Here is a 48,809-nt window from a genome sequence, read left to right on the forward strand (position 1 = left end):
GCACTCCGCGCGAACATTCGCGAACCAGCTCGGGCGGTAGTAGGAATATTCGATGTTCACGACTTCCTGGGCGGTACCGAAGAAGCCAGGCCGCTCCCAGCCCGCCGCTTCGGCCATGAAGGCACCGGCCGCGACCAGGCGATCGTGGAAAGGCGATCGGCGCACGCCCCGTGCGGATACAAATTGACGGCTCGGCCAGTGCATGTCGAAGTTGAGGCCGAGGGTCTCGACCGTGCGGTCCTCCAGGTATTTCCGATTGCGTTGGAAACTTTGGGTGCGGCGCACGTCGACATCGATAAGCTCAACGGGAGGCCTGCCGTCGCGTATCCAAGAGGCGAGCGATTTGCCCACGCCACCGGAGGATAGGATGCCAAGGGAATTGAAGCCCGTGGCGCAGTACAGTCCGGAGACCTCGGCAGTTTCGCCCAGCAGGTAGCGGCCGTCCGCGGTGAAGCTTTCTGGCCCGTTGAAGAACAGCTGAATGCCAGTGTCAGCCAGCAGCGGCACGCGGTTGGCCGCCGCCTCGAGGTGCGGCGCGATGTGGTCGATGTCTTCCGGAAGCGCGTCGAATCTAAAGTCCTTTGAGATGCCCTTCTGTCCCCAGGGTTTCGCCACAGGTTCGAAAAAGCCGACGAGCAGCTTGCCGGCGTCTTCCTTGTAGTAGGTCCACTCGTCGCCCAGGAACATCACCGGAAGATTGCGTGGCAGGTCGGGAATGGCTTCGGTGACGACATAGAAATGCTCCGCGGCGTGGAGCGGGACTGTGACGCCGATCTCGGCCGCCAGATCGCGCGACCACATGCCGCCGCAGATAACGACAATCCGGGCTTCGATCTTGCCTTGCTCCGTCATTACGCCGACGGCACGGCCGTTCTCCACGAAGAGTTGGGTCACCGGCAAGTTCTCTATGATCCGGACCCCGCCCGTCCGCGCGCCTTTGGCGTAAGCCATCGTGACGTCGGCCGGATTGACCTGCCCGTCGTGAGGGAACCAGAACCCGCCGACGATGCCCGCGAGGTTGACGGGCCCCCACCGCTCCTTGATTTCACCCGGCGTTACTGCCTCGACCGGAAGGCCGAAGTTGCGCCCCATGGAAGCGCCCCTGGCCAATTCCTCATACCGCGCTGGCGTGGTCGCGACCCGGAGCGATCCGTTGCGTTTGAATCCAGTGGCCTGGCCAGTTTCCTGCTCAAGACGGGTGAAGAGTTCACCCGTGTATTTCGCCAGCTCGGTCATCCGCTGTGTCGCGCGCAGCTGGGTGACCAACCCGGCGGCATGCCAGGTGGTGCCGCACGTCAGTTGACGGCGCTCGCACAGCACCACGTCTGTGATGCCAATTTTGGCCAGGTGATAGGCGATCGAGCAGCCCGCCACGCCACCGCCGACGATAACAACATCAGCCTTCGAGGGTATGTTCATATCCAGTGCCTTTTGAGATTGCTGTTCTGCCCGCGAGTTCGCCGGGGTGAACGATGTAAATTTCAGATGATGGAGGCGTAGCTACCTTTTCTCAGCCCGCTGACCTTCGGCCCCGCTTGATGAGATTCAGTCTGCTTCGCACTTCGCCGGGTCCTAGAACGCGGACGCCCATCGCCGTGATCAGTTCCACGGCACGGGAGACGAGTTCGGCGTTGGTCGCAAGCCGCCCCTTTTCAAGGAAGAGATTGTCCTCGAGCCCCACGCGGACATTGCCCCCAGCAAGGATTGCCGCCGCCACGTAGGCCATCTGATCGCGGCCGAGCGAAAACGCAGACCAGATGCAGTCACGTGGGGCGTTGTTCACCATCGCCATTAGCGTATTGAGGTCGTTAGGCGCCCCCCAGGGCACGCCCATGCAGAATTGGATTAGAGCTGGCGATTTCAATACGCCCTCGGCCAGAATCTGCTTTGCAAACCACAGATGGCCAGTGTCGAAGACCTCGATCTCGGCCTGCATCCCGAGCTCAGAGATGACAGCTCCCATTCCCCTCAGCAGCCCAGGGGTATTGACCATGATCAGCCCAGTGTCGCCAAAGTTCATCGAGCCGCAATCGATGGTGCAGATTTCCGGGCGGCATTCGACGATATGCGCAAGTCTCGCGCTGACTCCGATCAGGTCGGTGCCCTCAACGTCGATCGGCAATGGTTCTTCATCAGGCCCCAGAAACAGATCACCGCCCATGCCGCAGGTGAGATTCAAGATGACGTCCACATCGGCGCTACGGATGCGGTCCGTCACTTCCCGGTACAGCGCCAGGTCGCGTGACGGCTTGCCACTTTCAGGATCCCGGACGTGGCAGTGTACAATTGCGGCTCCCATGCGCGCGGCCGCGATCGCGTCATCGGCGATCTCCTTCGGACTGCGCGGCACGTGACGCGACTTGTCCTGGGTATTTCCCGAGCCGGTGACCGCACAGGTGACGAAGACTTCTCGGCTGATGTTCAATGGCATCTGGGCGTACCTCCTAGAACCTCTGCTGAGCGAAACGCCTAGCGCTTCGCGCACTGCCCTCGCGCAGAAGCTTCCACGACTGCGCCGAGTAAGACGCGCCACACTTTCGCAACTAGACTGCCCTCGATACGGAGTGTTCAGCCTCCATCTTGTAAAGGTCGCGGATGGCTGCCCCGGCCCCGTCGGGCCGCGGCAGATGCGCGTGGGCTTTCTCAAGATTCTTCAGCGCGACGGCAACATTGGGAAGCGGCTCGCGAATCGCGCGAGTGGCAAGATCGACATGCAGGATCATCATCTCGACGGTCGCGGCGAGTTCCTCGCTCGGCCCATACAAACGATGGAACAGATGAGTTTTCTTTCCCATGCCGTAGAGCACCTGCGTGCGGACGGTGATCTCATCCCCCTCGTGCAGCTCGGCCAAATAGCGGACATGCGTCTCTCCGGTAAAATGGCTGCGGCCAGCCGCGATGTATTCGGCAGTGACGCCGCAGCCTTCCGTCAGCGCATCCGCCGCATTCGAGGCAATCTCGAGATAGTGCGCCTCATTCATATGGCCATTCGCATCGGTCCAGCTGGACGGAATGACTCGCCTTGCAGTAACGGGCAGGGAGCCGTCCTGGCGAAGGGGCAGGTGCGCCTCATGGGCGCGTATCGTACCCCCCGCCCCTACACCCTGCGGCTTGAGCGAGCGGATCATTGCAACCAGGCTTGCGTCGCGCGCACGTTCTGTTTCCCGAATGCTCCGCCCAGCCGATTGAGCATCAGACTGCTCAGCGATGCGGTCGATCAGCGCAGCGTCGAGATCGGGTACGTCCATTAGATGACTCAGGGGCTCGACCAGCGATGGGCCGAACTGCGCGAAGAAGTGACGCATCCCGGCCTCTCCGCCGGCCAGTCGGTATGTCTCGAACTGGCCCATCTGCGCGCAACGCAAACCAAAGCCATAGAGGATAGCCTCATCGATCTGAGCTGTGGTGGCGACACCCTCCTTGATCATCCACAACGTCTCCCGCCACATCGCCTCCTGCAGCCGGTTGCCGATGAACCCGTCGTTTTCTCGGTCAAGCACCAGCGGATGCATGCCAATGCTTTGCAGCGTCTCCGCTGCGCGCGCCTTCAGCGCCGGCGGCGTCAGTTCCGACCCCACCACCTCGACAAGAGGCAGGAGGTATACGGGATTGAAAGGATGGGCGACGATGAGCCGTTCGGGATGGCTGCAGAGCTCCTGCAGCTTGCTTGGCCTGATAGCCGACGTTGAAGAGGCGAGAAGGGCCCCGTTGGCGAGATGCGGTTCGATCGCGGCGTAGATGGCTCGCTTGACCTCCAGCCGTTCAGGCACGCTTTCCTGAACCCAATAGGCATCCGTCACTGCCTCGGCGATCGTTCCGACGAAATCGAGCTGCCCGGCAGAAGGCAACGGGCGGTCGTATAGCGCGGGCAGGCTGGAACGTGCATTAGCCAGCACTTCCCGCATGCGACGCTCTGCATCGGGCCCAGTGTCGAAGATGCTTACGTCATGGCCATTCAGCAGAAAACGGGCGGCCCATCCCGCGCCGATGACCCCGCAACCAATGATCGCCACCTTCATCTCAGGCAACCTTGCGTGCGCGATCGGCGGCCGGGACGACCAGTGCGTCGACCGCCATCGCCCCCTCGGCCGTTACGACGATCGGATTGACGTCGGCCTCTTTCAATGTGTCGCCGAGGGCGGCGCACATGACCGAGAACCGACTGAGAGCCCTGGCGGCGGCAATCTTGTCGGCGGGAGCGCTCCCCCGCACTCCATCCAGCAACCGCGCGATGGGAAGCCGCCCAATAAGCTCAAGCGCGCGGCTTTCGCCGAACGGAGCAAGTGCGAATTGCTGCCCGCCAAAGTGTTCCACAAGGGTACCTCCGGCTGACACCATAACCAGAGACCCGAAGTCGGGATCCTGCACGCAACCAAAAGCCAGCTCTATGCCCCTTGGCGACATGTTCTGGATGATTGCGCGCGGGCCAAGAGTTGCGGTAAGGCGGCCGTAAGCCTGTTCGAGCTCCCGGTCGTCGCGTATGTTGAGCAGTACACCGCCGACGTCACTTTTGTGGTCGATGCCTTCCGCGGCTGTTTTCACGGCAACCGGATAGCCTAGCCGTTTCGCAGCCGCCTTAAGCCCTTCCAACGTGTCGTGGGCTTCGTTGCCCACGACAGGAACGCCAAAGCTGGAGAGGAGCGCCAGCGCCTCGTACTCGTCGATAGATTTGGAACGCGACAGACAAGCCTGCCACGAGGCGGCGTGGCTTTTCGAAACTTCCGGCACGGGATCGGCAACTTGGCTCAGTCGTTCGGACCATTCCTGGAGCTTGGATATGGCATTCAACGTCTCGCCGATACCGTTGATGCAGGGGATCCCCCGATCAATGAGCCTGGCCCCAAGCAAGAAGTTATTTGCGCGGCCGAAGCTTGAATAGAAGAAGCACGGTTTGTCGGTGCGCCGGGGCAGGCTCAGGGCGAGGTCCAGGAGCTTCTCTTCGTAGACGTAGTCGTCCCTGAGGTCGGCTTCCAAGCCAACCATCGAAACCTCGTCAGCACATGAAAGCACTGTGAGCGCCTCCTCGAACGGCTTGCTGAAGTCGTCTGTAAGGTCTGCAGCGCAGTCCAGAGGATTCGAGGGCTCAAGATGCTGCGGCAAGACCTGGCGTAGGCCTTGAACGGTCCGGTTCGAAAACCTTGCAAGTCGCGCCCCCGACTCCGCCGCCAGATCGATAGCCAGCTCGCGAAGGCCGCCGGAATCTGTCATGAGCGCGGCGCCGCCTGGTCCGGGCAAGCGTCCCGTCGAGCACAGCGACGCTACGTTCATCAGTTCGTCGATGGACTGCACGCTGATCGCGCCGCAATCTTCGAGCACGGCCTCGTAGGCGGCCTTTGAGCCCGCCAGGGCTCCTGTGTGCGACCGCGCCATACGCGCACTCTCTTCGGAGCGGCCGACTTTGCACACGACCACGGGAATGCCTCGCTGGCGGGCACGTTTCAGGCTGCTCTGGAACCCGGTGGGATTCCGGGCTGTCTCCATAAAGACGGCGATGACTTTCGTGCTCTCCCGGCTCACCGCGTAGTCGATATATTCGTCAATCGTAGCGCCGATTTCCTGGCCTGGCGATACCAGCAGGTCAAACCGATATCGGGGGTCGTTCATCGCAAGCGTCGTGAAGACGGACCCCGAATGCGCGATAAGGGTTATCCCGCCCGGCTTGAGATGCGACGCGCCATAGAAGCTTGCAACGCAACCAGACGGAACGTTGATCAGTCCCATCCCGGCGCCGCCGCAGACGGCGATCCCGTGTTCGGAGGCGATGTCCTTGAGGCGCGAGAGCAGCGGTGATCCGTCCGCGGCGTTGCCGTTGCAGGCATCGAAAATGACCGCTGATTTGGCTCCGCTCCGGATGGCGTCCAGCAACGACTGCTCCAGATTGCGACCACCCACCCCAAGTATTGCCAGATCAGGAGCCTCGTCGAGATCGCCAAGGCTCCCTCGACATGGCTGGCCAAGGACGCTCTCGTAGCGGGGGTTGATAAAATCAATGCGGCCGGAGAAATTGGCGCTCGTGACGGCTTGGGCGAGCCGCAACCCGAATGAATTGGCCCGCTCGGAGACCCCTACCACGGCAATCGATCGAGCATCGAGCATTGGCGCGAGCCGATGTGCTGCGCCCCACGTGCGTTCAGCTGGATAGTTGGCAAGCATAATCAATTCCCGCTGAACTTGGCTGGCCGCTTTTCGGCAAAAGCAACTGCGCCTTCGTCGAAGTCTTCGGATTTGAGCATACGCTCATAGTGCTGAAGACCGCTCTTGCCCGTCCATGCAAGCCTGCTCGTCTCGTGCGCTGCTTCGACTGACAGATGGGCGGTGGCGCGCATGAACTCCTTGAGCGCCTTGGCAACCAGGGGAGCTCCCGAAGCGATGCCTTTCGCGATCTCGACCGCGTGTCCCAGAATGCGTTCACGAGGAACCACATCACGAACCAGGCCCCAATGTTTGGCTTCATAGGCGGAGAGGCGTCGGCCTGTCAGCATGAGATCGATAGCGACGTTGTACGGTACCCTGCGGTGCAGCTTCTGGATTGCTCCTCCATCCGGCAGAAAGCCACGCTGCATCTCGGGAAGCGCGAAATAAGCATCCTCCGAGGCCAAGATGATGTCTGCCCCGAGCGCCAGCTCGAAACCGCCGCCCACGGCAGCGCCGTTAACGGCCGCAATCACCGGTTTGCTCAAGTCGAAGAACTCCGGCAAGCCACCGATGCCGCCAGGTCCGAGGTCGAAACCCTTTTCCTCGTCGCGCCCATCACCACGCGCGACCGCTTTGAGGTCCCAGCCTGCACTGAAAATCCGCTTCTGGTTTTCTTCGCCGACTACAATCCCCACCCGAAGATCGTCATCGTCGTTGAGCTGCTTGAAGGCGTGATAGAGTTCGTATGAGAAAGCCGTGTCGATCGCATTTGCAGGTGGCCGATTCATCGTGACGACCATGATGCCAGAGTCGATCTCGACCTTAAGTTGGGATGACATGGGAATGCTTCCTTGACCGCTTCAGCGAGAGCCGTCGTGACTCGTGGTGGTTTCGTAGTCTGGGCATCGTAGGTCGATTCAGCCTCCACTGATATCGCCAAACTTCTCATGGAGCATGAAGTGCGCTCATGATCGGGATGAGCCGCGCGTCTCGTTAAAGGGCTGAAATCGCTTCTTTGAATGTGTCGGGCCGACGTGACTCCGTCGGCTATCAGCCAGAGAACAAACCTCGAGCCCATGTCTGTGAACACTGCCCACATCCCGGAGTGGGCTTCTGCACTGATGCAAGAGCGGCTAAACAGCTCCCGATTTCGCCCCACCTCTCCAACGCTCGCACTTCATGAGTTTCCCTCATACCAGGGCGAGTGTTCAGCGCATCTGAAAACTGGTGAACCCGTACATCGGCGTGTCAAGCCCGCGTGCACGGTGCACTTCAGATGATGCAACCGCCATTCATAGCCAATGACGGCTGGTGACATAACTGGCCCTCGGAAAGCAGGCAAGCGATGACCGAACCGAACGACATCGGTCAGCACACCCATTCGAACGGCATTGTCGCCTCTGAGGTCGACCAAGCGTAGGTCTGTAGTGGTCGCGATCTCCGCATAGCGCCGTCGGGTCAGCTCCACCTCCTCACTGGTCTCGTCGGAGACTTGGCCCGAAGTTGGCTAACTGTTCAAGGCGTGCACTGGCAGGTTTTGGCCCAAAGCAATCATGAAGTGGCGCGAAGCTGCCGTGCGCTCCTGCTGTTCCACATCATAGCTTGACCAGTTGCTTTCCGAAGTTCTCTCCCTTCAACATTCTGACGAAAGCGCCGGGCACGGTGTCGATCCCTTCAGTGACATCCTCCCTTGTCTGTAGCAAACCCTGCTGGTACCACGACAGCAGATCGGCAATCGCCGTTTCGTATTCGCGCACGTGATCGTCGAGTAGGAACCCCTCGATTCGGGCACGGGTGATCAGGGTTCTCCTAAGATGTCTCAGGCCGATGTCGCGCTGGTCAAATCGGTCGGCCAAGGCAATCGTCCCGACCACCACCACTCTGCCAAACGTGTTGAGGTTCAGCATCGCCGCATCGTGGATCGGCCCGGCAGTATTGTCGATAAAGACATCCACCCCTTTGGGGCATGCAGCAGCGACATCAGCCACGAGATCAGCCGAGGTCCTGTGATTGACGCCTGTCCGATATCCAATTTCCTTACACCATTCCAGCTTCTCGTCCGAGCCTGCAACAGCGACCGGGTCGAAGCCTTTGATCCGTGCGATTTGTCCGGCGATCTGCCCCACCGCTCCCGAGGCAGCAGAGATCAATACTGTCTCTCCTGTCTTCGGACCTCCGGTCTTGAGGAGGGCAAAGTAGGCCGTGAGACCGGGCATGCCGAGGTAGCTCAGTGCGGATTGTATCGGGGCGTCCGTGGTTGTTACAGGTTTGGCTGATCCGGCCGGGATGACGCTAAGCGGCTGCCAGCCGAAATAATCGCTCATCACGATGTCGCCCGGTTTGAAGTCCGAAGACTCAGACGTCACGACCTCGCCAATTCCGCCCCCACGCATCAGATCACCAAGCTTGAAACCAGCGGCGTAGTTCTTCGCCGGGCTAATCCGACCCCGCATGTAGGGGTCCACGGAGAGCCACAGCGTTTTCACCAATAGGTCGTCGTGCGCAGCCTCGGGAATTGGTCGATCTTCCAGGACCCAGTTCTCAGGTGTTGGCATTGCGGAAGGGTAACTCGCAAGTATCCAGCTCGGATTGGCAGCCATGATTTCTCCTCAGGTTGGGCGCTGCCCGCATCGATGCACCAATTCATTTTCCGTGTTAATAGGAGCGGAACGAGAAACATTGTTTTGTATTTCGAAAGAATGACAAATGGATATGGTTGAGGCCATGAGGGTCGCCGTGGCGGTCGCGCGGCACAAAAGCTTCTCTTCCGCGAGCCGGGACTTACGCCTTTCCGCTCCCTCGGTGAGCCGCATTGTGGCTGGCCTAGAGGCCGATCTCGGGGTTCGTCTCTTCAATCGCACCACCAGGCAGCTCAATCTGACTGATGCCGGGCTGGAGTTCGTGCAGACGAGCTTGGGCCTCCTGGAGGAACTCGACCTGATGCGGACCGCGGTACGCGAGCGCCACGAAACCCCTCGCGGCCAGTTGCGTGTCTCCTGCGTGACGGCCTTCGGCAACGAGTGCTTGGCACCCGCGATGCCGGAGTTTACACAACGGTTCCCACAGCTCAGCATCTCAATCGACTTTGGCAACCGGTTAGTCGATCTCATCGGGGAGCATTTCGATGTTGCCATCCGGGTTGGGCCGCTCCCCGATTCATCCCTGATTGCCCAGAGGATTTTCACGCAGAGGATCGTGGTCGTCGCATCGCCACAGTTCTGTAATAGATATGGGATGCCCAAGACCCTAACTGAAGTCAGAACCTTTCCGTCGGTCACTCAAGTTAGCGGCGAATGGGGGCGCACCCATCGCTTCTTCTACAACGGGGAGATCATCGACTTCGAAGTACCGCAGCATCTAACGATGAACTCGGCCCGCGCGGTGAGGAACGCCTGCCTCACAGGATGGGGTTATTCCCTCTTGCCGGATTTCATGGTCGAAAAGGATATCGAGGAGAACCGCCTAGTGCGCCTGCTACCAGATCATGAACCCACCGAGCTGCCGATCTTCGCCTTCTACGCTCAGCGACGCCACACCCCTCAGAAGATCAGGGTGTTCGTCGGCTATTTGACAGAGGTATTCGGCGACCGAGACAGCCAGTGAAACCTGCACGGCGCCTCCTTTTGGTGCAAGTCTTCACGCCACTCCGTGCGCTGATTGTCGAAACCGCGTCCAGGATTTTTGTCCCGGTGCGAGCAGCACAACGCTTACGATTTAACGGTCTCCAGCGACAGGTGTCAGACAGCTCGAGTCAGCCAGCGAATTTTGTACCGCTTCTGGCGAGGTCTAGAGCTTCATGTCGTGCAAGAGAAAACGGAAGAAAAGTAGAACAGCGCGCAAATCCGGACCATCGACAGCTGCGACCGTGGCGTGGCAGCGAGCAGTCATTCGTCGACCTGGACCCCGTCGTATTCTTCGCTACCGGCAAAGTCCGGCATGATGTCGCCCGCCAGCAGCTTCTCTTTCGACAGCAGACCTGCATCTTCGAGCGCCTCGATGTCGGGAAGATCGCGCAGCGTATCGAGTCCGAACTCCAGCAGGAATTGTTTGGTCGTCACATAGGTGTAGGGCGCGCCGGTCGTCGGGCTGCGGGGACCAGAGGCGATGAGGCCGGCGCCGCGCAAATGGCCGATCAGGTCGCGAGAAATCTCCTTCCCAAAAAAGCTCGACAGTTCGGCGCGGGTGATCGGCTGGAAGTAGGCGATGCACATCAGCACCAGCACGTCCGACTGCGTCAGGTCTACGGCACGCTCGCTCTCGCCGACGGCTGTGCCAAATGCCCTGCGGATCGCATCGGCGTAGGCTGGCCGGGTTAGGTGCCGAAAACCGCCGGCGACAGCGACCAGGTCATAAGGCCGGCCGCGTAGCTCCTCGCGAATGTCGTCGATCAAAAGATCGATGCTGCAGCTTTTGCCGACGATGCGGGCGAGCGTCTCGCGGCCAACGGGTTCGCTGGCGGCAAAAATGGTCGCCTCGACCCGCTGCATCCATTCGCGCCAACGCGCCTCCGGCGGCAGGTGATCCAGCTCCCGGTCAAACAGCTGGTCAGCTGATCGACGGTCATCTGACCGATCCTTTCCGCGTCTGCGAACCCCTTCCGCCATCGTCTTCACAGCCCGTAGATGCGGAAGGTGGCGCGGCCGGACAGCTCGCGCACGGCGCCGAGCTCAACCAGCCGGTCGAACAGGCGGCGCAGCCCACGGTCGCTCATGCCTGAGATCTTTTCCGAGGCAACGATCGCATCGTCGCACAGGAGCTTGTTGACAACAGCGTCCGCCGCCTTGGCCCTGAGTTTCGGCGCAACGCCAAGCAGCCGGTCCGCGCGGCGCTCGAGCTCGGCGGAAAGGTCAATCGCGCGCAGCGCGGCGCGCGCCTGCGCGGCAAGCAGACTTTTCGCACGCTCAGGATTTGTCCCAATACTTGTCGCCACAGAGCTGGCTACCGATCGACGCGGGCGCGCGCTTGTGCCCAAAGCCGCATCGGCGCCTAGCAGCGGCACCGCATGTACCCAACCCATCCGTTGAGCCAGCAGGGCGTCGGCGACCCAGACTCCAAGAGTGCGCCCAAAGCCGTGACGCTCGGCGGCTGCGATGGCGCCGGTCATCATTCCCACCGTCCCGTCACTGGCGGCTAGCCGCCGGAGATCGTCCGTCAGATCGCTCATGCCCTCGTCGTCGGGGGCATAGCCGAATTCCGCCAATACCGCGGCCAGATTTCTCTTCGTCAGAAGCTCCTCTGCGGGCCGGGCGGCCAGCCGGCGCCAGGCGAGGAGCAAAAGCCCGGCGGGGCCGACATCGTCTCCGGGCCGGGTGAGCAGCACGGCGTCGCGCAGCGCGCTTTCGTCCTCGACGCGGCCGGCCTGCTTCGCCGTTGCCGCGGCCGCCGAAAGCGCCAGCCGCTGCCGCCAGGCGCCGGCCCATCTCTCTTGCCGGCGCACGACCGTATCGAGCGCGCAGATGGCGGCGCCGGCGACGATCGCGACCTCCTCGATGTCTTTCCCCATAAGGCTTTGCGTATCCGGGATGGCGCGGCGCAGCCAGGCCGGCACCGGTGCCATCGGCGCGGTCGAAGCGGCACCGAGAGGCGTGGCGTGGTGGCGTGGAGAGGATTTGGGGCGCAGAATCATCGCAAGCAGGATGAATCATGGCGGCGCTTTTGGCAACAGGAATGCATAGAAAGCGCTGCGCCTGTCGCGCCGTAGAAATGAACGATAATGTTGCATTATCGTTCATTAAGGCGTCTAGTGCGGAAATGGCCATTTTCGTCGCGCAGAACTCGGAAAAACACGTCGACCCGACCTCCGCACCGTCCCACAGCACGGCCGCCGTCATCGATCATTCGCCAGCAGAGGCGGTCGCCGACGATCTTCCCGATATCATCGATGTCGTGCTTGCCATGGGACAGCCGTCAGGCGACTTTTCGGGGGAGAACACGGCACCGGCCGCGCAGCCAATTTCTGGCCTTCCGGCTCATCTGGAAGGGCTCGCCGAGCGCGCCCGCGATTACGTCGAGGCAGCAAGCTCGGCCAACACCCGCCGCGCCTACGCCGCCGACTGGAAGCATTTTTGCGCCTGGGCGCGCCGCCAGCACCTCGATGTGTTGCCGCCCGATCCGCAGGTCGTCGGCCTTTACATCACGGCTTGCGCGTCCGGGAAGGTAACGGGCGACAAAAAACCGAACGCCGTCTCGACCATCGAGCGACGTCTGTCGTCGCTGGCCTGGAATTTCTCTCAGCGTGGCCAGCCGCTGGACAGAAAAGACCGGCATATCGCCACCGTGCTGGCCGGCATTCGCAACAGCCACGCCTGCCCTCCCCGGCAAAAGGAAGCCATTCTGCCGGAAGACCTGATCGCCATGCTGGAAACGCTGGACCGGGCCGGCTTACGCGGCTTGCGCGACCGCGCCATGCTGCTCCTGGGTTTCGCCGGCGGACTGCGCCGTTCCGAAATCGTCGGTCTCGACGTCGGCCGCGATCAGACCGAGGATTCTTCCGGCTGGATCGAATTTTTCCCCGACAAGGGCGTGCTGGTGACGCTGCGGGGAAAAACCGGCTGGCGTGAGGTCGAGATCGGCCGCGGCTCGGCCGATGCCACCTGCCCGGTTGTCGCGCTGCAGATCTGGCTCAAATTGGCGAGGATCGGCCATGGCCCCCTCTTTCGCAGGGTGGCAGGGCAAGGCAAAAAAGTAGGCGCCGAGCGGCTCAACGACCAGGAAGTGGCGCGGCTGGTCAAGCGCACCGCTCTCGCCGCTGGTGTCCGCGGCGACCTGTCCGAAGGCGATCGCGCGACAAAATTCTCGGGCCATTCCTTACGTGCAGGGCTTGCCTCCTCGGCTGAAGTCGACGAGCGCTATGTGCAAAAACAACTCGGCCATGCCTCGGCTGAAATGACTCGCCGCTATCAGCGCCGGCGCGATCGTTTCCGTGTCAATCTCACCAAGGCCAGTGGACTGTAGGGCGCAAGCGCCCTCCGCTGCCCTTCGGATGCCGAGAATGCGTTATCGCCAGGATAGCTGGTCCTTCGGCAACCGGCCGCTCGGGTCGAATACGGTTACCTTGTGCGGCAGATCCGGACCCCAGTCCCAAAGGACCAGGTTGCGATCCTCCATCTCGGCGCTCGGCGCGAAACTTGGGACCACAATGGCGGCAATATTTCGAGGTCGCAACCGGTCGTAAATGGGCCAGGACGCCGGGCGCTCTCCGTCGCTGAGAGCAGTTGCCCAGGCGCAGGCCATCTCTTCGAGCGTCACAGAAAACTCTCCCCTCCCCTCTTGCGTTGTCAGATCCGCGATGTCGTCACAATCAATCTCATAGGAGCAGAGCACGCACGGATCGATCCGCTGTGCGAAGCCCTGGTTGGCTTCCTTGATCGCTGTCATGATGGTTAGTGCCAGATAGAGTGCCGGCACGCCTTTGGGATTGAATCGGGCGCCTCGGATCGCCGCTCCTTCGCCGGAAGTCGGCTTGAATGCCCAACGTGGATCGTGTGCGCGGTAGCAGGTTCTGACGACCCTCACGCAAACCCGCCAACGGCCATGTGATCGAGATAATCACGGACCGCTGCTGCCTTGCCGTCCTTCACCAGCGCCTCAGCGGTGCGTCCGCCAAATGCCGGAAGCGGCTGAGCCCGATACCAAGCCATCGCCTGCTCCTTGCCACCGGCCCAATCCGTCACGCGGCTGATGATCTCGAGCATTTCCCGCAGACGCCCCTGGGTCTTTACCGTGGCGCTACGCTCTGACCGGTAAAGGGTCTCGCGCGCAAGACCGGCAGTCTGGGCTAACTGGCCTTTGGACATGCCAAAACCGTTCGCGACCTGCTCGATCGCAATCTTCCCATTCCGGTCCATGTAGGACAAGATGAGAGGTCCGTTGTGCTCTGGGATCTTGAGTGCATGGGCCACGGCATTCACCCTACCATATCGAGAGTCATATTTCTTGTGCAAAAGATATGGCAGTTCTCGACAACTTTCAAGGACCGAACCAATTTAAGCTGCTGCCACCCCCCTAGCACGCACGCGGATTGAGCCGACCGCGCGCGATTGTGTCGAGGCAGAGCGTTCGGCAGACACCCGTCGCGCCTATGGCGCCGACTGGAAGCATTTTTGCGCCTGGTGCCTGCGTCAGTCGTTTGATCCGCTGCTGCCGTGTCCGCAAGTTGTCGGCATCTACATCACGGCCCTGGCCCCGGGGTCGAACAGGGACAACAAGTCGGTGTCGACCATCGAGCGCCGCCTGCGTCGCTGACCTGGAACTATTCACAACGCGGTCAACCGCTCGACCGGAAGGACCGGCATATCGCCACCAGTGCTCGCCGGCATCTGCGACAAACACGCCTCCCCGCCCCGTCAAAGGGAAGCCATCCTGCGCGAGGATCTTCGCCGTCCTGGGAACGCTCGACCGCGGCACACTGCGTGGTCTGCGCGACCGCGCCATGCTGCTTTTGGGCTTCGCCGGCGCCTTGCGCCGCTCCGAAATCGTCGACCTTGATGTTGCGCGCGATCAAACCGAGGACGGTCGCGGCTGGATTAATTTTTCCGGACAAGGGCGTGCTGGTTACGTTGCGGGGCAAGACCGGCTGGCGCGAGGTCGAAATTGGTCGCGGCTCGTCCGACGCCACCTGCCGGGTCGTCGCCCTGTAGGCTTGGTTGAAGCTTGCCCGTATTGCGCATGGCCCCTCTTCCGCGGCGTCACCGGTCAGGGCAAAGTGTTGGGAGCCGATCGGCTGAACGGTCAGCAGGTGGCGCGGCTGGTCAAACGCGCGGCCTTGCCGCCGGTGTGCGCGGGATCTTTCCGAGCCCGGCCAAAGGTCTTCTGGCCATCCGCTGCGCGCAGGCCTCGCGTTCTCGGCGGAAGTTGATGAACGCCATGTGCAAAAGCAGCTTGGCCACGCCTCGACGGAGATGACACGCAAGTTTCAGCGCCGGCGCGATCGGTTCCGGGTGAATCTGACCAAGGCGAGCGGACTGTAGGGCGAAAGCCCCTCCCTGCCTGACCCGATGGGTCGCTCAGCTGTTCGGCGTGATCAGTTTCAATGATGGAAAATAGGTGCGGTAGCGGCCGACGTCGCGGGTCAGCAGCGGCAGACTGCTAACGGCAGCATGGGCGCCAATGAAGAAGTCGGGCAGCACGCCGGTGCGCGACCCGCCGGACTTGCGATACTGCGTAAATACCTTTCCAGCGAGAAACAGGGCGGCGCGCGGCATCGGAGCGATTTCGAGACCCGCCTCATCGACAAACGCGTCGAGGTCTTCGATGCGGTCATATCGAACGGCAAGCTCGGCAAAGACAGCATCGTTGATCAATAAAGGTCCATTGAGGCCTGCTGCCTCAAGCTGCGCGACCGACCAATCCGCCCACTTGGGATCATCTGTGACCAAGTCGAGCAGAACGTTGGTGTCGACGAGCGTCACGCTTCGCCACGCGTCAGCGCCATGATCGCGTCGGTATCGAGCCCCTTGCCGGCATGGCCACGCAATTTGGCGAAGCGGCTCGCCGGCTGCTTCTTGTCGGCGCGTGCAAGCACCACGCTACCGTCGGCGGCGCGGACGAAATCGACCTTGCTGCCTGGAACGATACCGAGAAGGTCGCGGACCGGCTTCGGGATGGTCACCTGTCCCTTGGCTGTAACTGTAGTGGTCATGTTCACACCAATTGTAATGCGACAGGTTTTGAAGGTATTACCCTGGACGCCGTTTTTCAATCCCTGGCTGGCCGAGATCGCAGCTCGCACCCTAATTCGGAGGCGGTGCGGCTGGCTGCCTCTTGGGCCAAGGACTGGTCAACTGTGCGGGAAGGCTTGGCCTGGACCCGTAGCTAACACGACTGGCGTGATAGGAAACGTATGTGCGTCTTCCCTCGAGTAGGGGAAGCGTCCGCAGTTTCATGACTTGGCGTCCGCCGCAAACTTGTGACGATTATGACGCCAAGGGCGACCCTTCCTGATGGGCGCATACGACCTCCCGGGTGAAGCTTCTGGTAGTGGCGGGTCCCCCGAGACGTCAGTCATCGTCAGATCGGCCTTGCCGGAAGCACGCATCGAAAATCATTGTCGTGGAGGATGACGATCTCGGCCCGCCTCAGGTTGGCGCGGGCGACCTTCACCTTTGTGCCGGCCGGGTTGCCAATCTCGGTCACGTCCGGATTGTCGATATGAGCAATATCGAACCTGTCCTTATCGATGCAGCGCGATCGGTCTTGCCTGATGGCATTTGGCAAGCGCGACCGATACGACGCCCATGACAATGTCGAGATGCCGGCGTCAAAATCCTGGATGTGTTTCCAATTCTGCCTTGGAGGGTGCGGCGGAGGTCCGTGACGAAACCACTTGTCAGCCGTACTTTTCGGCCATTTAACCAACAAAAGCAAAACGTTATGAATAATCTGGTGCTTGCTAATTGCCGAGCAAGATGTCCGCCGAGCCACGTTAACCTTTTGTTAACCCAATATTTCTTGCTGGAGCCGATAGAATCGGGTGATAGTGACGATAATTTCGAGGGAAACCCTAAATTATCGTTCCTGAAGGAGTAGCGGGCATGAACATAGCCGCTCAGGTTGGAGAAATCGGCTTTGCAGACACCATTCTCGACCAGGGCAACGAGATTTCGCGCAAGCTCGACATGCTTCGCATTGAGAAGTTTCCGCCAAATGCCCAGAAGACGCTCCGACAGTTCTCACTTGCGGAGGTAGCAGATTACATCGGTGTATCCCAGAGCTACCTCAAGAAGTTGCATCTGGAAGGCAAAAGTGTGCAGCCGGTGACGTCATCAACGGGGCGCCGATCGTATACTGCGGAGCAGATGAACGATCTCAGGAAGTTTCTCGACAGGGAACCGCGTCGCCGTCCAGGCGACAAGCTGCAGGTCCTTGCGGTCGTTAACTTCAAAGGCGGCTCAGGCAAAACAACGACCGCAGCGCATCTATCACAGCATCTCTCGCTAACAGGCCATCGTGTGTTGGCGATCGATCTCGATCCGCAAGCATCTCTCACTGCTCTCCATGGCATTCAACCTGAGCTGGACCAAAATCTGTCGTTGTACGAGTCGCTGCGATACGACGATGAGAGGAAGTCCATCGGCGACGTCATTCGGCCGACAAATTTTCCGAACCTTGACATCGTGCCCGCGAACTTGGAACTCCAAGAGTACGAATACGACACGCCTCTAGCGATGCAGTCCAAGGGATCCAATGCGGGGAAGATGTTCTATACCCGCATCGGAGACGCGTTGGCCGACGTTGATGACCGATATGATGTCGTCGTTATCGATTGCCCTCCGCAACTCGGATACTTGACCCTGACGGCATTGACCGCGGCGACGTCCGTTCTGATCACTGTTCATCCGCAGATGCTCGACATCATGAGCATGAGCCAATTCCTGCTCATGCTCGGTGAGATACTTAAGTCGATCGAAGGGGCTGGCGTGAAGGTATCCCTGAACTGGTTCCGCTATCTTGTCACTCGTTTCGAACCGACGGACATTCCCCAAACCCAGATGGTCGGATTCATGCAATCCATGTTCGCCAAACAGATGCTGAAGAACCCCATGGTAAAGTCGACTGCGATCTCGGACGCAGGGCTGACCAAACAAACGCTGTACGAAGTCGAACGGGGGCAATTCACCCGGTCGACATATGACCGGGCAATGGAATCTCTAAATGCCGTAAACGGGGAGATCGCCGCTCTAGTTCATCAAGCTTGGGGCCGTGGTCAATGATCGTTCTGTTGTCGGCCGTACAATCGCGTTTTTTCCTCAACAGTGACAATGACATAGTGCATTTTGGGAGAAGCTGAAGATGGCAAGGCGAGGCGTACTATTGGGCATTACGCAGGCCGAGACAACGAAGCCTGATCGCACGGCGTCGACAGGCTACGCAGCGCGCGGTGCCTCGCGATCAATGTTGTCATCCATTGGTGAGCTTGCAGCCCAGGCTGCAAAGGCTGAACGGCTGCTTGAAGGGGAGACAGTGGTCGAGCTCGATCCCGATCTCATCGACGACTCGTTCGTTTCTGATCGCATGGAGAACGACGACGACGCCTTCGCGGAATTGGTAAGGGCCATTGGCGAAAGAGGGCAGGACAGCCCGATTCTGGTTCGACCTCACCCGGCGATAAGCGGGCGGTACCAGATCGTCTTCGGCCACCGCCGTGCTCGCGCGGCAAAGCAATTAGGGAAACCCGTCCGTGCCGTCGTCAAGGAGCTTCAGGACAAGGATCACGTCGTCGCACAGGGACAGGAAAACTCAGCACGGGCCAACCTGTCTTTCATTGAACGGGCGATGTTCGCGCAGAATCTGGCGGATCTCGGTCATGATAGGGAAACCATTCAGTCAGCACTGGCGATCGACGCGCCAATGCTGACGAGAATGCTTTCCGTCACAAAGCGCGTCCCTGATGTCATTATTCGAGCAATCGGAGCCGCAAAAGGTGTCGGCCGCGACCGTTGGCTTGATCTAACGCTGCTGATCGAAAAGCCGTCAAATCTGACGAAGGCAGAGGAACTCGTCGAGACGGAGGCATTCAAGTCGACCACCGACGGCCGCTTCGACCTAGTCTTCGATCTCCTGAAAACCTCCAAGAAGCCCAAAAAGGGGGCTGCCGCGCCCCGCACGGCAAGATCCTGGGTTCTGGGAGATAAATCAGTGAGCGTGACAACAAAGGACGCCGGGAAAGCATTCACATTGGCATTGAAGGCCAAGGACGCATCTCGTTTCGGTGCATACCTTTCCGAGAATCTGGAGCAGCTTTATCGAGCCTTCAGGGAAGAGATACAAGCAGGAGAGTAGAAACCCGCAAAAGAAAAAGGCCCCCGAACGTCACCGTCGCGGAAGCCCTTCTCGTATTCCTAGCAAGATCGAGAATCGCAAATTCGTGAATCACTGTCAAGAGTCTTAGGCGTCGATTCGGCGAGCAGGTTTCTTTTGCCTGATTGAAAGGCGAAGGAAAAAATGGAGACGGGTATTGCAACGACGCCCTTTGGGCGGCGACCGATGTCGCTTGCCATGTTGGCAGCACAGAATGACTCGAAGGAAATCCCCGACGGCAAGGCCGTCGAGAAATGGCATATCTACCGCAACCTTTGCGAGGGCAGGAGCATTGTCGGGGTCGGCGATCGCGCTCTGGCCGTTCTGAACGCGTTGCTGTCGTTTTATCCGGACAGCGAGTTGAGCGAGGAGAACGGCCTGATCGTGTTCCCCTCCAATGCACAGCTGTCGCTGCGAGCCCATGGGATGCCTGATGCTACGCTCAGGCGGCACCTGGCAGCCCTTGTGGGCTGCGGCCTGGTCATCCGACGCGACAGTCCGAACGGCAAGCGCTATGCCCGCAAGGGGAGGGGAGGGGACATTGAGGAGGCGTTCGGCTTCTCTCTCGCCCCGCTACTGGCCCGTGCTGATGAGTTCGAGGCGGCCGCCGAGCGCGTGCGCGCCGACAACAAGGCCCTGAGGCTAATGCGCGAACGGATTACGCTGCACCGCAGGGATGTTCAAAAGCTGATCGAGGCAGCCGTGGAGGAAGATATGCCAGGCGATTGGGGCGGCCTGTGGCGGCGTTTCCGCGCTGTTGTGGAGGCGATTCCGCGCAGGGCATCCCTGGGCGAGATGGAGCTGATCGTGGGCGGTCTGGCCGCGCTGCACGAGGAAGTGGACATCCTGCTGGAAAGCTTCATGAATTCCACGAATTCGAGCGGCAATGAGTCTCAAAACGAGCGGCAGCAATCATATTCAAATACCGACTCTATTTTTGAATTTGAACCTGCTTTGGAAAAAAGCACGGCGCGGGCAGAGCCAAATCCCGACGGGAAGCCGAAAGGCTATCCGCTTGGCCTTGTGCTGAAAGCGTGCCCCGACATTGTCGACTATGCCGTGGAGGGAATTGGCAGCTGGCGCGATTTCATGATCACCGCGGCCCAGGTCCGCGGATACCTGGGGGTCTCGCCGTCGGCTTACGAGGATGCTTGCCACACAATGGGCCAGGAGACGGCTGCCGTGGTGATCGCCTGCATCCTGCAACGGTCCCAGCACATCAACTCGGCTGGCGGATATCTGCGCGTGCTGACCGAAAAGGCGAGGGTAGGGGAGTTTTCGGTGGGACCGATGTTGATGGCGGCGTTGCGAACGAACGGGGTGACGGCAAAGATGACGGGTTGATCCGAGCGCGAAAGTTTTGGCGTTGCCGATGGCCGCTACACGATCAGCCGCGCCGAGTGCCCCAATTGCGGATGCCGGGGAGCGCTGTCCATGGGCTGGCCGCGACCGGGTAAAGTTCCAGGCAACCGGAGAGTCGCCGTTCGCGTCGCGACCGAGCGCGCAGCGGCGCCGTGTTTATCGGTCATAAAAGCCTGTCGACGAGCGCGGCGGTTTTGGTTCAAATTATTGTCAAAAGCGCCGCCGTGGTTCATCCTGTCGATAATGATTCTGCGCCCGAAACGGTCCCGACCGCACATTGTCGAACCTGCCCATGCCGAGCCGTTCGCACTCGCGACGCCGGTGCCGTCCTGGCTGCGCCGTGCCGCGCGGCAGCCGCAGACGCTGGAGGATGCCGCGATTATGGCCGGCGCCGCTATCGGCGCGCTCGATGCAGTCGTGCGCCGGCAAGAACGATGGGCTGGCGCGTGGCGGCAGCGGCTAGCGCTTGCGGCCGGCGCGGTCACGGCAAGACAAGCGGGCCGCGTCGAGGATGAAGTGCCGTTGCGCGATGCTGTGCTCCTGACCCGCCCTGGCGATGACGTCGGCCCCGCCGGCCGGATGTTTTTGGCCTGGCGTCGGTTGGCCACGCGGCCTCCGGAGCAACTGCTGACCGAGCAAGGCATCGCCGAGGTTCTGGACGATCTGGGTCTCGCACGAGGGACGGTATCCGATCTTTCGGATGACCTTCGGCAACTCGCCGGCGCCGAAGGCGTGGTCGCAATCCTGGGTGGGGCGCTCGCCAGCGCGGAACGGCATGGTGTTGGGCGCGCGGGAGCATGGTTCGCGGATGCGCTGCTGGCGCAACGGCTTGGCTGGGGCCATGCGGTGCCGCTGTTGGGCACGGAGGCCGAGCCGGGGGCGAAGCTCGCGCGCGCACGACGCCCGGGAACAAGTTTGGCGACTGGCGTGGAGCGCCAACCCGACCTGACCAAAGGACTGGTTTCCGCGCACGCGCGCGCCGCGCTGCGCGCCATCGATCTTTCCGCCGAGCTCGGACGCCGCGCGGATCGGCTGCTCGCGGTGGCGCCGAAGTTGCGCGCCCGGGCGTCGGATCTCGTCGTCGAAAAACTGCTGTCCGGCGACGCAATTGTCGCTTCGGAGAAGATCGCCGGCATGAGCGATCGCGGCCTGCGCCGCCTTTTCGACCGTCTCGTCGATCTCGGCGCGGTGCGCGAGCTGTCCGGCCGCACCACGTTCCGCATTTACGGGCTGTAGCGGGTGGTGGAGGGCTCTCGCACAAGACGAGGCAAAGGCCGGTCAGATGATCATCTGTTGGACCGCGAGCTCGATCACCTGCCGCCGGAGGTGCGCTGGCGGGAATGGATGAACCGCGTCGAAGCAACCATCTTCGCGGCGAGCGAGCCGGTCACACGTAGTGTGCTCGCGCGTGTGGTTGGCGCCAGTTGCAACCTCGACCTCCTCATCGACGCCATCCGCGAGGAGCTTCGTGGCCGCCCCTATGACCTGGTCGCGGTCGCCGGCGGCTGGAAACACCTGACACGGCCAGCCTATGCCGACGCCATCCGCGCCGCCGTCGGTGTCAGCGGGCGCGCGACCGACCTCACGCAGTCCGAGGTGTTGGTGCTGATGTGTGTGGCATATTTCCAGCCGATGACGCGCGCCGAGCTGTCGTCGTTCTTCGGCCGGGAAATCAGCCGCGACCTGATCGGCAATCTACGCGCGGCTGGTCTGATCGCGTCCGGTCCGCGCAGCCCGACACTTGGCGCGCCCTACACCTATGTCACCACGAAAGCGTTCCTGCTGCACTTCGGGTTTGACACGCTTCGCGATCTTCCCGACACCGAGGCTCTCGAGGATGCCGGGCTGCTCAACAAGGAAAAGCTGCTGGCGGGCCTGTCCGGCGCGACAGGGCTGTACGGCGAGATCGAGGCAGAGGAGCAAGACCAGCCATGAAGGATCCTGCGTTTGGCGAAGACGCCGTGCGCGCTCTGGCCACCGCCGAATCCTTCGCGCGCGGTCGGGACTATGTCAGCGGCGGGGCCGTTTCCCGGCTGGTGCGCCGCGGCGACCGGCTGACCGCTCACGTCGAAGGCAGCGACTTCGCGCCCTACGAGGTGACGGTCGATCTGCACCAGGGTGGAGTCGCGGCGACGCGCTGCTCCTGCCCCTACGACTGGGGCGGCGCCTGCAAGCACGTCGTGGCCGTGCTCCTCAAATATCTCGACACGCCAGACTCGGTGGTGGAGCGACCACCCCTTGACGGGGTTCTCCGGGAGCTTGATCGGGAGGCGCTGGCGGCGCTGCTCACCAGACGGGCCGAGGAGGATCCGGCATTCGAGCTGTGGATCGAGGCCGAGCTTGCCGCCGGCGCGCCGGACCCGCTTTCGGCCGGCCCCCGGCGAACCGCCGTCGACCCGGAGCCGATCAAACGGCAGGCCGAGGCGCTGCTGTCGGGACGCACTTCGCGCCGAGATCGCTGGAGCGACAATGGTGCCGCCGTCGACGAGGACGCTTTCACGGCACTGATCGACAAGGCAAAGCCCTTTCTCGAAGCCGGGGACGGACGCAATGCGTTGAGGATTCTCGAGCCGGTGACGGAGGCGCTCGTGCCGGCATGGCTCGAACAGGCCGACTGGGACGAGACCCTGCACGAGTTCTTTCCCGTGCTCGGCCAGATGATCGCGGAAGCGGTGCTGTTGGGCGGCCTTCTCCCGGAGGAACGGGACGACCTGATGGTCCGGCTCGACGTCTGGCAGGGCATGCTCGATGAATACGGCCTCGACGACCATCTACAGGTCGCGATCGACGCGCTCGAACAAGGCTGGGACGAGATCGGCCTCGACGATATTCTTGCGGGAAAGGGTCGCTCCTGGCCGCTTTCGGGCCACGGCGACTGGACCACGGCGCGGCTGACGCAAGCGCGGCTTCGAGTTCTCGAGATCGGCGGGCGGACGGACGAATTCCTCAACCTCGCCAGGGCCGCGGGATGCCATGGCGACCACGCCGCCATGCTGGTCCGGCGCGGGTGCAGCACAGATGCGATTGCCTATGCGCGCAAAAGGTTCCGCTCCGCCGAAGAGGCCCTCCAGCTTTCGCGCCTCCTGAAAGAGACGGGTCAGATCGATGCGGCGCTGGAACTTGCCGGGTGGGGACTGAGCTTGAAACCGGAAGGCGATCGTCTATTCGGAGTGGTCGGCCTCGCCCGCTGGCTGCGCGACAGCGCCGCCGCGCTGGGCCGGGACACAGTTGCAGTGACGGCGGCGGGCAGCGCCTTCGAACACAGCCTGTCGCTCGGAGATTTTCGAGCGACCGAGATGCTTGCGGGACCAGGATGGGCCGAACTGCGGCCCCACCTCCTGGCTTGCCTGGCGGCACCGACGTACGCCCACGACCGGACCGAGATTTTCCTCGGCGAAGGCATGATCGATGAGGCGGTGCGATCCGTCGACGTCGAGAACACCTTGCGCAATCCAGCGAACGACGTGCTGCTGCGGCTCGTCGAAGCGGCGCACGCCAGCCATCCCGACTGGGTCATCGATGTCGCCGAGCGCATCGCCGCCAACGTCATGGACGCCGGGCAGTCAGGCTTTTATGAACTGGCGGCGCAATGGCTGGAGAAGGCGGCGCTCGCCCATGACGCCGCTGGCCGGTTCGAGGACTGGATCACAAGGATCGATGCGCTGATCGAAAAGCATCGCCGCAAGCACAAGCTGCGGCCTCTGCTCGAGGCGCTGCGGCCGCGCGCATAGGCGCTTCGATGCAGCTGCGTTGTTCGCGACGAGGGACCAGATCGCGATCGCTTCGGGATCGACCGGTCGCAACCGCCCCCATCCCTATTCCAGACGGTATCCAAGCGCCCGATATCCGGCCCGCCGCTTCGCGGCCATGCGCGCGAGCACCGGCACCGTCGCGTCGACATAGTCGTAGACAAGGATTTCGGACTTGTCCCGGTGTTCGCGATGGAGCCGTCCGACATACGGGGCGAGCGTCCCCTTCCACGCGATCGGCGCGTGCTGGCCGCCCCCAAATTGCCCCGATCGCCTGTTTCCGCCATCAGAACCTGACGCCTACGATCTTTACGCCGATACGATCGGCGAGTTCGAGCAATGCGGAATAGACGTCAGAGTTCCCGGTCAAATCGAGCGACGCGCCGGAATGCACCAACATGTTTGCCGGAATTCGATCGCCAAACAGCATCACGGCCAGAGCCCGATCGTCCTGTCGAGAAACCCAGCAAAGTCCCTGAATATCTGGGCATTGTGTGTGAATGGCTTCAGCCCAGGGGCGTGTTGCTGAATAGCCGTCCTTCTCGGTGTCGATGATCTGGCTGCGCTTGATGCCGAGTTTCCTTAGCGCAGTGACGCTCAGGTCAGCCAGGACGAAATCGCCCTGAGGCGTCACCTTCGAATAGACTTGATCGGCCAGTTTCACCTTGTCGTAGGTCTTCAGGCCAGGCGCGAATGGCACATCGTGGAAAACCGTTTCCATCGCGGCACAGTCAAAGGTCGTTCCGCCGTACAGAGTCGGGATACTGGCCCCATTTGCGTTTTTGATCGGGCTGAACCGGGCATTGCCTTTCAGGCCTGGATTGAATTCCGCGCCGGCATAGAGGTTCAGATGAATACGATGGATAACTTGGCCCACCGGCCATATCGTTCGGGTGATGATATCCTGCAAATTGTTCGATGGAACGGGAACTGGACTTGTCCGGGATCCCCGTCCAATCTTTGGTTTAGCCATGGAGTGCGCCTACCAACTCGTCCTCGGCGGCCGCAAGAACGCGCTCGGGTTGCGCTATGAGCATATCTTGCGGACGCTTACCCCCAAGGGAGCTGTTGACCGATGCAAACCAATAGGCGAGCCCCCAATCATCCTTTTTCCCGGAAAATACGCTCAGGACCTTGGCGAGCACCTTGATGGGCCGATATCCGGAGGCGGAATCCAGAGCATAGCCGGGAAAATAGTCTACACCCCGATGCCGAACCGCAAAGATCTGGCCTTCTTTCTTCCACTTGTTTGGCTGCGCACTTGGATTGCTGGTGCTGAACCCAGCCATATTGGCGATCTGGGAAGCCGCCAGCCAATCACCGCTTTCCAGCACTGCCTTTCTTGCCTCGGCCGTCATCCGCGCCTCCACAAGCATATGCTGCGGGGGCGGCACTTGCGGGACTAGGGCCTCGATTATTGAACAAATGGCTTCGCGTTGGCGGGTCATCAGGATGGTACGGACCAGAGGGGCGATGCTGACGACCGTGTCCGCGAGGGCACGAACGGCAGGTTCACTCCCGTGCTCGAACGTTAGTGCTATGACCTGTTCCGCAGTCAGTCGATCAAGTTGGTCACCAACCTGCTTCGGCGTTCCGATGAACGCGCCAAATCCCGAAAGTTCCAGGGTGTCATTGGTACGTGCCATGATATCCCGCTCCGTCTGTGTGGTGAGGGTGGTTACATATATATAAAGATAACCAATCTCATCAAGTGGTGCTGGACTCTTTTTAGCCGCAGGCGACCGTCGATTAGGTCGCCAGCCATCAATTGTACGCTCCGGCAGCTTTCGCCTTGCCCCCCGTTCGCATGGCGCCCCGTGCCCAGTAAGGTCGCCTAAAAAAGCAGGATATGCGCCCACATGTCCATTTGACACAAACGCATCGTACGATGGAGATTACCTGACAGGAGCGCAGCTCTCCATGCCAGTCGAGACGATGATGAGCAAATATAAAGATCACCGCCAGCCACGGCGTCGCTATGACGATGACCCGGTTTCCTTTTCGGAGCGGACTCCCGAGCCCAGCTACTTTCAGCACTCGCCAGCCGTAACTCCAGGCGCTGTCGACGCCGAGGTGATCTGGTTCAACGCCAGCAAGGGTTTTGGCTTCGTCAAGCTGTCCACCGGCACCGAGGCGTATCTTCACATCCGGGTGTTGGAAGCTGCCGGCAGCCGCGATGTTTCCGAGGGGACGCATCTCAAGGTCACAGCGCAAGAAGGTCCACGAGGTCGCCAGGTCGTCAAAGTCCTCGATATCGGCGAGCAGATTCCGAAAACTTCGGCAGATGAGCGCTTGGCGGGAGAGTCCATTGCCGCCAGCAGTGCGCAGCTGGAGAGCGGAGGCACGGTCAAGTGGTTTAATCCCGAAAAGGGCTTCGGCTTCATTGCTCCCGAGAACGGTGAAAAGGACGTCTTCGTTCACGCTACCGCACTGACCCGCTCAGGGCTCAGCGTGCTGATGGAAGGGCAGAAAGTGTCTTTCCAATACGGGCAGGGCAAGAAGGGCCTGGAGGTTCGGAGCATTCGCCTCCTCTAGGCGCCGATAGATCGGCCATGGCCGAAACTACCTTCATACAAAAGAAAAGCCCGCTGCCGGGAGGAGGTGGCAGCGGGCTCGATTTTCGAATACGGCGCGGGAGGAGGTGCACCGCATTCAGTATCGGCATCCATCTGGGAGGAGTAGATGGCCGACAGCAAGATGATACCGACGGGCCGCCGATATTGCAATGCACAATTCCGTATCGCAAATGCGAAGGTGACGACAAGCCTGCCTGGCAACAAGCCCGATGGTTCCATCTGCCCCAGGGCGATAGGCCCTTCACAAGGCCAATTTGGCGTGCGGCCTCTCCGCGGTCGCCGCCGCATGAAGCGGGTTCCTTGCCAACCGATCCCGAAAACCCGCGTAAGCTCTAAATCTATAGACCGGTTCGGCCGAACCGAACCGCCCCAAACCGTTCGCCAGCATCGCGAAATATTATTTCCCGAAGCGGCAGGTTCGGATCGAGTTGGCTTCCCAATTCAACAGTCTGGCGTCATTGCGGGCGATCACGCCGCAATGACGCGTTCCGCATCAAGTCTGAGGTTTTCAGCCATTCCATGGCCTTCCGCCTCTTTGTTCCCATTCTTGCTGGCGCGACGCCGCGCGAGCGCATCATTGCCTGCATCGGCGCGACGATCGGCATTGCGCTGACCGGCGTGATCGGCGGCCTAGCTCGGCAACGGCCCGCACGTGCCGCTGCTGGTGGCGCCGATGGGAGCCTCGGCGGTTCTCCTGTTCGCGGTGCCGGCCAGCCCGCTGGCGCAGCCATGGTCGATCATCGGCGGTAACACGATATCGGCGCTGGTCGGCGTGATCGTGACGCAGTTCGTGCATGAACCCGTCCTTGCCACCGGCATTGCCGTGGCGCTGGCTATCGCCGCCCATCTTCGGTAAATTCGATGCCGCCAATGGCCGAACCCCACGCTAATCTTGATGCGCGTCGGCGACTAAGGCGTCTGCAATGGGTCGATGTTGAACCCTGGAAGCGAGGCTCAGGCCGCCGGCTTCTCGAAGATCATGGACAAACCACGCGTCGAGGCCATTTCAACAATCAATTCTTCGATCGCCTGATCGGAAAGTCGCGTTTGTGTTACGTCCCGGATATGTTTGACAAGACCGTGGATCGCTACAGTCACGGTGTGCGCGGCGTCATCGAGAAGACGACTGATTTCAATCACAACGTCGGCATCTATGTCGCGTGGCAAATCTCGCATACATCCTCTCCCACCTACAGGAATATTGCCGCCTTCCTGTCCATTGTCGAGTCGAGCAGACGAAACGTCGGGCTGCTCGATGGGCTGAGCTCCTCCCAAGCAGACCGGGCTTTCTCAACTGACCGGTCGCGCTCGCCGGCACTGCGTTTGGATTTTGGCTGGTGAAGGCTTGAAACTCGTGGTTTCCGAGCCGGTGCGGTCGAGAGAGAAGAGCAAGAGATCAGACGAGAAACAAGATGAAAGCAGACGAAAAAGCCCCGCGCTATGAACCGTCCCACACTGCGATGGCTGCCCAAACTGGAAGCAGTGTTAGGGGTCTCGCCATGGAGTTTGGTCCCTATTGAAGTAAAGTCTGCTCTGGACAACAATCGGGCAATGCAACTCAAAGGAAGTGCTGGAAGGTTTCCGTCATCGGCATGAATAGCATGGCCTTCGATCTGTCATCGCCACATGGTCGGATGCTGGCGACGTTCCGCGCCGGCATCGCGGAATTCGAACGCGACCTGATTAGCGAACGGGTCAAATCCGGGGTAGCCGCAGCAAAAGAACGTGGGAGAAAGCTCGGTCGCAGGTGAGCGCCGAAAATCACATCGGGTTGGCGACAAAATTCATCAAGTTGTACGCCGAAGGCTGTAGCTGTAGCTACCGCTGGATCGCTCGCGATCTCGGTTTGAGCAAGAACACCGTTGCTGACATCGTCAAACGCAGCAGACTTTCCTTGGCTCCGAAGATGGAGATCACGCCATGACCATGCGATCAGGACGCCCCCCATCCGATCCATATCGCAAGGCCCGCTTCAGGGAAATTGCACGGGAGATCGTCGCGAAAGACCGTTACAACCGGAAATACGGGCTCTCCGTCGATACCGCGGGCACCATCGCCAATGCGCTTGAGAGAGCATACCGGGAGGGAACCCGTGATGGGGAGCGCGGACCCGCTCCCGTGGCCGAGCAACCGGACAGCGGACCAATAGAATGGGCGCTGATACCGCCACGACCAAGGGACGCTTTCTGGACCATCTGCCTGTTCACGCTGTCGCGTGGGGACAGGCCCGCCTCGAGCGGACGCCTTGTCCCCGCTATCACGGAGCGTGGAACGCCGGGTTGGATGCTCGACTTGCAGGAGCGGACCTATGAGCAACTGTTTGGTGACAGAACGATCGCACCACTCGTGCGCCTCGGCCTGATCGCGGAAGCTTCAGATGATCCTGCCCACCGGGTCGTCTCAAAACGGGGTGAGGAAACTTGGGGCCTGTTCGTCCAGCGGGGCGGTCAATACCCGGACGACCTGACCCATCTTTAGCCGCAAGCGAAAACCTCTCGTTCAACGCAGACCGCGCGTGTGATTTCGCCCTCAGCCGGAACCGACCCCGACATCGCTGCTCCCGTCGTTGAAGTAAAGTTTTGCTCTCTTTTCCTGCCGGTAGAAAGTTCGGGCACGTCCCTGAACGTTGGCTTCCCAACGTGCCGCCGGGGCAAACGCCGAGCCATCGAAAACTATTTGCGCAAAGGCGCCAACAATGCCCTGATCCTGCCACTCTCCATAGGCAGGTGCGCCCAGAGGAAAATCTCCAGCACAATCGGACGGGGGGAGGCTCAGCCGAATGAGCAGGGGGGCGCGCGAGGAAGCCAATCCAGTTTCGTCGGCGACGTTTGCGCCGCTCGAGAGTCCGACCTTTCGTGCGATCTGGCTGGCGAACCAGGTATCCAGTCTTGGCTGGCTGATGCAGACCGTTGCGATCAGTTGGCTGATGGCAACCATCTCGACTTCGGACGTGATGGTCGCCCTGGTGCAGGCTTCGACGACGCTGCCCGTATTCATTCTGTCGATCTTCGCCGGGGCCATTGCCGACAGTTTCAGCCGCCGCAATGTGATGATGCTCGGCTGGAGCGTGATAGCGTTTCGTCGACGATGCTGACTGCTCTTGTGGCGCTGGGGTTCTACAATCCATGGATGATCCTCGCATTCAGCTGTTTGGCCGGATGCGGCGCCGCTTTCACCGACCCTGCCTGGCACGCCTCGGTCGGTGACATCCTGCGAAAGCGGGATGTTCCGGCTGCGGTCACACTGATCTCGGTCGGCTACAACGCCATGCGAAGCATCGGTCCGGCGTTCGGCGGCATCGTCGTTGCCTCCTTTGGACCACTGACGGCTTTCGCCTTGGCGACAGTGACGTATCTGACGCTGCTGTGGACCATTGGGCGCTGCAAATGGAATGTGCGCTCTTCTCCTCTTCCGCGCGAGCCATTGACCACAGCTATGCATGACGGAGCGCGCTTCACGGCCCTGTCGGGAGAGATCAAGGCGGCAATCGCGCGCGGAGCGCTTTTCGGCCTGACTAGCATCTCCATACTGGCGCTGCTGCCCCTGGTCGCTCGCGATCAACTGGGGGGAGGACCGATCGCTCTGATGTCCTTTTGCAAGGCGCGATCTGCGCAGTAGTCCCACCCGACACCGATTCCCTCGGTCGGTTTCTCATTGACTGAGCGCCTATCGGTGGAGACGTGGCCTGGGACGCGGGTGAACAAGCTCTGATGCGCGGGTTGGTTACCGCATGTCCATGTATTCGTCCGGGGCTGGTCCCTCTCTTACAACGGGCGTCGGCATTGCCGGCCACAAAGCGATGCCGGGAATTCCCCATTCAATGCCACGTCCCCGCCGATAGGCGCGATGACTATTTCGTCGCGACGAGGATCAGGTTCCTGCCTGCTGCTCATCCGCTCGGGCGATGGCCCACATGAAAGCTGCGAGTTCCCGAGCTATTGCGGTGACAGCCACGGTGCTGCGCTTGCCACGCGCGATCATGGCCCTGTAGCGCTTGGTCAAGCGCGCCTGTGCGTTCCACGCTATGTCTCGCACGACTTCAGGCATGTGGCGGCTTTCGAAGTATTTTCTTTTCCCCAGTTTGGCCGGATAGCGGTAAGTCCAGGCGCTCTCGGCCAAGACGCGGCGCACTCGGGCATTCCCAGCCTTGGTGATACCGCCCCGTCGCACGGCGTCCCCGGTCGAGCGCTCCGAGGGGACAAGTCCGAGATAAGCCATCAGTTGTCGCGGGTTGGCAAAGCGGCGTACATCGCCGATTTCGACCATGAAGGTAGCCGCACAAATGAGCTGGACCCCACGCAAAGCCTGCAAGCGTTCGACTACCGGCGCGAGTGGCCAGTCGAGCAGGCCGTCCTCGATTGCTTTTTCCAGGCGCGCTACTCTTTCCCGGCACTGCGACTCTGCGAGGATCAACTCCTGCAGGACAGCTTGCTGACTGCGGTATGAGAAACTCAGTCCATGCAGCCATTTGAGATACCTCGTTCCCCAGGCCTTCAGGCCCGGATAAATCTTGCCATGTCGCAACAGGAAGGATCGAATCTCCTGCCGCTTGCGGGTTCGATCCTTCACCGCAGCCTCGCGGGCGCGGATCAGGTCCCGTATAGCCTCATGAGCAGCGTCCGGTGTCCAGATCTCCGTCAGCTCACCGGCGCGGAACAGCCGGGCAAGTTTCTCGGCATCGCGGCGGTTGGTCTTGACCCGATCGCCAGGCTTGCGCGGGATCAGAGACGGAGCAATCACGGCGCACTCGTAGCCAAGCGCTTCGATATCCCGCTTCAGACCGTATCCGGTGGGTCCAGCCTCATAGCAAAATCTCAATCGTACACCCGGGCGTCCGAGCTTGCGGACGAGGCGGCGTACTGACGCACTATCGGACGATATCTCTCCGACATACCGAACCTCGCCGGTACGCCCGCTCTCGGCGAGAGCAACAGCATGCCGATCCTTCGCAACATCCAATCCTACGAAAACTTCGCTATATTCTTCCATGGTTCGTCCTCCTGGCATGAGGATAGGCTCGACGAGCAACCCTCGTTTCAACACTGCCAGTGTAGGGCGAACCACCTCCCAGCCGGCAACCAGAAAGGACATAAGGTCTTATGGTATCCTGATGGCCGGCTTCGGGACGGGCGCCTTGTGCACCGGCATCTGCAACAACATCCTGCGACGGTCGCTGTCCCAAGAGCGTCTGACGACACTGGCCTGCATCGCCTGCGCGGCTTGTTGTCTTTCGCTTGCCCTGACGCCTTCACTGGCGGTTGCGGCTATTGCTTTGGCGCTCGGCGGCGCTGGCTGGGTCGTCACCTGGACCGGGCTTGACGTGAGCGTGCAACTGTCAAGCCCACGGTGGGTCGTTGGTCGCACGCTCTCGATCTACTCTGCCCTCTCGTCGGGCGGCATCGCGGCCGGCAGCTGGCTGTGGGGCACGGTGGCTGAGAACTATTCGCTTACCGTGGCGCTGGAGAGCTCCGCTGGCGCTCTCCTGCTTGTCGCCTTCACCGGGCTACGGTTGCCCATTCGTCAATGGAAAGATTCTGACCAGGATCCTCTTGGCTTCGAAACGCCTGCGGTCGCGGTGGACTTGAAGTCGAGAAGCGGCCCGATCGTCGTCAAGATCGAGTACTTGATACCGGAGACGAACGTCGAAGCCCTCCTGGAACAGATGCGCGAACGACGGCGAGTGCAAAGCCGCGTCGGTGCCCGGCACTGGAACCTTCAGCGCGATCTCCAGGAGCCTTCCCAGTGGACAGAGACATTCCGCACGCCGACCTGGATGGATTACCTTCGCCTGAACCATCGGCTCACAGCGGCGGACATGGAGCTGGACCAGCGTCTCCTCGAATTGAACTTGGGCGAGCTTCCACCTCGCACGAGGCTGTCGATCGAGCGACCGACGGGAGCGACCCGTAAGCGGGATCAACCGACAGGCTTCTTTTTCCGGCGTTGATCTCATCCAACGCCAACGACCGTTTTCAGCGAGACACGAAGCGCGGGAATGGACAAGGCTCTCCCCATCAGCGAATTCCCGCCGAGTTGGCTTCGATCCATTTGCGTTGGTGCCGAGCAGTTGCGAATTGTCGCTCAGGTGATGCCGCGCTTGGCCACCGAGTCTGGCCGGCTTGGACTTCGCCTTCCAGCCGTCGTAGACGTGAACACCACGATGAGGACTGGCGATGCAGACGCGAACCGTGCTGGCGGTCCCGATGGAGTCGAACGACCGGTCTTCGTTCCGGCCGACGCAAACTCCGGCGCCGTTTCAACGCCGTCAGCGCTTGTAAATGTCGAAAAACTTGTCCAAACGTCCCTCCGTCAAAGCGACGCCGATGAATAGCCGTAGCAGGGAGTAGACATGGTCTTTCGCTTGAAGGAGCGCCTCGGCCGGAAGTTTGAGGAAGAAGTGCAATTCTTCCGGTGCTGGCAAAGGGACAAAAAAGGAGTGGGCGCGCTCATGCCAACTTCCGTTCATGCGGCGCGCCGCATGGCTAGCGTGATCAGGCCAGCGTCCGGAATGCCGGTTCTTGAGCTTGGGGCGGGAACCGGCGTAATCACCAAGGCTATCCTGGACACGGGCGTGAAGCCACAGCAGCTGGTTTCGGTCGAATATTCGAAGGATTTCTACCATCGCCTCACCCTACGTTTTCCGTGCGTAGATTTTCGATTGGGCGATGCTTTTTCGCTGGATGAAGTCCTGGCGGAGCGAAACGCCGAACAGTTCGACTGTGTCATAAGCGCGGTGCCGATGTTGAGCTTCCCGATGGAGCGGCGCATCGCCTTGCTTGAGGATTTGCTGACCCGCATCCCTGCTGGCAGGCCAGTGATGCAAATCACCTACGGACCATTGTCGCCAGTGATCAAGATGCCGGACCGCTACATCGTGTCACACTACGATTTCGTCGTCCGCAATATCCCGCCCGCGCAGCTCTGGACTTACCGCCGAGCGGTCTGACTCTGAACGCAGCCAACGCGCTGCGCGCCCCGCGAAATCGTGCCTGAAGCAGAGCGAGAGCTGGCCGAGTTTATCCACCTTAAAGCAGAGCTGACCTGCGACTGGCGAGGCAGGTCAGTGGTCTGGAGGCTGAGATCAAAGAACTCTCCGGAAAGCTCGACAACCCAGACTTCGTTGCTCGCGCGCCGGAGGAGGTGGTCGGAGAAAACCGAGAGCGTCTAGAGACGGCCCAAGCCGCCAAGCGGCGCCTGGATGTGGTGCTCAGCCGCTTTAGCTGCTGACCCACAGCCGTATTTTGTTGCTTGGAAGAGCTTTTTTGACCATTCCGCAACACTCGCCATCCCCGTCCGGGATTTTACCTTTCATTCTTTGCATCCCAACTGTTTGCGGATTAGTGGCCCTGACAATCTGATCCGAGGACGAAATCAAACACCGGTTGAGGCCGACCGAGTGGCACGTCCCGCAACGCAGCGGGGACCCTTGTTGCTGCTTCGGCATAGTCGGCGAGAATTGCTGGCGGGAGGCCAAGCGCGTTTTCGACAATATGTTCCGACGGGCCGTTCAATCGACGAAACAGCTTTGCGGAGCGCTGAGAGTGGCGCACCGCTGCAGCAGTTTTGCCCTCACGTATCTTCACGCCGGCTGCCGACAACAGGATCAATGCTTTAAAGAACACGCGAGAAGGGCCGCCTCGGTCCGCAACCTGCCAGAGACCTTCCCAAGCCTCATGTGCTTCCCAGTAATAACCATGATTGAAGAGGTCGAGGCCCCAGAGGAATGGATCTGAGCCAAGCGACGCATCTGCGGTGACCGGCATCGGCTCGACACGATAGCTATGTCCAGCGGGATCGCGGACGGGATGCGGATGCCTGCCGGGCAAGTACGCGTAGGCTGGAAAGCTCTTTTTCGGCAGGTGGCGAGGACGCGATTTCGAACCAATGGCCATGGAGCAGGATATCACAGGGATGGTCACGGCTCGATACGAAGTCCTTGTATTGCCCGGCGGTTGGCGACAATGCGTGGGATGGCGGACGCGCGGCTTTATTGTGCGATGCAAATTTTTCTCTTCGCATCTGCACAAATTTGTGGCAAACGCTTCCATCGCGGTTGACGCAGGGGAAGGAAACTTGGTGAGCGCAACGGGAGCGGCCAAGGCGTTGACGCCGCCGGACATTGCGGCGCGCAAGGGCAAGATGCCACTTGTTTGCCTGACGGCCTACACGACGCCAATCGCGAAGCTGGTCGACGATCACTGCGATGTGGTTCTGGTCGGCGACAGCGTCGGCATGGTTCTCCATGGGCTTCCTTCGACAGTCGGCGTGACGCTTGAGATGATGATCATGCATGGCAAGGCCGTGCGGCGCGGGCTGGAAAAGGCGGTGATGGTGGTCGACATGCCTTTCGGTTCCTATGAGGAAGGTCCCGAGCAGGCCTTCCGCAATGCCGCCCGTCTGATGGCCGAAACCGGTTGTTCTGCGATCAAGCTCGAAGGCGGCGAGAGTATTGCCGGGACGATCCGATTTCTTGCCATGCGCGGTGTTCCGGTGATAGGTCATGTCGGGCTGACGCCGCAGGCGGTCAATGCCTTCGGTGGCTATCGCGTCCAAGGCCGAGACGAGGATGCCGAGCACATCCTGCGCGATGCGGTCACGGTGAGCGAGGCGGGCGCCTTCGCGGTCGTGCTTGAGAAAATACCCGAAACGCTTGCCCGGCAGATCACACAGGAAGTCGCGATCCCCACCATTGGCATCGGCGCGTCGCCGGCTTGTGACGGGCAGATCCTGGTTGTCGATGACATCCTGGGCCTGTTTGGAACCTTCCGGCCTAAATTCGTCAAGCGCTATGCCGAGCTTGCCGGGACCGCCGAGGCAGCAATCGCGACGTATGCGAACGAGGTGCGCGAGCGCCGCTTTCCAGCGGTCGAGCACGTCTTCGGCGACGTGCCACGTCCTGTCAATGGAGGAGAAGCCGCATGAGCATTCCGATTGTCCGGATCGTTGCCGAACTGCGCAGCATCGTCGCCGCGTGGCGCCGGGAAGGCTTCAGGGTCGCCGTTGTGCCGACCATGGGCGCCCTGCACGAGGGTCACCTGAGCTTGGTCCGTGCCGCACTTGCAAAGGCCGACCGGGTCATCGTGACGCTCTTCGTCAATCCCAAACAGTTCAACAGCGCCGGCGATCTCGCTGTCTATCCGCGCACCGAGCACGATGACGCCGCCAAGCTCGCGTCGGTCGGCACCCATATTCTGTATGCTCCCGATGCAGCCGACATATATCCGCAAGGCTTTGCCACAACGGTTTCGGTCGCCGGGGTGAGCGAGGCTCTGTGCGGAGCGTTCCGGCCCGGCCATTTCGATGGCGTGGCGACCGTGGTGACGAAGCTGTTCCTGCAGACCGGCGCCAATCTGGCGTTTTTCGGCGAAAAGGACTTTCAGCAGCTGCAAGTCGTGCGACGCCTGGTGCGTGACCTTGATATTCCGATCGAGATCGTCGCCGGTCCGACCGTGCGTGAAGCGGATGGGCTGGCGATGTCGTCGCGCAACACGCGACTGTCCGCCGCCGAGCGCCGCTCCGCGCCCCGACTGGCAGAGATCCTGTTCGAAACTGCCGGGCGTCTAAGCTCCGGAGAACCCGTAGAGCGCCTGCTGCATGATGCTCGACAGGAGATCCTCGCTGCGGGCTTCTCGCCGGTGGAGTATCTCGAACTTCGCGCCGGCGATAATCTTGCCCTAATGGCCACGGCGGATCGGCCGGCGCGGCTGCTCGTCGCCGCCTGGCTCGGCCAGACGCGGCTGATCGACAATGTCGAGGTTGAGTCGGCGCAACGCTCGGTTCAAGCGTTGAAGCAAGCCGCTGCCTGACCCTCCTTCGCGGCCGAAAGAGCCAGATATCGGTCTCCCCATTGCAAACGGCGGAGCCGGCGGCGGGCCTCAACTCGGCAGGCGGGCTGCGGTCATTCGGTTGGCCGCCACCTCGTTGGCCTGAAGCGCTGCCCTCATCTGATCGGCCACCAGGATTGGTGGCGAATGATGGATTTCCGTGACGGCTTCGTGCGTCTGCACCGTTATCGCGGTGACAGCAAAGACAGGTGCGTACGCCAATAGAAGCGATCGTCTCGATATCGCGTGCTAATCCGGCTCCGCCGCTGGAGTCCGATCCGCCAACGACAAGCACATGGGGTTCCCGTCTCAGCGCCATCGCTTTTCGATGGCACGCGGCCTTGCGTTCGCGCTGGCAAGATCGCGCGCCGCGCGAAAGCGGACCACGGCTTGCTGTCGCGGTCGTCGCAGAACTGCTCGACGAGGAAGCCGGACCGGCCTAAGCGCCCCAGCAGCAATCTGTCCCGCCGAGCCTTCGGGCTGATCCGCAGTTTCTGCGCGATGCGCCAAAAGATGAAGCCGCCATTGACGGCGAATGGCGAGCAGTCATCCCTCGCCTAGCGCAATGGAGCACATAAGACGGTGAATAAGCGATGTCTTCGGCCAAACGTGCAAATTCCAGCCTTGTACTTCGTCGGTGCTTATTTAAAGTTGTGAGATTGATTTGCTGCCGAGTGCGCCCCGTGTCGTCTTCCAATTACTTTGCCACAATCTCCGCCAAAGGCGGCACAGCCGATGTGATTTTCGTTCACGGTCTCTCCGGTGATCCTGTCGAAACATGGACGGCTGATGGTTCCACAGAACCCGAGGGGGGATACTGGCCACATTGGCTGGCAGCTGATGTCCCACATCTGAATCTCTATACCCTGGGTTTTCCAGCGAGCGTTTTTGCTCAATGGGCGAAAAAAGAAATGAACCTGTATGAGCGCGCCAAGAACTTCCTTGAAACACTAGCAAGCTACGAGTTCGGCAAGCGGCCCATCATATTCATTTGTCACAGTCTAGGTGGCTTGCTGGTCAAACAAATACTGCGGACTGCAAAGGAGTCGACAGACGAAGATTGGCGTAGAGTCGGCGAGGGTTGTGTGGGGGTTTTTTTCGTCGCCACACCGCATAGCGGCTCTAGCGTTGCAAACCTTCTGAAGTTTTTTGTGCAAGGGTTCACGTCGGTTCATGTGAACAAGCTCTTGAATGACAATGCCGAATTGCAGGAACTCAATGAGAGCTTCCGATCCCATTGTCATGGAACGCCCATTACGGTTCTGGTTTATCACGAACAACACCTGACCAAGAAAACGTTCCTCGTAGTTGACGCGAAGAGCGCCGACCCCGGTGTGACTGGAACGACGCCTGTTCCGATTGACGCAGACCACATAGGTATCTGTAAGCCGCATGACAGGAACAGCTTAATATACACGAGTATTAGGCATCGGATTCGGAAACTTGCTCCGATCACTACCCCGGATGAACGAGTGGGACTGGAAACGTTTAGGGACGATGGTCTGGATGAGGCAAGTTCGACCGACCGGCGAGATTTGATGTCAAAGATGGTTGCGGCCGGGCGAGACCATGAATATCCGTTCGCGAACGATTCTCAGAACAAATTTGCACGACCTTTTGTCAGAACCGGTCTTAAGACGTCAATATCGACCGCTTATAGGAACTTACTCGCTGATATCGAGCAGCGCTTTCAGACCCTGATTTTTCATCCGCTTATCTGCAATGGCGCTGACGGATTGACGATATCAAAGGCGGTTCAGAGCGAAATTGTCGAGCCGCTAAGTGCAAAATATGCTGCGGACAACGCTACGGCTAAGACGATAATGAATGCGCTCTATTTTCTTACCGAGCGCTGCCACATTCGGTGGGACAAGCCGTGACATATCGACTTTGGTATGCACAGCTTGATGTCGTAGATACAGCGCGCCGATATCTTGCACTGCTCGCTAATTGGAGCGACGAGGCACCAACCCGCGACCGTCTCTTCGTCTCAGATTTCTACTTCGTAAACCCGAGCCTTCTTCATCTAACCCAAATGACGTTGGATGTGCGGCGTTCATTTGCAGCTTTGCGTGTTCCAAAGCCCGACGAGACGTTCATTCAACTTCCCTCTCCACAAATTCTTTACAGCAAAATGGGAGGCATTCAGGCTCAAGCTCTCCATAATCTTGTCGGGAAGGGTCTGGTCGATGTCGGCCTGGTCAATAATGACCGGTATCAACTCAGTAATGAAGGTCTTGCACTGGCCGAATGGCTTGGACCTCAGCTCGTTCTTCCGAATGAGAAGCCGATTCTCAAATTCCTCATCGCTGATTTCACAACGATCGGCCGAGGTAAGCGCGGATTGCGCGAAATGACGGGTCTAAGAAGGGTTGGTACGTAAATTGGTTGCTTTTTTTGCTCTTAAACGAGTTCGTATCACCCATGGCAAACACGTCGCTTACGACGAGGTATTCCATCGTGGCGTCAACATTATTCGCGGCGAGAACAGCTCTGGTAAATCAACGATATCGGATTTCATCTTCTATGGACTCGGCGGCGAGTTTGATCGGTGGAAAGACGCCGCACGAAACTGCACCGCAGTGCGGATGGAAATCGAGACGGACCAATCGACGATCACTGTTCAGCGCGCCGTGGGCACCAAGCAGGAGCCGATTTTGGTTTATTATGGCGATCTCGAAGAGTCGCTGTCCAAAGGAATCGACGACTGGCAGCGAGTGTCCATCCGACGCACGCAGGGCAGTACCGAGCTTTCATTCACGCAGGTGCTATTTCGTGCCGCCGGGATTCCCGAGGCGCCGAACGTTGGTAACTCGAACATCACTATGCATCAGGTGCTCCGCCTCCTATACGCGGACCAACAGACACCACCGGGAAAGCTCTTTAAGTTTGAAACATTTGATACTCGGGAGATTAGAGACACTGTCGGCCAGCTGATCGTCGGTGTGAACGGATACGAGCTCTACGAGAGTCTGCTCCGCGTACGCGAGCTGAAGGCGGAATATCAGGACAAGGACAGGCTTTACAAAGCGACAGTAATGTCGCTCCCAGGCACCGAGGGATTAACTTCGATTGCAGCTCTCAACGTGCGAATGGGAGAGCTATCGGCGCATAGGGATAGGGTCATTGGCGAGATCCGCAACGTCGACAATCTGGTTGCAGAGGATCGGTCAAAACATTTTGTTGCACAGCGCCAGGAAATGCAGCGCCGGCTTCGTAAACTCGCCTCCGACCTGCAAGATCGAGAGCAGCGCGTCGTTGATCTCGCCGACGAGCAAGAGGAAATTGGACAGTTCGTAGCCTATCTCGAAGAGCAGCTGGCTGCCCTCAATGCAGCTGATGACCTTTCCGAGAAACTAGGCAACATTGAATTCCAGTATTGCCCGGCCTGTCTGCAACCTCTAGCAGATGGCGATACACAGCATTGCATTGTTTGTCATGAAGTCGTGGACGAAGATAAAACGCGTTCAAGGTATTTTGAATTGAAGGTTGACAATGAGTTGCAAATCCGCGAGTCGCGGCAGCTGTTAACTACCAAGGCAGCGCAGACGGAAAAGTCTCAAACAGAAATCCGAGCGCTTCGTCGAGAATATTCCTCCGCAGTATCCGACTTCTCTTCCCGATACGATATCAGTAACTCGCCACGAGAGAGCTTTCTGGCCGAACGATACAAGCTGCTAGGGCGCCTAGAACGCGAGGGGGGATACCTGGAGGAGTTGCGAGCTACCCTTCAGCGTATCGATGAATTGTCCGCCGAACGTGCCAAACTCAACGATCAGATCGAGCTTCTCGAAGCAAAAATTAAGCGCCTCGAAGCATCATCCTATGCCCGGGTGAACAAGGCGATGAATTTGGTCGATGTCATAGGCAAGCGAATATTGAAGGCGGATCTCAAGCGCGAAGATACGTTTGAAGATCCAAGCACGTTCTCAATTAATTTCGCGGATGACGCTATGCTGGTCGACGGTAAGATGAATTTCGCTGAAAGTAGCAATGTTGTTCTGAAAAACACAGCGATACTTTCCCTTTTATTGGCTGCGGCTTACGACGCCGATTTCTGGCATCCCAAGTTTCTTCTGATGGACAACATCGAAGACAAGGGGATGGAACAGAAGAGAAGCCATAATTACCAGCATCTCATTATTCAGGAGTCGGCAAAGGCGAAATTTCCTCACCAGATTATTTTCACGACATCAATGCTCGATCCGAAGCTTGAGGCCAGCGGGCTGACTGTAGGCTCGCATTACACGCGCGAGAACAAGGCGCTGAAAAATATCTAACACCCGTGTGATCAAAAGAAGCGCCTCTCAAGGGAGTTTCCGAGATAGCTTCACCGTAAGTTCTCGTTTGGTTTGAAGCAATCGAGTACCTATGAGGGCACGTAGGCCTGTCTAGCACTCAGCATGCGCTGTACAACGACAGCACCCCCGCTTATGGCGCGGTTTCGGCTCAGGCATGGGTCGCTCAAGCTGTCAGCTTTCCGAATTTGGTTCATGTCGATTCTAAAGCCCGAGCCTTCCCTCCTGGGAATCAGCTTTGCCGAGGCCGCGACCGCAATGCCGGCGCTTCTGGCGGCGGGCGGGGATGCCGGCAGAGGTAGAGGGCGGGCGGGCCTGCGGCGGCGGGTGAAGGTCCGGGAGAGAGGCTCCCGGCGTCCGCCGCGGAGCAGCAACCATGACACAAATGGAAATTCACACGCCCATGCGCAACGAGCGTGCCGGTTACAAGGTCGACGTCAGCCGCGGCCAGCGCATCGGCCGCGTCTCGTCAGAATGGTTCAACAGGCCGGCGGACGAGCGATACCTGTCGCTTACCGACCTCCGGAATTCGGTAAAGAGCCGATCGGAGCGCAGCAAGACCCGCATCGTCGAAAGTGAGCTGATCCGCGTCGAGGCCAGCCGCGACGATCCGGAGCGGCTGAGGCTGATGCTGCCCGATGCGCGTGCGCCTGTTGCCCCCACGCATTGGAGTTTTGGCCAACTCGCCAGCCTGGTCGGCGCGCCGGCCACCTATCTGCGCCAGCTTCCAGCTCCGCTCGCTGCGATCAACCTTCAGCATGGTCTCCTCACCCACCGCGCCGAGCAGATCAAGACGCTGGAAATCGAGAACGGACGCCTGGAACTGCGAGCGGTAACAGGCCCTGATTACGGCAGAATATTTGACTCAGAGCTGGTGGACGCCGTGCAAAAGATCGCCGGCAACGGTACCGGCGACACGCGCTGGAAAGTGCCGGGCTTAGGTCATTTTGCAACTGTATTCTTGAGCGCTGACGCCTCCTGCGCAGGGAGGGCCTGATCATGGCGGCTCAAGATCGGGCAGACGTGTACACCCGCGTCACGGCGGAGATCATCGCGGCAATCGAGCAAGGTGCAGGCGAGTGGCACGCACCGTGGTTCCACAACGGGACGAGCGCTGCACGGCCAACCAATATATCGTCTGGCAAACGCTACCGCGGCATAAATACTGTGGCGCTTTGGGTGGCAGCCATGGCCGTCGGTTACGACGATGGTCTGTGGGGCACCTACCGACAATGGCAGGAAGCCGGCGCTCAGGTGCGCAAGGGAGAACGCTCGACCACTGTGGTGCTGTGGAAGCAGATCGCTTCCTCCGAGCCGACCAACGACGATGACAGTGATGACGGTGGCCACCGCCGGATGTTCGCCCGGGCATTTTCGGTGTTCAATGTCGCTCAGGTCGACGGATATGAGCGCCCCCCGGCCGACACGCTGCCGGAGAGCGAGCGTCTCACGCACGCGGAAGCATTCATCACCAACCTCGGGATCAAGACGGTGTTCGGTGGGTCGGAGGCTTACTATCTTCCGTCGTCGGACACGGTGTTCATGCCGGACTTCGCTTCCTTCCGCGATGCCGCATCGTTCTATGGCACCTGGACACATGAATCTGGTCACGCCAGCGGTTCAAAGCACCGGCTTGACCGCGATCTCTCAGGCCGGTTCGGCTCGGCGGCCTATGCCGCCGAGGAATGCTGCGTGGAGATTCTCAGCGGTCTTATCCTTGCCGACCTGGGGATCGCCCATCATCCGCGTGCCGATCATGCAGCGTATATTGCCTCGTGGATCAAGGTGCTGAAGGACGATGCACGCGCCATTTTCACGGCCGCGAGCAAGGCGCAACAAGCGGCCGATTGGATGCACGCGCAGCAATCGGCTCGCCATGAACAGGCGGCCTGATCAGGCGTTGCGGGCGATCGGCGTCGTCCCATGCAGATGCACTGGTGACCGCAGCGCCCGCAATTCCGCATCAAGTTTCGCGGCCCTTCTCTCGATGCGCTCAATTGCCAGTTCGGCGTCCTGCGCGCGCTTGAGCAACCTCGCATTCTCCGTTGCCAGCCTGCGAACCTGCTCCCTTAACTGGGCCGCGACGGCGTGCCAGTTGGGGTCTGGCGCCGCCTTCGGTATCGCGGCAAAGTCGATCTGATGCGAAGCTGTCTGCAGCAACTCCGCAATGACATCGCGATGATTGACGTAGATTGCATTGCGCCCGACGCCTGCTTCACGCGCAAGGGCGGCGACCGACAGCTTCGCGCTTCCCTCCTGTGCCAACAATCGCGCCAGCGCCGCGCGCAGGCGCTGGGCAGTGGCATCACGGCGCTTCTGCTGGGGGGTGATGCTCATTTTATCACCGGACACTATCGCTCTCCCCAGCCAGCCCCCGGAGGATTCGATCGCATTCCAGGATGCGCTCTTGAGCGAGTTCACGGCTTTCATCGTCGAGGGCAGGATGCCGAAGCAACTGAGCATTGCGCACCTTTCGATCCTCCCAGACCGCTCTATGGCGCTCGCTTACCGCAAAATTGGCGCAGCGGGCGCATACGCTCTGTGTGCGGAGCACCGCATTCGGTCCATGATCATCACCCTGGCAGGCGGAATGTTCGCGGCGATAGAGGCAGTAACCCCAGTCACACACGCCGAGCACCATACCGCTGTCTTTCACGATGAAGTCTATATACCCACCCAGGTCGCCATCATGTGTGCGGCCTCGGAACGGTGATCGCGACGCGATCATGCGCCCGGCATGGCCCGACAGATTTGACGCCGTCAGAAGGTCCTCCAGCGCTGCCCGCGTTTCCTTCAGGATCTCGTCGTTGATCAATTCGGCGAGTTCGTAGTCCGTGCCGACATAAGCGGTGTCGGTCATCACCCGGCTGACGTGCCCGAGATGCTCCTGGAGGGCATGAAGGCCTGTCCTGTCCCGCTTGCCGATGAAGCGTGCGAACGTCTTCCGTCCTTGATGCGCGTTGAGGTGCCAGGGCTTTCCTTGATGGAGCGGCAGGTCGAGCATCGTTCGAAAGCTGCTGTTCAGCCGGCCGCCGAAGGCTCCACTGTGTGGGATGCCGATAGGCTGTCGCAGCAGCGTTGGATCCCGCGTCAGCATCCACAAATTGTCTGTCCCAAGCTTCTTGCGGATGGGTGCCGACAACCGCTCCAGCACGTCGATGACGCGGACCACGGGTTCGGGTGCGATCCAGCGGTGAGGCTGACCACCGTCGCCTGTCGCCATCTTGTAAATCCGTCCATGCAGATAGGTGACCTGCTGGCCATCAGGACCGATATGGCGCTCTATGCATCCGGCCTCGAGCCCGAGGATTTCTGAGACCCGCGCGCCGACGAGCCAGGCGATCACCACGAAGCAGGCATCGTAGATGCGCTCGATCAAGGCATGGATGCCTTTCAACTGCACGACCGGCGCGTGCCAGGGACTGTCTTCATTCGGCAAGGTGGAGAAGGTGAAGTCGTCGAGCATCCGGCGAGCCTGTCCTTCGCCCCCGGGCGTCGGCCTCTTGCCGTCAATCCGATAGGCATAGGCAACCGCCGCCAGATCGCGAAGCGCGATCACGTCGTCAGCTGGCGTGCCGATGAGCCGCAAGGCCCCGCTGATCAGCGCCGTTGCAACCGGGTCGGGTGTGTAGGGAAAGCCTCGCTCCTGCCGATCGAGGCGCGGAAGTCGGGGCCCGTGTTCATCCAGGAATCTCCGAAGATCATTCGGAACGCCATCAATCAGCTTCTCCCGTTGGGCATGGAGGCGCGACAGCATCGACAGATAGCCGGCCCGGGTGGCAAGCGACAGCGCTTCGCCCTTCCGTCCCGGGCGCTCTCGCAGTGTTGTCATGAACCGGCCGGCAGCACTGGCATCAAGCTGACCGAAGCAGTCATACCTTTCACTGACCATCCAGCAGATCAGAACGCGTATCTGATTGAAGATCGAGATCAGGGAACCAGGTCCAAGTCTTCGCTTGCCCGCCGGTGGGTCGGTCCTGAGCGACCACAGGAAGCATTTGACGGTTTCGCGCAGCGCCGTCCATGTCGGGTCGCTGAACCGGGTGCCGTCGGGAAGCTCGAATGTCCAGCCGATCGTCCGGCTGCTGTCGGTCACGCCTGGCCGGGTGAGATCGAAGCGCCATATGTCGTCATCCCAGGTCGACGTCGAGGAGATCGAGCGTGGTAGGACGGAAGTATTTTGCAGGACCGTTGCTGTCTGAACCATGGTTTCATTCCAGCGCTGGCAAGGCGGGCAACGAGGCCATCAGGGCTCGCGCGTCACCATGAAGTTCGGCAGGGAAGTCGGGCAAAATGCCACCGGCCAGACGATCGTGGCTGGGCTTGTAGATCAGCGCCCACCGCTGCGGGTCGAGGCGCGTGCGCGCCTTTTCCAGTTGTTCAATCGCCAGAAGGATGCGCGCGAGATGGATTGCATCGATCGGCACCACCAAGCCCGGACAGGACAGGCAGCCGCCGAAGTTTGGACAGAGCTTTTCCCCGCCTGCCACCGGATCAGTACAGCGATGGCCAAATGTCTCCGCGGCAAGAGCCGGCGCTGACGGACATGGCCCGGATTCGCCAGGGGATTCGAGGATCCAGGCCACCATCATTGCCTGTAACCTCGCAATGGTCTCGTGCTGGAGCGCTCGGCTTTGATCTCCCCTGATATAGCGATCCGTCAATTCCGCGCTGCCATGATTAAGCACGGTCTGCGCCGCGCGCACGTCCCCGCCCGATGCCCGGTAATGCTCGATGGCGACGCTGCCCCGGAACATCCTCGTGTGGAAGCGCGGCAGCGCCATGCGCAACTGATCGGGATGGTCGGCATTCCATGCATCGACACGCCGGTTTGCCCGCTCGATGAATCGAGCCATGGCGCCTTCGAGGGTCGTGCGCTGGATGACGCTGATGCTCTGGCCTGACCTGCGCATCAGGAACAACCGATCCCTTTCGCTCGCAGGTGCGTACGCCGCCAGTGGGGCGGTCATTTTCAGCAGCTTGTCGATGAGATTGGGTGCCGCATAGCGCCGACGGCGATCGAAGGATCGGCGCTGCGAGCGTTTGACCATGTGACCGGCGCGCCCCTTCTGCCAGTCGATCATCGTCCGATGTTCGATCAAGGGATGCGGCTCGATGCAATCGCGGTCGATAAGCCGAAGCGCCTCGACGTTTCCCGCCGTCTGGATCGCGATGGCGATGAAGAAGGGCGCCAGACAGTCGGGTGTTGCATGAAGGTGGCGTTCGAACCTGTCGTGCCCACCATGAAGATGTAACCTGCGACCGAACCGATCCGGCATGGCACGACGTGACGGCATCATGCCATGCCCGAGGCGATGGAATTCCCGCAGCATCGCTTCAAAGCCATCCGGATCGTCACTCTCCGTCGGAGCCGCAAGCAATCGCCGCCCTTCCTCGAACTGTGCCCAGGCATCGTCGATCTCTTCATAGCAGGACCGCAAGACAGCCTTGAGCTGCGAGCCGGACAGCCGGCGGCCTTCCTTCGGAGCATGCCGGCCGGGAAACGGATTGAAGGGGAAGGATGGCCGGGTCGGCAGCAGATCCGGCCGTCGCCTCGCGATCCACTCGGTCAGAAGCTTGACCGGCTGATAGCGATTGTGACGCAGGCCCGGAGCACAGGGTTTTCCGGTTCGCGAAGGCAAGGCATCCAGCCACAATATGTATCGGCCGAACAGTTCGGTCGTTAAATTCGCCGGCGCCTGAACACTGCCGCCGTCGGCGAGAAAGCGGGCGAAGAACTTCAGTGCGTTCCAGCATTGATGACGCGTGGCAGGTGACGACGCCGTATGATGTCCACGGAACGCCTCGGCGTAGGGAGCAACAAGCTCGGCCGGAAGATTGAGTTGCCCGAGGTCGAACCGTTGCACCAGCTCGCCCCACGCATCCCGGAACAGCACGATCGGTCCGCTTTCGATCGACACCGTTGGCGCGGCCTCGCCTGATAGCCGACGGTCGATGCGACTGCGCCCACTACGCATCGTCGATCACGCGCCCGTAGAGGTATTCGATCGTCTCGGCGATCTCGTCTCCATGCAATTCGACGCAGCGCAGATAGATCGCCGTCGTCTCGATCGAGGCGTGACCAAGCAGGACCTGGAGGACCTTCAGGGGATTGATATCGGGATTGCGTTGCGCTTCTGCCTGTAGCCGCACCAGCATGACCGTCGCGAAGGTGTGCCGCAGCCAGTGGGCAGAGCCATCCAACCCCGCCGCGGCAAAGCCACGCGCGAATGCGGCCGACACGCGGGCTTTGGTGACGGGCAGGCCACGCTTGTTGAGGAATAGGACGTTCGACGGCACGTAGTCTGGGTCTTGCCGTCGCAATCGCGCTATCAGCGCCGCGCGGTCTTCTCCGATATACCAGTTGGTGCGGTCGATGAGCCTCAGCGGCGGATAGACCGTGCGCCTTCGGTTTCCCTTCGTGACGGTGAGCGGGATCCCCACCAGCGGGTGATCCTCCATGTGCAGTTTGTCGCTGCGCGGCACCTGATCCACCGTGAGCGCACACAGCTCGATCCGTCGCATGCCACTGGTCACCGCCCATTCCGCAATCAACCGATAGGGCATGTCGAGAGCGGCCAGCAGTCGGTGAAGATCGCCGACGCGCAGCGGCCGAGGCAAGGTTTCATACTCTGAGACCGTCAGCATATTTCCCGGCGCGGGCTTGCCCGCCGCGTGGGCAAGAAAGCCCTTTGAGGCAGTTCTGACCGGCGGCGCGTCCCGATAGCTGAACGGAAGTTCGTCAATCATGTTGCGGCGATGCGCCCAGGCATAGAAGCGGCAGACCGACCGCACCCTGTCATTGATGGTCGATCGGGCATAAGGCCTTCCCGTATACGGGCTCGGCGTCTCGAGCATCCTGTTGCGGTAGGCCAGAATGGTGCCTTCATCGACCGTGTCCCAAGACAGACCCGATTGTTCGAGCGTGTCGAACCAGTCGTAAAGATGCTCGCCATAGGTTCGAACCGTTTCCGGCGAGTGCGCCCGCAACTCAGCCTGCTCGATCAGATAAGCGAAGGCAGGTTCGATGATCTGCATCTGATTGGAAAGGAGAAGGGGAAACTCGGCCGGGATTGGAGGATGGCCAGGCACAGCACGAACGATCATTGCCATGGCGCACGTCTCCAAGGGGTCTGGATCAGCGCCGCGCCGGGAAATCCGCTCCGGGCTTCGGCTACGCCTCCGCCCTGCGCGGATCTCCCGGCGCAATGCTGGAGGCACGCCGCGTCTGCGCAATCGTTTCATACAAGACTATCAGGACAGTTCCGTGACGTGATCTATCCCGGCGTGCTCGACTGGTCGACGGGAATCTACAATCCCAATGTCGATATCTCGAAGGACACGACGACGCTTTATGCGTCTGATCGTGACGTCTTCCTGTTTCTGGTCGACGACCTCAATCCGATTGAAGCGGGCAGGCTGCCGAACGGAGAGCCGGATCTCTACTTCCGTGGTTTCTATTGCTGGAACTCCGAAGTTGGTGCCCGTACACTCGGAATCGCCAGCTTCTATCTGCGCGCCGTGTGTCAGAACCGCAATTTGTGGGTGCGCCGTGTCGGCGCGATCAATTGAGTGAAGGAGACTTCTCAGGAAACCAAGAACTGCCTGATGCCCACCCGACTTACCTTGGCCAGAAATGGCTGCGACCGGGAAACCGGCAGGGGACAATAGCATGCCGGGAAAAGGCGTCATCCGGGCCGAAACCATTGTAGGCCATCGGGACGTCAGGGCAAGACGTGCATGGTGAATGCTGGATTGCGTGAAGCCCAGATCAGAGACTTTATGCGAGTCGTGACGCAGCAATGGTTGACGCGTCATGCCGTGCGAAGGGTGGGGTACCCCATGAGACCCACCTAAACTTGGTCGCACGGCTCACCCCTCGTCGAGGGGCCAATGATTGAACGGGCCACCTAACCACGTCGTCTCTCACTGATCGCGTAAACACGGGATCGCCTAAGCGGGCATCTCTCCGATGTCCCGTAGGGCGACGGAGCCGCCATAGTAGCCAAACGCCCGGGGTAATGCCCGGGACAGCCATCCAAGGATGGACGTGCACGGGTGAAACCG

43 protein-coding genes and 7 pseudogenes (1 of these 50 only partly in view) are annotated in these 48,809 nt (G+C 60.4%); 27 read left to right on the forward strand and 23 right to left on the reverse strand.

The features are described from left to right. The 6 genes from C8D77_RS29215 to C8D77_RS29245 form a co-directional block, all read right to left on the reverse strand. A protein-coding gene (locus C8D77_RS29215; protein ID WP_109670778.1) for a GcvT family protein crosses the window boundary here: on the reverse strand, positions 1–1,419 show its 5' portion. The gene continues 1,032 nt to the left of window position 1, outside the view; 1,419 of the gene's 2,451 nt are visible here — the first part of the coding sequence; its start codon is at positions 1,417–1,419; its stop codon lies beyond the left edge, outside the window. Positions 1,420–1,510: 91 nt separating this feature from the next. Beyond that, complete coding sequence (locus tag C8D77_RS29220) at positions 1,511–2,431, reverse strand: beta-keto acid cleavage family enzyme (protein WP_109670780.1); 921 nt, start codon at positions 2,429–2,431, stop codon at positions 1,511–1,513. Between the two features lie 112 nt (positions 2,432–2,543). After that, entirely contained in the window at positions 2,544–4,019 is a 1,476-nt protein-coding gene (locus C8D77_RS29225) for a carnitine 3-dehydrogenase (RefSeq protein ID WP_109670781.1), read from the reverse strand. Position 4,020: 1 nt separating this feature from the next. Next, the gene (locus C8D77_RS29230; RefSeq protein ID WP_109670782.1) at positions 4,021–6,153 is read right to left on the reverse strand and encodes an acetate--CoA ligase family protein; all 2,133 of its coding nucleotides are present in this window, start codon (positions 6,151–6,153) and stop codon (positions 4,021–4,023) included. A 2-nt stretch (positions 6,154–6,155) separates the two neighbouring features. Beyond that, entirely contained in the window at positions 6,156–6,974 is an 819-nt protein-coding gene (locus C8D77_RS29235; protein ID WP_109670783.1) for an enoyl-CoA hydratase-related protein, read from the reverse strand. 756 nt (positions 6,975–7,730) lie between these two features. Beyond that, complete coding sequence (locus C8D77_RS29245; RefSeq protein ID WP_109670786.1) at positions 7,731–8,735, reverse strand: NADP-dependent oxidoreductase; 1,005 nt, start codon at positions 8,733–8,735, stop codon at positions 7,731–7,733. Between the two features lie 106 nt (positions 8,736–8,841). Here C8D77_RS29245 and C8D77_RS29250 point away from each other — a divergent pair, with 106 nt between their 5' ends. Further along, the gene (locus tag C8D77_RS29250; RefSeq protein WP_109670788.1) at positions 8,842–9,738 is read left to right on the forward strand and encodes a LysR family transcriptional regulator; all 897 of its coding nucleotides are present in this window, start codon (positions 8,842–8,844) and stop codon (positions 9,736–9,738) included. Positions 9,739–10,019: 281 nt separating this feature from the next. On the opposite strand, the gene scpB (C8D77_RS29255) is transcribed toward C8D77_RS29250, so the two are convergent. Both scpB (C8D77_RS29255) and C8D77_RS29260 read right to left on the reverse strand, forming a co-directional pair. Beyond that, entirely contained in the window at positions 10,020–10,739 is a 720-nt protein-coding gene (gene scpB / locus C8D77_RS29255) for an SMC-Scp complex subunit ScpB (protein ID WP_170136851.1), read from the reverse strand. 5 nt (positions 10,740–10,744) lie between these two features. After that, positions 10,745–11,761, reverse strand: a complete 1,017-nt coding sequence (locus C8D77_RS29260; RefSeq protein WP_109670790.1) for a DUF1403 family protein — start codon at positions 11,759–11,761, stop codon at positions 10,745–10,747. A gap of 125 nt (positions 11,762–11,886) precedes the next feature. Between C8D77_RS29260 and C8D77_RS29265 the strand changes: the two genes are divergently transcribed. Next, entirely contained in the window at positions 11,887–13,089 is a 1,203-nt protein-coding gene (locus C8D77_RS29265) for a site-specific integrase (RefSeq protein WP_109670792.1), read from the forward strand. A gap of 42 nt (positions 13,090–13,131) precedes the next feature. Here C8D77_RS29265 and C8D77_RS29270 read toward each other — a convergent pair whose 3' ends face one another. After that, positions 13,132–13,650 carry an RES family NAD+ phosphorylase gene (locus C8D77_RS29270; protein WP_109670795.1) on the reverse strand — a complete coding sequence of 173 codons (519 nt, stop codon included), beginning with the start codon at positions 13,648–13,650 and terminating at the stop codon, positions 13,132–13,134. Then, positions 13,647–14,036 (reverse strand): MbcA/ParS/Xre antitoxin family protein, encoded by a 390-nt coding sequence (locus C8D77_RS29275; RefSeq protein ID WP_109670861.1) that lies wholly within the window; start codon positions 14,034–14,036, stop codon positions 13,647–13,649. The genes C8D77_RS29270 and C8D77_RS29275 overlap by 4 nt, the downstream gene beginning before the upstream one ends. A 118-nt stretch (positions 14,037–14,154) precedes the next feature. Here C8D77_RS29275 and C8D77_RS29280 point away from each other — a divergent pair. Continuing rightward, positions 14,155–15,104, forward strand: a pseudogene (locus C8D77_RS29280) (tyrosine-type recombinase/integrase). 36 nt (positions 15,105–15,140) lie between these two features. Here the strand turns inward: C8D77_RS29280 and C8D77_RS29285 are convergent. From C8D77_RS29285 to C8D77_RS38875, 3 genes are all read right to left on the reverse strand, one after another. Next, the gene (locus C8D77_RS29285; RefSeq protein ID WP_109670797.1) at positions 15,141–15,545 is read right to left on the reverse strand and encodes a type II toxin-antitoxin system VapC family toxin; all 405 of its coding nucleotides are present in this window, start codon (positions 15,543–15,545) and stop codon (positions 15,141–15,143) included. Further along, positions 15,542–15,775: an AbrB/MazE/SpoVT family DNA-binding domain-containing protein gene (locus C8D77_RS29290; protein WP_109670799.1), complete on the reverse strand. Its 234-nt coding sequence runs from the start codon at positions 15,773–15,775 to the stop codon at positions 15,542–15,544. Before C8D77_RS29290 ends, C8D77_RS29285 begins: the two co-directional genes overlap by 4 nt. A 368-nt stretch (positions 15,776–16,143) precedes the next feature. Continuing rightward, complete coding sequence (locus tag C8D77_RS38875; RefSeq protein ID WP_281277052.1) at positions 16,144–16,269, reverse strand: hypothetical protein; 126 nt, start codon at positions 16,267–16,269, stop codon at positions 16,144–16,146. Between the two features lie 398 nt (positions 16,270–16,667). Between C8D77_RS38875 and repA the strand changes: the two genes are divergently transcribed. The 6 genes from repA to C8D77_RS29325 all read left to right on the forward strand — a co-directional run bounded on the left by repA (position 16,668) and on the right by C8D77_RS29325 (position 24,026). Next, the gene (gene repA, locus C8D77_RS29300; protein ID WP_109670803.1) at positions 16,668–17,846 is read left to right on the forward strand and encodes a plasmid partitioning protein RepA; all 1,179 of its coding nucleotides are present in this window, start codon (positions 16,668–16,670) and stop codon (positions 17,844–17,846) included. Between the two features lie 79 nt (positions 17,847–17,925). Then, positions 17,926–18,915 carry a plasmid partitioning protein RepB gene (repB, locus tag C8D77_RS29305; RefSeq protein ID WP_170136852.1) on the forward strand — a complete coding sequence of 330 codons (990 nt, stop codon included), beginning with the start codon at positions 17,926–17,928 and terminating at the stop codon, positions 18,913–18,915. Positions 18,916–19,077: 162 nt separating this feature from the next. Then, the gene (gene repC, locus C8D77_RS29310) at positions 19,078–20,277 is read left to right on the forward strand and encodes a plasmid replication protein RepC (protein WP_109670805.1); all 1,200 of its coding nucleotides are present in this window, start codon (positions 19,078–19,080) and stop codon (positions 20,275–20,277) included. 261 nt (positions 20,278–20,538) lie between these two features. Continuing rightward, entirely contained in the window at positions 20,539–21,531 is a 993-nt protein-coding gene (locus C8D77_RS29315) for a DUF1403 family protein (protein ID WP_109670866.1), read from the forward strand. Positions 21,532–21,534: 3 nt separating this feature from the next. After that, positions 21,535–22,230: an SMC-Scp complex subunit ScpB gene (gene scpB / locus C8D77_RS29320; RefSeq protein ID WP_109670807.1), complete on the forward strand. Its 696-nt coding sequence runs from the start codon at positions 21,535–21,537 to the stop codon at positions 22,228–22,230. Beyond that, entirely contained in the window at positions 22,227–24,026 is a 1,800-nt protein-coding gene (locus C8D77_RS29325) for an SWIM zinc finger family protein (RefSeq protein ID WP_109670808.1), read from the forward strand. Before scpB (C8D77_RS29320) ends, C8D77_RS29325 begins: the two co-directional genes overlap by 4 nt. Before the next feature lie 304 nt (positions 24,027–24,330). Here C8D77_RS29325 and C8D77_RS29330 read toward each other — a convergent pair whose 3' ends face one another. Continuing rightward, positions 24,331–25,017 (reverse strand): RES family NAD+ phosphorylase, encoded by a 687-nt coding sequence (locus C8D77_RS29330; RefSeq protein ID WP_109670811.1) that lies wholly within the window; start codon positions 25,015–25,017, stop codon positions 24,331–24,333. Beyond that, positions 25,010–25,690, reverse strand: coding sequence for a hypothetical protein (locus tag C8D77_RS29335; protein WP_109670813.1), 681 nt, complete (start codon positions 25,688–25,690; stop codon positions 25,010–25,012). Before C8D77_RS29335 ends, C8D77_RS29330 begins: the two co-directional genes overlap by 8 nt. Positions 25,691–25,964: 274 nt before the next feature. Between C8D77_RS29335 and C8D77_RS38880 the strand changes: the two genes are divergently transcribed. The 6 genes and pseudogenes from C8D77_RS38880 (at position 25,965) to C8D77_RS29360 (ending at position 29,098) form a co-directional block, all read left to right on the forward strand. After that, positions 25,965–26,579 carry a cold-shock protein gene (locus C8D77_RS38880; protein WP_281277053.1) on the forward strand — a complete coding sequence of 205 codons (615 nt, stop codon included), beginning with the start codon at positions 25,965–25,967 and terminating at the stop codon, positions 26,577–26,579. A gap of 560 nt (positions 26,580–27,139) precedes the next feature. Continuing rightward, a pseudogene (locus tag C8D77_RS29345) lies at positions 27,140–27,464 on the forward strand (HPP family protein); the annotation flags it as partial. A 26-nt stretch (positions 27,465–27,490) separates the two neighbouring features. Continuing rightward, the gene (locus tag C8D77_RS37765; RefSeq protein WP_170136853.1) at positions 27,491–27,961 is read left to right on the forward strand and encodes a hypothetical protein; all 471 of its coding nucleotides are present in this window, start codon (positions 27,491–27,493) and stop codon (positions 27,959–27,961) included. 260 nt (positions 27,962–28,221) lie between these two features. Beyond that, positions 28,222–28,371 carry a recombinase family protein gene (locus C8D77_RS38460; protein ID WP_245951905.1) on the forward strand — a complete coding sequence of 50 codons (150 nt, stop codon included), beginning with the start codon at positions 28,222–28,224 and terminating at the stop codon, positions 28,369–28,371. After that, the gene (locus C8D77_RS38465; RefSeq protein WP_245951906.1) at positions 28,368–28,544 is read left to right on the forward strand and encodes a hypothetical protein; all 177 of its coding nucleotides are present in this window, start codon (positions 28,368–28,370) and stop codon (positions 28,542–28,544) included. The genes C8D77_RS38460 and C8D77_RS38465 overlap by 4 nt, the downstream gene beginning before the upstream one ends. Then, a complete protein-coding gene (locus C8D77_RS29360; protein ID WP_109670817.1) occupies positions 28,541–29,098 on the forward strand; it encodes a hypothetical protein in 558 nt (185 codons plus the stop codon). The genes C8D77_RS38465 and C8D77_RS29360 overlap by 4 nt, the downstream gene beginning before the upstream one ends. Positions 29,099–29,149: 51 nt before the next feature. Here C8D77_RS29360 and C8D77_RS38470 read toward each other — a convergent pair whose 3' ends face one another. Beyond that, positions 29,150–29,557 (reverse strand): hypothetical protein, encoded by a 408-nt coding sequence (locus tag C8D77_RS38470; RefSeq protein ID WP_245951911.1) that lies wholly within the window; start codon positions 29,555–29,557, stop codon positions 29,150–29,152. On the opposite strand from C8D77_RS38470, the pseudogene C8D77_RS29365 reads away from it, so the two are divergent. Further along, a pseudogene (locus C8D77_RS29365) lies at positions 29,487–30,199 on the forward strand (MFS transporter); the annotation flags it as partial. The gene C8D77_RS38470 and the pseudogene C8D77_RS29365 overlap by 71 nt on opposite strands. A 291-nt stretch (positions 30,200–30,490) precedes the next feature. On the opposite strand, the gene C8D77_RS29370 reads toward C8D77_RS29365, so the two are convergent. Next, a complete protein-coding gene (locus tag C8D77_RS29370; RefSeq protein ID WP_109670819.1) occupies positions 30,491–31,609 on the reverse strand; it encodes an IS110 family RNA-guided transposase in 1,119 nt (372 codons plus the stop codon). A 109-nt stretch (positions 31,610–31,718) separates the two neighbouring features. Between C8D77_RS29370 and C8D77_RS29375 the strand changes: the two are divergent. The 3 genes and pseudogenes from C8D77_RS29375 to C8D77_RS29385 form a co-directional block, all read left to right on the forward strand. Next, a pseudogene (locus C8D77_RS29375) lies at positions 31,719–32,567 on the forward strand (MFS transporter); the annotation flags it as partial. Positions 32,568–32,969: 402 nt separating this feature from the next. Beyond that, positions 32,970–33,566: a phospholipid N-methyltransferase PmtA gene (gene pmtA / locus C8D77_RS29380; RefSeq protein ID WP_109670821.1), complete on the forward strand. Its 597-nt coding sequence runs from the start codon at positions 32,970–32,972 to the stop codon at positions 33,564–33,566. 101 nt (positions 33,567–33,667) lie between these two features. Continuing rightward, positions 33,668–33,847, forward strand: a complete 180-nt coding sequence (locus tag C8D77_RS29385; protein ID WP_281277055.1) for a hypothetical protein — start codon at positions 33,668–33,670, stop codon at positions 33,845–33,847. Between the two features lie 110 nt (positions 33,848–33,957). Here the strand turns inward: C8D77_RS29385 and C8D77_RS29390 are convergent, their stop codons facing one another. Next, positions 33,958–34,512 (reverse strand): DUF309 domain-containing protein, encoded by a 555-nt coding sequence (locus C8D77_RS29390; protein ID WP_109670826.1) that lies wholly within the window; start codon positions 34,510–34,512, stop codon positions 33,958–33,960. Positions 34,513–34,696: 184 nt separating this feature from the next. Here C8D77_RS29390 and panB point away from each other — a divergent pair, with 184 nt between their 5' ends. Then, positions 34,697–35,542 carry a 3-methyl-2-oxobutanoate hydroxymethyltransferase gene (gene panB, locus C8D77_RS29395; RefSeq protein ID WP_109670872.1) on the forward strand — a complete coding sequence of 282 codons (846 nt, stop codon included), beginning with the start codon at positions 34,697–34,699 and terminating at the stop codon, positions 35,540–35,542. Then, entirely contained in the window at positions 35,539–36,426 is an 888-nt protein-coding gene (gene panC / locus C8D77_RS29400) for a pantoate--beta-alanine ligase (RefSeq protein ID WP_109670828.1), read from the forward strand. The genes panB and panC overlap by 4 nt, the downstream gene beginning before the upstream one ends. 102 nt (positions 36,427–36,528) lie before the next feature. On the opposite strand, the pseudogene C8D77_RS29405 reads toward panC, so the two are convergent. Further along, a pseudogene (locus tag C8D77_RS29405) lies at positions 36,529–36,763 on the reverse strand (bifunctional hydroxymethylpyrimidine kinase/phosphomethylpyrimidine kinase); the annotation flags it as partial. Positions 36,764–37,127: 364 nt separating this feature from the next. Between C8D77_RS29405 and C8D77_RS29410 the strand changes: the two are divergent. The 5 genes and pseudogenes from C8D77_RS29410 (at position 37,128) to C8D77_RS29425 (ending at position 42,635) form a co-directional block, all read left to right on the forward strand. Next, positions 37,128–38,324: an ABC-three component system protein gene (locus tag C8D77_RS29410; protein WP_146211839.1), complete on the forward strand. Its 1,197-nt coding sequence runs from the start codon at positions 37,128–37,130 to the stop codon at positions 38,322–38,324. After that, positions 38,321–38,827, forward strand: a complete 507-nt coding sequence (locus tag C8D77_RS37345; RefSeq protein WP_146211840.1) for an ABC-three component system middle component 5 — start codon at positions 38,321–38,323, stop codon at positions 38,825–38,827. Before C8D77_RS29410 ends, C8D77_RS37345 begins: the two co-directional genes overlap by 4 nt. Position 38,828: 1 nt before the next feature. After that, positions 38,829–40,724, forward strand: a complete 1,896-nt coding sequence (locus tag C8D77_RS29415) for an ATP-binding protein (RefSeq protein ID WP_170136854.1) — start codon at positions 38,829–38,831, stop codon at positions 40,722–40,724. A gap of 394 nt (positions 40,725–41,118) precedes the next feature. Beyond that, positions 41,119–41,697, forward strand: a pseudogene (locus C8D77_RS29420) (hypothetical protein); the annotation flags it as partial. A gap of 44 nt (positions 41,698–41,741) precedes the next feature. After that, positions 41,742–42,635 (forward strand): ArdC family protein, encoded by an 894-nt coding sequence (locus C8D77_RS29425; RefSeq protein WP_109670834.1) that lies wholly within the window; start codon positions 41,742–41,744, stop codon positions 42,633–42,635. Here the strand turns inward: C8D77_RS29425 and C8D77_RS29430 are convergent, their stop codons facing one another. The 4 genes from C8D77_RS29430 to C8D77_RS29445 all read right to left on the reverse strand — a co-directional run bounded on the left by C8D77_RS29430 (position 42,636) and on the right by C8D77_RS29445 (position 47,855). After that, entirely contained in the window at positions 42,636–43,079 is a 444-nt protein-coding gene (locus C8D77_RS29430) for a TetR family transcriptional regulator (protein WP_170136855.1), read from the reverse strand. Positions 43,080–43,083: 4 nt separating this feature from the next. Continuing rightward, positions 43,084–44,838 carry a site-specific integrase gene (locus C8D77_RS29435; RefSeq protein WP_245951907.1) on the reverse strand — a complete coding sequence of 585 codons (1,755 nt, stop codon included), beginning with the start codon at positions 44,836–44,838 and terminating at the stop codon, positions 43,084–43,086. A gap of 115 nt (positions 44,839–44,953) precedes the next feature. After that, positions 44,954–46,075, reverse strand: coding sequence for a hypothetical protein (locus C8D77_RS37770; RefSeq protein ID WP_170136856.1), 1,122 nt, complete (start codon positions 46,073–46,075; stop codon positions 44,954–44,956). Between the two features lie 637 nt (positions 46,076–46,712). Continuing rightward, entirely contained in the window at positions 46,713–47,855 is a 1,143-nt protein-coding gene (locus C8D77_RS29445) for a tyrosine-type recombinase/integrase (RefSeq protein WP_109670876.1), read from the reverse strand. A gap of 168 nt (positions 47,856–48,023) precedes the next feature. Between C8D77_RS29445 and C8D77_RS29450 the strand changes: the two are divergent. Further along, positions 48,024–48,287 (forward strand): annotated as a pseudogene (locus C8D77_RS29450) (DUF932 domain-containing protein); the annotation flags it as partial. Between the last annotated feature and the right edge of the window lie 522 nt (positions 48,288–48,809).

The organism is Mesorhizobium loti, assembly GCF_003148495.1.
GTDB classification, from domain to species: Bacteria; Pseudomonadota; Alphaproteobacteria; order Rhizobiales; family Rhizobiaceae; genus Mesorhizobium; species Mesorhizobium loti.

Bases quoted from the DNA above. Each gene is read 5' to 3' on its own strand.
- C8D77_RS29220 (WP_109670780.1), bottom strand. From the start codon at position 2,431: ATGCCATTGAACATCAGCCGAGAAGTCTTCGTCACCTGTGCGGTCACC.
- C8D77_RS29225 (WP_109670781.1), bottom strand. From the start codon at position 4,019: ATGAAGGTGGCGATCATTGGTTGCGGGGTCATCGGCGCGGGATGGGCC.
- C8D77_RS29230 (WP_109670782.1), bottom strand. From the start codon at position 6,153: ATGCTTGCCAACTATCCAGCTGAACGCACGTGGGGCGCAGCACATCGG.
- C8D77_RS29235 (WP_109670783.1), bottom strand. From the start codon at position 6,974: ATGTCATCCCAACTTAAGGTCGAGATCGACTCTGGCATCATGGTCGTC.
- C8D77_RS29245 (WP_109670786.1), bottom strand. From the start codon at position 8,735: ATGGCTGCCAATCCGAGCTGGATACTTGCGAGTTACCCTTCCGCAATG.
- C8D77_RS29250 (WP_109670788.1), top strand. From the start codon at position 8,842: ATGGATATGGTTGAGGCCATGAGGGTCGCCGTGGCGGTCGCGCGGCAC.
- scpB (WP_170136851.1), bottom strand. From the start codon at position 10,739: ATGGCGGAAGGGGTTCGCAGACGCGGAAAGGATCGGTCAGATGACCGT.
- C8D77_RS29260 (WP_109670790.1), bottom strand. From the start codon at position 11,761: ATGATTCTGCGCCCCAAATCCTCTCCACGCCACCACGCCACGCCTCTC.
- C8D77_RS29265 (WP_109670792.1), top strand. From the start codon at position 11,887: ATGGCCATTTTCGTCGCGCAGAACTCGGAAAAACACGTCGACCCGACC.
- C8D77_RS29290 (WP_109670799.1), bottom strand. From the start codon at position 15,775: ATGACCACTACAGTTACAGCCAAGGGACAGGTGACCATCCCGAAGCCG.
- repA (WP_109670803.1), top strand. From the start codon at position 16,668: ATGAACATAGCCGCTCAGGTTGGAGAAATCGGCTTTGCAGACACCATT.
- repB (WP_170136852.1), top strand. From the start codon at position 17,926: ATGGCAAGGCGAGGCGTACTATTGGGCATTACGCAGGCCGAGACAACG.
- repC (WP_109670805.1), top strand. From the start codon at position 19,078: ATGGAGACGGGTATTGCAACGACGCCCTTTGGGCGGCGACCGATGTCG.
- C8D77_RS29315 (WP_109670866.1), top strand. From the start codon at position 20,539: ATGATTCTGCGCCCGAAACGGTCCCGACCGCACATTGTCGAACCTGCC.
- C8D77_RS29325 (WP_109670808.1), top strand. From the start codon at position 22,227: ATGAAGGATCCTGCGTTTGGCGAAGACGCCGTGCGCGCTCTGGCCACC.
- C8D77_RS29330 (WP_109670811.1), bottom strand. From the start codon at position 25,017: ATGGCTAAACCAAAGATTGGACGGGGATCCCGGACAAGTCCAGTTCCC.
- C8D77_RS29335 (WP_109670813.1), bottom strand. From the start codon at position 25,690: ATGGCACGTACCAATGACACCCTGGAACTTTCGGGATTTGGCGCGTTC.
- C8D77_RS38880 (WP_281277053.1), top strand. From the start codon at position 25,965: ATGCCAGTCGAGACGATGATGAGCAAATATAAAGATCACCGCCAGCCA.
- C8D77_RS37765 (WP_170136853.1), top strand. From the start codon at position 27,491: ATGGCCGAACCCCACGCTAATCTTGATGCGCGTCGGCGACTAAGGCGT.
- C8D77_RS38460 (WP_245951905.1), top strand. From the start codon at position 28,222: ATGGCCTTCGATCTGTCATCGCCACATGGTCGGATGCTGGCGACGTTC.
- C8D77_RS29360 (WP_109670817.1), top strand. From the start codon at position 28,541: ATGACCATGCGATCAGGACGCCCCCCATCCGATCCATATCGCAAGGCC.
- C8D77_RS38470 (WP_245951911.1), bottom strand. From the start codon at position 29,557: ATGGTTGCCATCAGCCAACTGATCGCAACGGTCTGCATCAGCCAGCCA.
- C8D77_RS29370 (WP_109670819.1), bottom strand. From the start codon at position 31,609: ATGGAAGAATATAGCGAAGTTTTCGTAGGATTGGATGTTGCGAAGGAT.
- pmtA (WP_109670821.1), top strand. From the start codon at position 32,970: ATGGTCTTTCGCTTGAAGGAGCGCCTCGGCCGGAAGTTTGAGGAAGAA.
- C8D77_RS29390 (WP_109670826.1), bottom strand. From the start codon at position 34,512: ATGGCCATTGGTTCGAAATCGCGTCCTCGCCACCTGCCGAAAAAGAGC.
- panC (WP_109670828.1), top strand. From the start codon at position 35,539: ATGAGCATTCCGATTGTCCGGATCGTTGCCGAACTGCGCAGCATCGTC.
- C8D77_RS29425 (WP_109670834.1), top strand. From the start codon at position 41,742: ATGGCGGCTCAAGATCGGGCAGACGTGTACACCCGCGTCACGGCGGAG.
- C8D77_RS29430 (WP_170136855.1), bottom strand. From the start codon at position 43,079: ATGAGCATCACCCCCCAGCAGAAGCGCCGTGATGCCACTGCCCAGCGC.
- C8D77_RS37770 (WP_170136856.1), bottom strand. From the start codon at position 46,075: ATGCTGCGGGAATTCCATCGCCTCGGGCATGGCATGATGCCGTCACGT.
- C8D77_RS29445 (WP_109670876.1), bottom strand. From the start codon at position 47,855: ATGGCAATGATCGTTCGTGCTGTGCCTGGCCATCCTCCAATCCCGGCC.